We start from the raw sequence: 56,005 nt of genomic DNA, 5'->3' as shown, positions 1-56,005 counted from the left end.
CCATGGAGCTTGAAAACGCTCGATCCTACTTTCACAAAGCAATTGGTCGCCAGGCTGAAAAGGCAAGGCGCTCTGGGTTGGGATGAATAGAGGTTTCCTGGAGCATAACCGTGGGTTGGCTGGTAGCACAGGGATACTGCCAAGGACACCATGGTCTCTCTAGATGCTGTGCAGCATCTGACAGCTTATTTTGCAAACTTCCTATAGCAGCCAAGCATGGCTTAATGCGTGATAAAGCTGTTTGGCTTCCTGCGGTATTCGCTGTGGCAGGCATGGCAAGCGCTTATCAGATCGGGTAAGCTGCTCCTGAGACCGGTGATGGAACGGGTATCAAGCCGTTTTGCCATTTGATTGGCAATCTGAGCGCGCGCCTTAAACTTTGGCCACTGCTGCCAGAGTATCTCGCGCGCGTTTGAATTGGGTTCCATCCTCTGACGGCGAAAGTGCTTTGGGATTGAACGGGTCGCGCGCATCAATATCTTTCGTTGAAGCGTTGCTAATTCAGCATCAAAGACTATTCGGCCGCTGCTCATGCTCGACAAAGTGTCTAGGGAAGTTTTCTGAATATTCATCAATGCGGCACGCTTAAAAACGTGCTTGTCGGAAAAACGTGGCCCTGCGTCCAGCTGGGCGCCGACGAGGCCGAGCAGGCTGCTGAAGCTGACTAAACCTATTAGAATAAATTTGCGTGGCGTTGCCATTTAGGGCTCCAGAAAGTTCGAAAACAACATGCAGGTTCTGTCATTGGTTTTAGATCAGAATACTCGCCTGGCCTAGGTTTTTGCCGTTGGACAGGTTCTCTGAAGGTTCAGTTTTGCCGGGCAGTGTTGAACAGATAGAGTTAGTTCTGGGTTAAGCAGCGGTGGGGAAATTCGGAGGCCTCAGCATTACAGTTCGTTCTGCATCGAAGGGATTTGTTTGGGAAGTAGAGGCAACCAAAGCTACACTCTCCACATGATGACAGCAGCAAAAACACCTCGATTTGATATTGTTGGGCAGGCGTTGAGTGATGCCAGCCGCACCCGGATGCTCTGTGAGCTTATGGATGGGAGGGCCTATACAAACAAAGAGCTCGCCTCTGCCGCGGGCGTAACCGCGCAGACTGCCACCGCTCATCTGCGTCTGTTACAGAACGCCGACCTCATTGTCGCGGAGAAACGTGGACGCTGTGTGTTTAACCGTCTGGCCAATGAAGAAGTGGCGCGGATGTTGGAGCAACTGGCAGTCATTGCTCCCAGCAGCAGCCTCCATCACGTGCAGCGGCGAAAGGCCGGTGAAATCGCACAAGTAAGGAGCTGCTATGACCATCTTGCCGGACCTTTGGCGGTTGCGATGACGGAGCAATTTTTAGCGCGGGGGCTATTAAGGGAAGAAAATGGTGCTTTTGCTGTCCGTCCAGGAGAGGAATGGCAGAAGCTGGGCGTCACGCTTCCTCAAAAGTTGGGTCGCCAACCTTTTGCGCGTCCCTGCATGGATTGGACGGAGCGTAAGCTGCATGTCTCGGGGCCTCTTGGCAAACAGGTCCTTTCCCACGCCCTTGAGCGTGGCTGGATGCAACGCAACACCCACAAACGCGGTTTGACGCTTACGGGGCCGGGCAGGCGCGCCTTGCAGGAGATTCTGGACCTAAACTGTGGGGAGTTGATCAATGCTTGAAGTTACCTCGGCGCGTTTTTCCATTGAGACGGGAACAAGGGTGCTGGTGCAGGTACCCAAAGAAGCCATGCAACGGGTTATGTCAGCGATATTGGAGGCCGAGCCGCTCACTTGGGGAGACTACGATCAGGTGGCCTTCACGACCTCAGAAGGGGTGCAGCAGTTTCGCTCGACTGGGGGCGGCATCAATGCCGCGACCGATCATGTGGTCGAAGTACCTTGCGCAGAACTCCAGTTCTTTGTGCCCAAGTCTGGTCAGGCGCTAGAGCCCCTGTTGCGGGGGATTTATCATGCGCATCCCTATGAAGAACCGGTTATCCAGTTGGTTCCCAGTTTTCGAAGCCTGCATATTCGCGGCCAGGACGAAGGCAATCCAAATCGCTTTTGGAATCGCGAAACAGCGGATTGGGTTCCAGAGGCACATCGCAAATAGGGATGATTTCGGGATTTTTCTTGCTTTCCTCGCAATTAACAGTGACGCTGAGGCATGAGAGTTGATCAGTCGGAGACCCCATCAGGGGCGTCACAGGGAGGCTCCGGTGGAGTCTCCATCCCGCAACAGGTAGCATTCGATCGGCGCGAAATGTCGGTGATCATGTCCCTATATGGTCGTATGGTTGCCGCTGGTGAGTGGCGAGACTACGGAATTTCCTGCCTAAGAGAACTGGCCGTTTTCTCCGTGTTCCGTCGCACCGCCGAGCATCCGCTTTATCGGATAGAAAAGCAGCCGAAATTGCGCCTGAAACAGGGGCAGTATTCTGTTATCGGTATGGATGGCCGCATAATGAAACGGGGCTCGGACCTGCGCGCGGTATTGCGCGTTTTGGAACGAAAGCTGATCCGTGCAGTAGACTAAAGTCCACTCGTTTCGACAGATCTGAAGAACCTTTTTATCCCATTGCTGCCCCCCCCCTATCACATAGATAGGTTGAAGGGGGTGACAGGGGCTAAGGGAACCTTGGTTGGCAACCTATGGCAGCCGTTTATGCGCCGTGACAGATCCGTCGCCTTGATCTGCTATGCGCGTTATCGCAGTTTTCAAAGGCTCGATAGCGACAGCCATGGCATGGGCATTGGCGTGGATCAGTGTCTCGCGATCGCGCAAGATCGCGACATGCCCTTTCCAAAACAAAAGATCCCCACGTTGATAGGCTGAGCCATCGGGGAGGAGGGAGCCTGTTTCAGCCTCTTGCTGATCGCTGTCACCGGGGCAAAGGATACCGGAGGCCACGAGCGCGCTTTGCACCAATCCAGAGCAATCTATACCCCAGCGGCTGTTCCCGCCCCAGAGATAGGGCGTGCCAAGAAAAAGCTCGGCTACCGACACGGGATCTGATTGCACATGCGAGAGAGGGGCGAGATGAATTGCAGGCACGAACCCCTGATTGGTCGCAGCAAACCGCCCCTCATAACCATCTACTAGCAATCGGCTACCATGGCTCAACCCGCAGCGTTCCTGCGATTTGAAGTCTGCCCTGCTATAAGCATGGCTGGCTGGGGTGCAGACCCAATGGGTCATTTCCAGAGCTGGTTCCAGGTGCTCCGAAAGCAGGTAGCCGACGTAGGCATCTTTGCTGGCTTGTACAAAGCTCCAGCCTGAGCGCTCCTCAAAGACCGTAACGGTTTCTCCGCACAGCAGCTGCCTGTCGCGTGCTCCATCAGGGGCGCGCAACAAATCAGACACGGACGGGGCGACTTGCGCCGCTCTACCCGCAGCCGGTGTCAGCTCTGGAAAATCTGCCGCGAGATGGCTGGCGCATATTCGGTCATTCACGGGGGTACGACGGCGATCCTGCGGGCTGATTTTGGCGCGCACTGCAGTCATAGGTCAAGAAGCTGGGGCAGAGCTTCAAAGAGGGCGCGACACCCCTGGCCTGCACCTCCTTTGGGGCGCGCGGGTGCGGCGCTGGGCGTCCAGCCATAGATGTCAAAGTGGATATAGCGGCTCTCTCCGGCAAAGCGGCGCAGGAAAAGAGCAGCAGTAATGGAGCCTGCAAACCCACCAGAGGGCGCATTGTCCAGATCCGCTATGCCGGGTTCGATCATTGCCTCATAAGCATCATGAAAAGGCATGCGCCAAACCGGGTCAGCCTGCTTGGCTGCACTCTGGGTAAGGGTCAGAGCATCTGCGTCTTCACTTGCGTAAAAAGGCGCAAGATCGGGTCCCACAGCGACGCGCGCGGCCCCGGTCAGCGTTGCCATCGAGATCATGAGGTCTGGCTTATCTTCGCTGCCAAGCGTCAGCGCATCGGCGAGAACCAGGCGTCCTTCGGCATCGGTATTGTTGATTTCCACGGTGAGCCCCTTTCGGGACGGCAGCACATCTCCGGGCCGGAAGGCTTCACCTGCCACTGCGTTCTCTACTGCCGGGATCAGGACGCGCAGCTGAAGGGGAAGATTGGCCGACATGATCATCCTGGCGAGCCCCAGGACATTGGCAGCACCTCCCATGTCCTTCTTCATCAACCCCATGCTGCCACCGGGTTTAAGGTTCAGACCACCGGTGTCAAAGCAAACCCCTTTGCCTACCAGGGTCAATTTGGGTCCTGCACTGCCCCACCGCATATCAATAAGGCGTGGAGTACGTGTGGAAGCGCGCCCAACCGTGTGGATCAGAGGCAGGTTTTCATCCAACAGCTCCTCCCCAGTGGTGAGGCCAATAGAGGCTTCGAATTCTTCGGCCAGTGCTTCAGCGGCGAGCTGCAGTTCAGCCGGCCCCATGTCGTTCGCGGGCGTGTTTATTAGATCTCTGGTCAGTGCTTCAGCATTGGCAAGATGCTCGACTCTTTGACTCTGGATACCATCAGGCGCGGTAAGCTCGGGCACAGCTGGCTTTTTGCCCTTGTAGCGGGTGAATTTATACTGGCTCAGCAGCCATCCGAGACATTCCACCTGCAATTCCTCTGCGGAGAGCGCGTCTAACGCATTGCCAGGGCATGGTGCCAGCTGGAGTGCGTAGCAGGCTGCAGGTAATTTCTGGGCAGCAGCGGCAAGGGGAAAACGTTGGCGGCGACGTGCAGCCGCAGTTCCAAAACCCGCAAGAGCCTGGACCTCAGCCCCAAGCGCTTGGGGCAGTAAAAGAACCTCACCAATTGAGGCCTTGAACCCATTGGTGGCGACCCAGTCTTTGCATTCCTGGCTTTGCGTTTCCAACCACTCGGCCAAGAAATCTTGTTTGATCACTAGGAGTTTCTGAGTGGCCGATGAGGGTTCAGCAAAGCGAAGGGTCATGCGGAAAACTCCGTTTGGGTAAATTCAGTGACAGATTACCTGGCCGATGGAGACGGGCAAGCCAAGAACGCAATTTCGCAATGCTGCAAAGCAAAAAGACCGAAGACAGCCGCAATCGCTGGGCTATCTTCGGTCTTTTTCAGAGCTAGGCTCCGGAATTTGAACACTATCAGACAGACAGGTCGTGCTGGTCCCAGACGGCCGTGAGCGAACGCTCACCAACGCGCAGAAGACGGAACAGAATTGCCGCTACGGCTGGCGGGTCTTCATTGTCGATTGCGATAGTGACATCGCGGGCAATTGAAGACATCGCGCTCATGCCGATCTGGTCCGCAATAGCGATCAGCGAACGCGCGTTCTTGCGCAAGTCCGGGACATTATTCTGACGCCACAACCGTTCGCAATGAGTTAGCCGGACGGCCAGCTCTTCTATTGCACGGCAGATCACATCTTCTGTCCCAGCTTCGCCAAGCTGCGCGTAGAGTTCTCCTAGTTTTTCCGGATTAAGCCGGACGTTTTCTGTTCGTATGACATTCAGCAGATTGGCCACCACATTCACCTTAGTTCTTCAGTGCCCCCACGGCACGTGAGACAACTTGCGCCTTAGATCTTTCCAAATGCTTTCTGCCCACAGGGGCAAATCGCTCGAATTTGCTGACAATGCTGGCTAATCAAAACTGTGAATTTCGCTCAAATTTTCTAAGGCAATGTCAGCCTCAGGAGAGGAGGGCCAGTGCAAAGGCCATTTCTTGGTTTTGATGATCCAATCGCAATGGCCTCTTATGCCAAGACAGGAGCGAAATCTGATGAACGCTGAAAATCCCACATGGTGACGGTAGCACGGCGGTTTTCTGAATTGCTGGTCCTGCCCCCTCGTCTCAGCGCGAACCGCGCGATGATTTAAACCTCTGTCGCATTTCTGTTTTGGGCGCAGCCATTCCGAGAGCACGAAATGCTCAAGGCTTAGGCTGGGGGCGGAAATCCATCTGCGCCATATCTGAAATCTAACTCGAAGATTGGTTTGCGAAAGATGGGAGGTTGGGGGCAGAGGATTGGAGAAATGAAGCGGACCAAGTTTGGCTTTAAATGAGTGATGCCCCAGGAGGAAAAGGGACCTCCTGCAGGAAGTGGATTCCCCCGTGACTGCAGATTTGATGGATTTAGTATATTGTATTTAAACGGAAAGTATTCTGTGTTGATTTTTGGGAAACGAAGCATTCAAGAGATGCCTGATCTTTGAAGTGGTTCCGAAAAGGGGGCAGCAGCGGGGGGCATTTGACCCAAAATTTCCAAAAATTGAGGTGCGTGTTGACCATCGATCCAAGTGATATGTCAATCCTGCATGTTGCGCATGTTGGTGGCTGCGCGGGTATAACCCCCGGCGGCACCATCGACAAAATGGACATGATCGTCACGACTGGCTGAAGGTACAATGCAAGTCAGTAGAGCCTCTTCTTGCGCGTGTAGCCCATAGCGGATCACGCCCTGGGCACGTGCTTCCCCCAGGACTTCGACAATCTTGTCGCGTGTTGTCAGGTCGCAGTCGATGGTCATTTTCAAACCATCTTCGAACTTACGGTAGTCTGCATTGCCGCTCATGGTTTCGAGATAGTGCAGCGGATCCCAACCACCGGTTTTGCGTCGGCGTTCGAATAGAAGACGGGCTAAGGTGAAGTGGATAAATAGGCCTAGTTTGCGGAAAATGAGAGGTAACTTCCCGCGAGAAAGCCGTGCTTCAAAATCCAGCCCGGGCGGAAGTGCTGCCAATCCCGGACCGGATTTGGGGACAGGGTGGCCACCATTCACTAAATCCTCTGTCACTGATAGCAATTTATGGACGACATGGGCAAAGTCCTGGTCCGATGCTGTGGTTCGTGGGACCATGACCAATGACAATATCAGCCCGTTGCGTGCAGGGATGTTGTTCCATCGGCAAGAAAGCCCAGTCAGGTCAGGTGCGGCGGTCTCGCCGCAATCTGGAATGGCCAGCTCGCCTTGCTTCATTTGAGCCTCTGCCCAGGTGACCCCTCCGCCAGAGAACATTGCGTAATCAGCATTGGAGGAGGCGGCAAACCGTGCCACGCTAACCTCAAGACCCTGTGCGCGGATAGCAAGTGCTGGAACCGCAGCAACGCGCAGCGTGATACCAAACTCCTGAGCAACCCAATGCCTCAGTCGTGCCAAGGTTTGCCGTGCGGGTGCTGCCTGCGCTGCGGGCACAGCAAAAGTGGTTCCGTCTCCGCCAAAGACATAGGGAAAGGCTTCACCATTCAGAGCGTTCTGAATTGCAGCGATGACGGAGGCACCGATCATGTTGACGAGTTTATAGCGTCCTTCCGCGATGAGGCCAGTTGAGTTTTCTATGTCACTGCAGCAAACGACCCAGTCCTCGGGAAGAGGAGTAAAGCTGCTTGGCAGCGCCAGAGCTGAAAAATCCCTGATCTGGGGCAGGCTTTGATAGAAAACATCCATTTGTGTCTGTCTCTGTTCGTGAAGGTCAGCCGGCGGAGAGAGCCCCGGCACATGTGTCGATGCCACCTGAGCACCCTGAGCGAGTCAGCGTGAGGATTCTATTTACAAGCCCAACTTGCAAGCACCAGTCGCAGTGTTTTGACAAGGGAGGAGGAGAAAAACAGCAAGGAGAGAGAGATGTGGGAGCCGACAGGGAATGGAATCAGTTTCGCAAGCATCTGAACCGGTTTTGCCGCTTTGAACTGCTGAAAGACGGGCATAACTTCTTGCGCTATCGATTTTTGTGGGCTGCGAGGGGTGAGAACTGTGTTTTATCTGCGCAAGAGGTGCAGGCCAAATCATCCGGGCCTTTAATTGCAGGGCGTTTCCCTATAAGAGACCCCAGCCGGCCAAGAGGCCGGGTGATACTGGAGAAACGATATGGGTTATCGCGTCGTCGTCGTTGGCGCCACAGGTAATGTGGGCCGCGAAATGTTGAACATCCTGGCTGAGCGCCAGTTTCCTGCGGATGAGGTTGCCGTTCTGGCCAGCCGCAAATCCCTGGGAACCGAGGTGACGTTCGGCGAGACTACGTTGAAGACCCAGGATCTGGATACCTTCGACTTTGCCGGTTGGGACATGGCCCTCTTTGCCATCGGCTCGGATGCGACCAAGAAATACGCGCCCAAGGCAGCCGCCGCTGGATGTGTGGTAATCGATAACTCTTCGCTCTACCGCTACGATCCAGAGGTTCCCCTGATCGTGCCTGAGGTGAACCCGCAGGCGGTTCACCGCTATTCAAAGAAGAACATCATCGCCAACCCCAACTGCTCAACCGCGCAGATGGTTGTGGCGCTGAAGCCGCTGCACGACCGTGCCAAGATCAAGCGCGTTGTGGTCTCGACTTATCAGTCTGTTTCCGGCTCTGGCAAGGATGCGATTGATGAGCTGTGGGACCAGACCAAGGCGGTCTACAACCCGACCTCAGACGTGCCGCCAAAGGTCTACACCAAGCAGATCGCCTTCAATGTGATTCCTCACATTGATGTCTTCCTGGACGATGGCTCCACCAAGGAAGAGTGGAAAATGGTCGCCGAAACCAAGAAGATTGTGGACCCCTCCATCAAGGTTACGGCCACCTGCGTGCGAGTCCCGGTCTTTGTTGGCCACTCTGAATCGATAAATATTGAAACAGAAGACTTCCTGGACGAAGACGAGGCCCGCGATATCCTGCGTGAGGCACCCGGCATCATGGTGATCGATAAACGTGAAGACGGTGGCTATGTGACCCCGATCGAATGCGTTGGCGATTTTGCCACATTTATCAGCCGGATACGCCAGGATTCCACTATCGAAAACGGCCTCAACATGTGGTGCGTCAGCGACAACCTGCGCAAGGGTGCCGCCCTGAATGCGGTACAAATCGCTGAACTTCTGGGCCGTGAAGTGCTCAAGAAAGGCTAAAGCTTTCTGTACTTTTGGTTAGGGGGGCCGCTTCGCAAGAGGCGGCCCTTATTCTTTTACAGGGCTGCCCAAATCTGGCCCAAATCCCCGATAATCCTGAAGGTGGGATATGTGAAAGGGGTATGTGAGATGTATTCAAAGGATTTCGAACGCGAGGTACAGGTCTCTGGTGACAAGGCCATGGGGCAAACAGCCTGGTCCAGCGCCTGCCATGAAGATCGTATGGATACTGAGATGGCAATACAGTTGCGCATCTTGCTGACGCCAGAATTTCAGAACGCATCAACCTGGGCAGAGCTGCGCAGTGGCCTGCAGGACAAGGGTTTTTATATGAAGCGGAGCAAAGGCCACATGCATATCTATGATGCGGAAAGCCATGTGAAAATCTGCAACTGCGCCTTCCTGGGTTTTCCCTCCAAAGATCTGGAGCAGCGCTTCAAACGCGTGCTGCCTGTCCGTAAACCCTCTTTGGGTGAGGCAGAAAGAAATCACTGAGCCTATTGCTGCGCTTATAACCCACTGAGCGCGGTTTTGCCCTTTGGTTTTGAGTGCTCCGACTGTGTTTTAATCGGTTGCCTTTGTTTTCGGCGATGACAGGCGGTGCCAGAATGGCGCCGCTTTGCTCTGCAGAGGGGGCGAGTGCCCAAATGGCGGGTTCTTGCCTTTTGCAGATGCTTAGAGAGGTAAAACTGTCTCCAGCGGGGAAGTTCTATAGAATCCTGAATAGGTTTCCTTAGAATTGAGACAGTTATGCACCTCAGAAAGCTATTGCTTCCTCTCTTGGCAGTTTCTGCCGCAGGCTTGGCCCAAGCCGATGAATTCCATGCAAAGAGTAGCGTTTCCGCTGTGACACTCTATGTTGATGCCGCGCGTATTACACGCCAAGCGCAGTTTGATCTGCCGGAGGGGCGGCATCGTTTGGTCTTGACGGACATTCCAAGAACCGCAGACCTATCGACGTTGCAAATCAATCTCACGGGTGCCCAGCAAACCGCACTCTTGTTTCGCGAAGACGGTGTACCACCGCGAGATGCAACAGACCCAGCTGTTCAAGCTGCGGAAGAGGTCCTGCGTGCAGCGCAGGCAGAAATGCAATTGGTCCACGATGAAGCGGCCGAGGCCCGTAGTGAGGCAGAGGCTGCGCGGGCGGCTCTGGGATTTCTCGCACAGCTCGGGAGCAATGAGGGCCTGGCTGAATCCGGGGCGGATGCACTGCGCGATATCTCACGCATGATTGCGCAAGAGGCGGGTTCTGCCGGTCAGCAAGCGCTTGCGGCAGAGGTTCGCGCGCGCAAGATCGAAGAGGGGCTGGAAACCCTGCGAAAACAGGTGAAGGCGGCGAAACAGGCGTTGGAGGCAATCCAGCGCGAAGATGAAGACCGGTTGTATTTGGCGGTAGAGGTGGATGTTCCGGAGGCAGGGTCCGCAGGCATAGAGTTGAGCTATTTCTCCCAAGGGGTCAGTGACGTGATGCCAACCTCTGAGTGGCATCTCTCAACCGGCGAGAAGGCGGAGGTGCTGCTGAAGCGTGGGTTTGGTTTGCAGCAACAGACAGGAGAAAACTGGCAAGACATCGATTTGACGATTTCAACACAGCAGCCGTTGGACCAGGGAGAACCCTCGCTACTGTTTGCGGAACGCCGTCAGATCCAGGATCCCTTGCCTGCTGCTCCGAAACAGCGAGTCTTGGCACTGGCGGATAGTGCCGGAGCGCTTGCAGAGCCTATTGTACAACCTGTTGTCATCGAAGAGGTGCAGAGCGCCTGGAGCATAGATACGCAGGGGCCTGGCGCCGTCTATCATTTCGACTATCCGGTTTCGATTGCCTCGGGGGCTGATGTTTTGAAGCTGGAGATGGATCAGTTGACAACAGAGGCAGAAGTCGTGGCCGTCGCGGTCCCTCGGCGCGATCAAACTGCCTATCGTGTTGCACATATTTCCAATAGTTTTGGAGAATTTCTCTTGCCGAGCTACCCAGTGCCTATGTTTGTGGATGGCAAACTGGTGACCCTTGGAAACTTTAACGGACTGGTTGCCGGGCAGGAGGCGGAACTGGGATTTGGGAGTATTCCTGGCCTGCGTTTGAGCCGCAATGTTCTGAGCAAAAGCGAAGGGGGGCGCGGAGTCATTTCGCGCAGCAACCAGCAGAATGAAGCGGTTGAGATTTCGGTCGAAAACCTGACTGAGCAGAGCTGGAACATAAGGTTGCTGGATCGGGTGCCCTATACACAGCAAGAAGATCTGGAGATTACATGGCAGGCGCAACCGCATCCTGTGGAGGAGAACGTGAAGAAGCAGCGCGGCATTCTTGCCTGGGAGTTTGACCTCGCGCCGGGAGGTGAAAAACTGATCCAGCTGGAAACAACGCTCAGCTGGCCTGAGGGAAAGGTCCTGCGCTGATCCGAATGGGCCAGCGGGGTACTCCCGCGCGGAACACGGAATGGATCAGAGATCCACCGGTTCCCCTTGGGCCAGGCGCGCCGCTTGCGCGGCGCGCAACAGGGGGCTTTCTTTTTGCTGAGAAGCCCATCAGGGGCAGTTTTGCCCTGATGAGCCACTTCAATTGTTGGAAAGCGCGCGCGTCAAGGGTGAACCGCCTGTTCCAGGCGGCCGCTCTCGCGGCCCTTGACCCGCCAAAGGAGGTTTTCAGCGGGTGTTTCTGAGGCGACCGACAATGCCGGTTGGGAAGAAATAGACGCTGAGGATAAATAGAACACCTAACCACAGGAGCCAACGGTCGGCATTCAGCAGTTGCGGCAGGACCGGCAGACCAGAGGTAAGCTCCGCTGCTGCGCCCATCAGGTTCTGCAGGTAATTCTGGGCCATGACAAAGAGCACGGCGCCAATGACCGCGCCATAGAGCGTGCCCATGCCACCGATGACAACCATCAAGAGAATATCGATCATCAACTCCATAGAGAGGACCGTATCCGGGCCGACATAGCGCAGCCAAATGGCGTAGAGGGACCCAGCAAGTGCTGCGATCGCGGCCGAAAGGCAGGTCGCTGCGACCCGGTAGTAGACCACACGGTAGCCAATGGATTCCGCCCGAAAATCATTCTCCCGAATGGCCTGCAACACACGCCCGAACGGGGAATTGACCACCCGAAGCATAAGGAGGAACAGGCAAAAAGAGCCGAAGAAGACAAAATAATAGGCCAAGAGCTTGCCGTTCAACTTGACGCCAAAGAGCCGGCCGTCAAAGGCCTCCTTGCCAAACTTGAAGGCAGGGCCCAAGGCGCGCGGGGTCTTGAAGGTGAGGCCGTCTTCACCGCCTGTAAGGCCAGAAAGCTGACTTACCAGGACGGCCACTGCCGAGGCCACCGCGAGGGTAATCATGGCAAAGAAGATGGCGCGCACCCGGAGTGAAAAAAGACCGATCACAAAGGCCAATGCAGCGGCGGCCAGTGCACCAGTGACCGCACCGACTGCGATTGCATCAAAGCCGCGTCCCATATGGCTAGAGGCCAGGGCAACGCCGTAGGCGCCAATGCCAAAGAACATGGTATGGGCAAAGCTGACGATGCCGCCATAGCCCAGCAACAGGTCATAGCTGGCGACAAGCACAATGAAGATGCAGATGCGGGCGGCCGTATCCACGGTGCGTACGCCCGGAAAGAGAAAGGGCGCCAGTGCAAGGCAAATCAGGATGCCGCCCAGGATCAACGCCAGGGGCAGGGAGCGGGGCGTATCGCCCGAAAGCAGGGTACGGATCATTTTGCTTTTACCACCGGGATCATGCCCATGGGACGCCACATCAGGATGGCCACCATCAGGGCGATATTGGAAATGAGAGCGGCTTTGGGTTCCAGAAAGGCGATGTAGTTCTGCATCAGCCCAACCAAGAGGGCGCCAATAAAGCAGCCTTCGACCGAGCCGAGGCCGCCAATGATGACCACAATGAAAATCAGGATCATGGCGTGATTGCCCATATGGGCGGTGATCACTTCTTGATAGAGCGCCCACATGACACCTCCAAGGCCGGCTAGCGCGGAGCCTGCAAGGAAAACACCGACAAAAACCAGGCGCAGATTATAGCCCATGGCCATGACCATCTCTCCGTTCTCTACCCCAGCACGGACAATCAGTCCCAGCTTGGTCCGGCGTAGAACCCATCGCATGGTGACAAAAACCAGGATGCCAACCGCAACGGCAACCAAGCGGTATTTCTCTATCGCAGCACCTGCGAAGGTGATGGCGCCTTTCAGGGTTTCCGGGCGGTTGAAGTAAATTTCTTCGGGCCCCCAAAAGACGATGATCAATTGCTCCACCACGATGAGCCCGCCCATGGTGACAAGGATTTGTTTTAGGTGATGCCCGTAGACCGGGGCGACAATGACCTTTTCAAAGGCCCAGCCCATCGCGCCTGTAGCCAGCATCGCAGCGGTCACGGCGGCAAGGATGGCGCCAAGGTTGAGAAAAAGAGATGGCGCAGAAGTCATATGGCCCAGAGCAAGCAGGACCGAGATGCCAACAAAAGCCCCAACCGAGACAAAAGCCCCGTGGCCAAAGTTGATGACATCCATCAGGCCAAAGACAAGGGTCAGGCCGGAGGCCATGACAAAGATCATCATTCCCATCGCAAGACCTGAAACTGTAAGGGTCAACCAGCTTGCCGGGTTCATGATGGCCAGGAAACCAGCGATAGCCAGGAGCGGGACCAGAAGGACCGGCATATGTGGTGCGATCCGATCCCGCAAAGACAGGCGCGCCATGGTCGGGGCATGTTCTGGGGCGGCACTCATCTCCTATCCTCCAATTGAACATTTGAAGCGATCTGTTCGCGCTGTGGCCCGGTGGCTGAGGCACCCCGCGTGGAACGGAGGGGAAGCATCGAAGAATAGAGCATTGTTAGTGCGCCTCCATGCTAAGGCCCATGAGCCGTTCTTGAAGGTCGCCATCACGGTTAAGCTCTGCCATCTCTCCGCTCCAGATCATGCGCCCGTCATCCATCACGTTAGCGCTGTCCCCCAAAGCCTTGGCCACAGCAAAATTCTGTTCCACCAGGAGTATAGAAGCGCCCTGATCTTTCAGGTCTTTCAAGGCCTTGGCCATGGTCGAAATGATCGCTGGCGCCAGCCCCTTTGTGGGTTCGTCAATCAGATAGAGCTTGCGTTCTTCCACCATGGCCCGCGCAATCGAGAGCATCTGCTTCTGACCACCTGACAGGGTGCCTGCTTCAGAATTCCAGAAGGTCTTGAGCGGCGGGAAGGCTGCAAAGATCCAGTCCAGGCGTGCGGAATGGATTGGTCCCGAAATTGCGGCGAGAGACATGTTTTCTGCAACCGTAAGATCGGCAAAAATTCCCATATCTTCAGGGACGAAGCCGATACCGGCGCGGGCTATGGCCGGGGTCGGCATCCGGGCGATGTCTTCTCCATCAAATAGAATGCGACCCTGATGCGCCCGCCAATGCCCTATGATGGTGCGCAGGGTGGTGGTCTTGCCCACGCCATTGCGTCCCAAAAGCATGGTGACGCCGCCGCGCGGCACCATCAGATCAACACTCTGCAAGATGTGATACTGGGCAATATTGGTGTAGACGCCTTCCAGCCTTAGCAGGGCATCTTGTACGATCTCAGTCATCGTTCAGAATTCCTTCCAGCCCGCGTCCCATATAGGCTTCTTGAACCACGTCCGAGGCCATCACCTCTGCCGGAGCACCATCGGCCGCCAAGGCGCCGTTGTGCAGTACGATGATGCGATCTGCGAGGCTGCGGATCACGTCCATCTTGTGCTCCACCAAGAGGATACAGCGGTCCTTTTGTTGTTTGAGCTCGGCTATCAGATCCAGCACAACAGGGGCCTCATCGACACTCATCCCGGCAGTGGGTTCGTCGAACATGTAAACCGCCGGATCCTGAGCGATCAGCAATGCAACCTCCAGCTTGCGTTGGTTGCCATGAGAAAGCTCTGACACTACTTGATCCCGCTGGTCCAGAAGCCGCACCCGAGAGAGGATCTCTTCGGCTTCTTCGGTCAGATCGCGATGCCCAATGGCCATGGACCACAGATTGAAGCCGCGTCCATGCCGCGCCTGCACCACCAGGCGCAGGTTTTCCAGAACCGATAGGCCCGGAAACAGATTGGTCAGCTGGAAGGCGCGGCCAATTCCAGCTTTGGTCCGGGCCGAGACCGTGGCGCGGCTAATATCGCTTCCGCGCAGCGTAACCTGCCCTTCAGAGCACGGGATTTGTCCAGAAATCAGGTTGAAATAGGTGGTCTTGCCCGCGCCGTTTGGGCCAACAATTGCGGTAAGCTCACCAGGGCGGAAGGCACATGTGACAGCATCGACCGCCACATGTCCGCCAAAGCGGACGCTCAGGCCATGGGTTTCTAAAATTGGGGAGGACATTGGGAAAGCCTATGGGGGAAAGCCTATGAGAAAGCCGCTTACGGGCATTCAAGCAGGTAGGCGGGGACAACGCCCCGCCATACCGGATTTGATCTTGGTCTTATTGATTGCGGATCGGCACTGGCATCTCGTCGATGCCGATCTCACGCACAAGCTCTGGTACCGCCCATTCAACCCCGTCCTGAACGGTCAGTTTGAAGTGATACATGCTCTGCATCGCCTGATGGTCTTCGGCGCGGAACTTCATGGTGCCCTTAGGGGTCTCCCACTCCATGCCCTCCATGGTGGCAATCAGCTCTTCGGTGTCGGTAGAGCCTGCTTTGCGGATCGCCTCAACCGCTGCAATACCTGCGGCCATACCACCAGCGGTAAAAAAATCCGGCGGGCCATCGAAGCGTTCGAAATGGGTTTTCACCAGCCAGTCGTTCACGGGGTTGTCGGGCAGCTCGTAGTAGTAATAGGTGCCGCCTTCCATGCCCTCATAGTCTTTGAAACCTTTGAGCGCGGCCAGGATATTGCCAACACCCGCAAACTCGATGCCATGACGGCCTGGATCCATGGCATTGATTTTACCCAGTGGGTTACCGCCACCGGCCCAGATCACAAACAGTTTCTTGGTGCCGCCGAGATCCTTCATCGCGTTGAAGATGCGTTCGCCCGCTGCCGTAAAGTCAGTGGTGTCGGTTGGGGCATATTCCTCATGCACCAGCTCGATCCCCTTGGCCTCCAAGGCTTCGCGGAAAGCGGCAATACCGTCGCGGCCAAAGGCATAGTCCTGCGCAAGGGTGGCGATTTTTACATCTTCGCCTGCCAGGGCAATGGCGCTGGAGATCGCATCCTGCGAGGAGTTGCGCGAGGTGCGGAAGACATAGCGGTTCCAGTTGGAACCGGTGATGCTGTCGGCAACCGCGGGCTCCACAATCAGGATCTTCTCGTATTCTTCCGCCACTGGCAGCATCGCCAGCGCGACGCCCGAGCTGACCGGACCGATCGCCAGATCAACCTCATCATCGCCATAGGCCTCTTCCAGCAGTGCCTTGCCGTTCTCGGGCTTTAGCTGGGTGTCTTTTTCGATCACGACGATCTTCTCGCCATTGATCTCCATAGTCCCGCCAGTGGCATATTCCAGCCCCAGCATCAGCCCGTCGTGGCTTTGCTTGGCATAGGCCTCAAACGGGCCGGTTTTGCCGTAAATATGAGCGATCTTGATATCGGCTGCGGCGGCCGAGGCCAGGGCCAGCGCCGAGACCATTCCTGCGAGTATTGCACGTTTCATGTTTTTCCTCCCCGAGGGCGCGCCGCATCATGGCTGGCGCAGTCTCATTCTGCGCCTTCAGGCTAACGGCGGTGTCTTTGCCGGGTCAATTGCAGGGAAATACGTAGTATGCACATCCCGCAAAAGAGGATTACTTTGACTTCCAGTTCTCCGCAAGGCTGCGCGCATTCTGGGCGAGCAAGACCATGTCGATGCCAACGGCCAGAAACTCGGCGCCCATATCGAAATAGGCCTGGGTGGCTTCTTCAGCGACACCAAGAATGCCCGGAGATTTACCCGCTGCCTTGATCCTAGCCAGGGCGTCAGCGGTGACCGCACGGACCTCCGGATGGGCGGAGTTGCCCTGGTGTCCCATATCCGTTGACAGATCTGCCGGGCCAATAAAGACGCCGTCGACACCTTCAACCGCGAGGATCTCATCCAGGTTTTCAATGCCTGCACGGTTCTCTACCTGCAAGAGTAGACAAATCTCCTGATCAGCGGTTTGAATGTATTCCGTGGTTTTGCCAAACATGGTTGCCCGGGCTGCGGTCGCGCCGACGCCACGGGTGCCATGGGGCGGATACTGACAGGCGCGTACCATCTCGCGGGCCTGTTCTGTAGTCTCAACCATTGGAATCAGAATGTTCTGGGCTCCCACGTCCAGCACCTGTTTCACCATCCAGGTCTCGCCAATCGGCAGGCGCACCACCGGGTGGCTAGGCGAGGCCTCCAGCGCCATTAGCTGATCACGGATTGAGCGGATGTCATTAGGCCCGTGTTCGCCATCAATCACCAGCCAGTCAAAACCGCAGGAGCCCATGATCTCGGCAATCACTGCCTCGCCGGAGCTGAGCCAGCAGCCGATCTGGCGGTCACCCTTGGCAAGGGCCTGTTTGAATGTGTTCTTGGGGGCAGGCATCAGAAAACTTCCTATTCAAATGAGATGGCAACGGATCCGAAGGCGCCGAAATCGGCCTGAATCTGACTGCCAGAGGGGCACTCGATGGGGCGGATGAACGACCCTGAGAGGACGATATCCCCGGCTTCGATCTCTTGTCCATATTCCGCCATGCGGCGCGCAAGCCAGAGCACTGAAGACAGCGGATCGTTGAGCACACCTGCCCCTAGTCCGGTCTCTTCGACCACGCCGTTCCGGCTGACAATAGCGCCGGTCCAGCGCAGGTCATGGGTGTCAACCGCATGGCGTTCATTGCCCAGTACCACACCGGCATTGGCGGCATTGTCGCTGATGGTATCGGTGATGATGCGGGCTTGCCCGGTGTCCGGGTCCGCGCGAAGGATACGGGTGTCGAGGATCTCCAGCGAGGGGGTGACGTAATCCGTTGCGGCCAGCACCTCCTCTCGGGTGCAATCGGCCCCTGCGAGAGGAGATTTCATCACAAAGGCGATCTCTGCCTCGATCCTCGGCTGGATGAAGCGTCCCGCTGGGATAGTACTGCCGTTTTCAAATGCCATGTCATCCAGCAGAACGCCGCTATCCGGGGTGGTGATGTTCAAAGCCTGCTGCATGGCGCGGCTGGTCAGACCAATCTTCCAACCGATCTTTTTGCGGCCTGAGGCTAGCTTTTGCCTCATTAGAGCCTTCTGCACTGCATAGGCATCGTCCAGCGTCATGCCTGGGTAGTTGAGCGACAGCAGCCCGCATTGCTCGCCTGTCTGTTCAGCCTGCAGCAGCATTTCGGCGGCGGTGTGGTGCTGGTCCGGGGTCATGTGTCGCCCTCCAGAACCTCATCAGCAATGGTATTGCGCAGGGTTCCGATACCTTCGACCTCGACCTCCACGATGTCACCGGGGATCAGATACTTGGGCGGATCAAAGCGTGCGCCCGCACCGGTGGGTGTGCCGGTGATGATCACATCGCCCGGCTGCAAGGTGGTGAAGGTGGAGATATAAGCGATCTCCTCGCGGACCCCGAACATCATCCGTGATAGCACATCATCCTGCCGCACCTCGCCATTGACGCGGGTGAGGATGCGGGCCTCATCCAGCTGCGTGGCATCGGTGAAAGGAACCAGCCAAGGGCCGATCGAGCCAGAATTGTCCCAGTTCTTGCCCTGTGTCACGTTGAACTTGGCATGACGGACCCAGTCGCGGATGGTGCCCTCATTCGCCAGTGTTAGAGCCGAAATATGGTCATAGGCTTCTTCCGGTTTGATCCGGCGGCCTGCTTTACCGATCACTACAGCGACTTCGCCTTCATAGTCCAAAGTGTGGTTTTCCGGCGGGCGGATCAGGGGCCGTCCTGCCCCGGTGAAGCTGCGCGGGAAGCGGGGGAACAGGGACATATGCTTGGGCTGGGCCGAACCGTCTTTGTATTCTGCATTGCGGTCGGGGAAGTTCACCCCGACGCAGATAATCTTTTCCGGATTGGGCACCGGGATTTCGTAAGTGAAGTCAGTATGGGTGACCGGCTTGTCCTTTGCGGTCTCTGCCAGCGCGGGCAGGCCGTCCGCGGCGATGACATCACGCATGGTTGGCCATTGAGGAAACTCGGGTGAAAGCGCGATCATGCCTGCATCAGCTACGGCGCCGTAGAAGGTCTCACCCTCGGCGGAATAGGTGGCAAAGCGTATCATGGCAGGCTCCTCGCGATTTCGGTGATGACGTCAAAAGCCATCATCACATCTGCCTCGGTGGTTTCGAACTGACCCGCCTGGAAGCGGATCACCAGGTCGCCGTCTACCCGTGTCTGGGTCAGATAGATGCGGCCATCGTCATTGATGGCATTGACCAGCCGCAGGTTAAGATCGTCCAGATCCGCCACACCCTCAGGTGCAAAACGGAAGGTCCAAAGCGAATACATCGGCGGGGTAACGATCTCGAAATCAGGCTCTAAATTGAGCTTTTTGTGCAGCTGGCATGACCAATTCACATGGTTGCGGAGCCGCTGACGCAATCCTTCAAGCCCGTAGGTGCGGATCAGGAACCAGATCTTCAGCGCCCGGAACCGGCGGCCCAGTGGCACTGACCATTCGGAATAATTGATGATCCCGTCCTTGCCATGGGTCTTCAGGTACTCCGGGCTGATCGCAAGGGTCTGTACCAGATCATCGGGGTTTTTCAGGAAATGGGCCGAGCAGTCGAATTGCACTCCCAGCCATTTGTGCGGATTGAAGACAATGCTGTCCGCCCGCTCCACCCCGGGCCAATAGTGGCGGTACTCGGGGCAGATCATCGCAGAGCCGGCCCAGGCCGCGTCCACATGGGTGTAAAGGCCGTATTCTTCGGCCACATCCAGCACTTGATCCACCGGGTCGGTGGCGCCGGTGCCGGTGCCGCCAACGCAAAGGATGATACCTGCTGGTTGGTGGCCAGCTGCGATGTCAGCTTCTATCGCAGACCTTAGGACCTCCGGGTCCATGCCGCGCCAATCCCCCTTGATCGGCACCCGCACAAGGTTCTGCTGGCCGATGCCAGCAACCCAGATGGCGCGGTCGATCGAGGTGTGGACCTCGGATGAGCAATAAATCCGCAGCGTCTTCTGCCCGAACAGCCCCTGTTGGTTGCCTTGCCAGCTCAATGCTTTCTCCCGCATGGTCAGCACGGCGGCGAGGGTGGCGGAGGAGGCGCTATCCTGGATGACGCCCTGGAACTGATCCGGGAGGTCCAGCGCCTGGCGCAGCCAGTCCATCATCCGGGTTTCCATTTCGGTCGCCGCCGGTGAGGTTTGCCACAGCATGCATTGCGGGGCGATTGCCGAGGCAAGGAACTCTGCCAGCACCGAGGGGGCGGAGGCATTGGAGTTGAAATAGGCAAAGAAGCGCGGGTGTTGCCAATGGGTGATCCCCGGCATCACGATCTCTTCGAAATCCTTGAAAATTGCCTCCATCCCATCGCCGACTTCCGGCGGGGCCGCAGGCAGGGCATTCAGAACCTCTCCGGGTTCAGTTCTGGCCCGCACCGGGCGTTCACCAACGGTTTGGTGATACTCTCGGGTCCAATCAGCAACGCGGCGGCCCCAGTCCGAGAATTCATCCCATTTCATCTTAAAAACTCCAGTGTTCGGGCATTGGCCCGGACAGCCCCCGACCCTCCCCACGGGAGGGGGCTTTACCCCCACCCAGGGTCGAGGGCTGTCCTATTGCTGTATTACGGTGCAATGATCGGCTGCGCCTTGAGCGCGCTTTCCTGCGGCTCGGTGTCTTCAAAGACAGACCCATGCTCAAACCAGCTGCGCGGCGCGGGTTCACCCCAGAGGGTCTGGCGTTGCGGATCTTTGAGGGACCATTTTATCGCTTCCAGGTCCGGATCCACGGTCTGATAGTCGGAGCAGTATATCTCGATCCGGTGGCCATCGGGGTCCAGCACATAGAGGAAGAAGGCATTGGAGATGCCATGACGCCCGGGGCCGCGCTCGATATTGGCGACATAGCCTGTGGTCGACATCAGATCCAATAGGTCAATGATATTGAGCGGGGTTGGCACCCAGAACGCGGTGTGATGCAGGCGCGGTCCCAAACCATTGGTAAAGGCCACATCATGCACGCCACCTTTGCGGTGCATCCAGGCGGCCCAGACCCTGCCGCTTTCGTCATCCTCTGTGTATTCGGTGACCCGGAAACCGATCTCATTGTAAAAGGCGATCGAGGCATCCACATCCGCTGAAAACATGTTGAAATGGTCGATGCGCAGCGGTTTTACCCCATTATAGAGCCTATATTGCTGGTGAATTGGCTCCAATCGCTCCATCTTGACGTAGAACTCCAGCGGGATGCCCCAGGGATCGCGGGTACGCAGGGTCTTGCCCATATGGGGGCGCTCCACCCACTCGATAGGCAGGCCCTTGGCGGCAAAGAACTCCGCCGCGTTGTCCAGATCCGGCTCATCATAGAGTTTAAAACCCAGAACCCCGACGTCCGCCTTTTCTGCCTGCACCAGCACGATGCAGTGGTGGCCGCGTTCTTCCATGGCGCGCAGATAGACGCGGTTCTCGTCCTCTTCGGTCACCTGCAGGCCCAGGATTTCGACGTAGAACTTGCGCGAAGCCGCCAGATCCTTGACGCGGTACTCCACATGCGAGAGCCGCACGATGTTGAAAGGCGGATAGAGGTTCGGAGCGGGGACGGGCATCTAAGGTCTCCTTTTGGACGGAACCGGGGTGGGCATTTGGGGCTATTGAACCGGAAAGATCACGTTGGTCTGGCCGGTGCCGGACGAGGGGAAATATTCAGTGACCACCTCGCAGGGCGCATCATAGCTATCCCAGCCTAGGGCACCATAGAGCATCGCCGTGTCATGCATAGAGCCCTCGCCGCAGCAGAAATTGGCGTAGTCCCCTAGCATCTTGAGGAAAGTGGCATGGTCGCCGCGTTTCCACATCTCCAGCACATGCAGATCAACCTGGCGGTTGAATTCTGAGCTGATGGTGAAAGTGCCATTGTTGGCGGCGTAGTCTTTGTTGGGCCAGATCTTGTGGCTGAGAGATCCTGAGGCAACCAGGAGCACCTTGCTGTCGGAGGCCTCGACTGCTTCGCGAATGGCTTCGCCCACTAGGCGGCTTTCGTCGTGACCATGAACCGTGGCCCAGGCCGCGATAGAGACCACCTTCATGTCGTGTTCGCGGCTCATGAAACGCATCGGCACTAGGGTGCCATACTCTAGTTCGAGACTGTCGAGGTGATGCGCCAGCGTATAGGCGCCCTTGTCGCTGGCAATCCTTGCAATGGCATCACCCAGTTCCGGGTTGCCCTGGTATTCATAGGGCATGTCCTGGATGAACTGTGGGAACTCATTTGAGGTGAAAAGCCCCTTGAAACGCTTGTTGGCATTGATGTGAAAACCGGCATTGATCACCCAATGGGTATCGCAGATCACCACGGTGTCGGCCCCGAGTGCCTTGGCGCGGCGGGCGATTTCGTAATGCCCGTCAATGGCAGGCTGACGCTTGCCTTTGACCGGGCCGTCCTGTTCGGACATCAGCATGGTAGGCACGTGGGTGCATTTGGCGGCGAGAACGATTTCTCCCATTGCGGGTCTCCTCCCTCAAGGATTGGCGCGCGTTTCCTGAATAGGGGTATCCGTCAGGCGCCCAGCCGGGGGATCCTGTGCTGACCTCTGGCAAAGCCGATGTGCTTCTGCTCCATGTAGAACTCAAAACTCCAGTCGCCGCCATCGCGGCCGATGCCAGAGGATTTGACCCCGCCAAAGGGGGTGGGCAGGTGACGGACGTTTTCCGAATTCACCCAGATCATCCCGGCCTCGAGATGATTGGTGAAGCGCAGGGCGCGGGTCAGGTCATTGGTCCAGACATAGCCTGAGAGCCCGTATTGGGTATCATTGGCCATTTCCAGCGCCTCTTCTTCGGTTGAGAACGGGATCGAGGTCAGGACAGGGCCAAAGATCTCTTCCTGGGCGATGCGCATCTTGTTGCTCGCATTGGTAAAGAGCGTGGGTTTTACAAAGAACCCTTTGTCCCCCTCGCGCGCGCCGCCAGCAGCGATGGTCGCGCCGTCTTCTTCGGCGATGCCGAAGTAGGAAGTCACCTTGTCGAAATGCTCCTTGGCGATCATCGGGCCGACTTCGGTCTGGGGGTCCAGGGGGTGGCCAACTTGGATCCTGTTGACCCGCTCGATGAGCCTGGCCTCGAATTCTTCCTTGATGCTGTCCTGGATCAACAGGCGCGAGGATGAGGTGCAGCGCTCGCCGTTGATCGAGTAGATCATGAAGATCACCGCATCCAAGGCGCGCTCCAGATCCGCATCCTCAAAGACAACCACCGGGTTCTTGCCGCCCAGTTCCAGATGCATGCGCTTCAGGGTATCGGCCCCCTGTTTGGTGATCAGAGATCCGGTGCGGCTTTCGCCGACAAAAGCGATGGCTTTGATCGCCGGGTGTTCGGTCAAGCGCTTGCCGGCGTCTTCGCCAAATCCATTGACCAGGTTCCAGACGCCTGGGGGGAGACCAGCCTCATGGGCGATCTCAGCCAAAATGCGCGCGGTCACAGGTGAAAACTCCGCCGGTTTATGGACAACGGTGCAGCCCGCGGCTAGTGCCGGTGCGATCTTCCAAGTTGACAGCATGAAGGGCGTGTTCCAGGGGGTGATCACCCCCACCGGGCCAATCGGTACCCGGGTGGTGACATTCATCAATGTGGGGGACTGAAGGTTTTTGCCATCGCGGGCTGATGTCACCTGATCGGCAAAATAGCGGAAATTCTCCGCCCCGCGCAGCGCTGCCTTGGACATGAAGCGGAAGGCCTGGCCCGTATCATGGCATTCGCACAGGGCGATTTCCTCCGCCCGGGCCTCGATGCCTTCGGCAATTCCGATCAGGATCTTCTTGCGCTCAAGCGCGGGCAGGTCGCGCCAGGCCGGGAAGGCAGCTTTGGCCGCCTCGGCAGCAGCATCCACATCCGCGGCAGAGCTGCGGGCAACAGTGCAGACCACGCTTTCATCGATCGGGGAGATCGAAGTGAAGGTCTCGCCGGAAAGGGCCGGGCAGTCTTCACCATTGATCAGGTTAGATATGCCGTTTTCGCGGAACCGCGCGAGATAGCCGTCGAGCTTTTCAAGATGCGTGCTGAGTTCGGTCATTTAGTGATCCTCCAGGTGCGCGCGGATGGTTCCGCATTTGGGGGAGAGTTCGGGGTCGATGTTGCGCATCTCAAGCGAGAGCGCGAGGGAACGGCGCGCCATAAGCGGGGCGAGAAAGGACTGGGCTGCTTCGAATACTGCCTTTGTAGCGGCCTTGCGGGTTTCCAGGTCCCGGCCCGCGCGCAGCCGGACGGAGATGTCGATGTATCCGTGCTTGGGGTTGCCATCGGCGATGGAAACATGGGTCGCTGCAAAGGCCCGCACCCGGATACCTGCCATGGGAAAAGCGCCGGTCTGGATCGCGGCTTGCCGCAAGCAATCGCATAGGTCGGCGATATCTACTTCGCCTTCCAGGTTGGCTGAGTAATCCACGGTGAAATGGGGCATGTCCATCAGTCTCCAAATTACTTAACATGTTTACAAAAATGAGTGGAGCTTGTCAAACCGTCGCGTGCAGTTTTGGAAAAACGACGTTGCCAATTGCCTTTACGAGGAGATTCAGGTGATAGTTACACATGACAAGAGCTTTGCCTTCCACCAACCGTTCTCTTCCTATTGCCCTGCTACGTGCACGTGAGCGGGTCATGGGGCCGATTCGAAACCTCCTGAGCGCGTCGAATCTGACAGAGCAACAATGGCGCGTGCTCAGGGTAGTTCAGGAAAGCGGGGGTATCGATCCGACGCAAATCGCCGAGCAGGCCTGCCTCTTGCTGCCTAGCTTGACGCGGATCCTGCAAAAACTGGACGAGAAGGGATTGATCAACCGGGAGCGTGATACCGTAGACCGCCGCCGACAGATCATCAGGATCACTCCAGCGGGTGAGAATGTCATTAGCGACAATATCGAAGCCAGTTTGGCCCTGGCTGCCCGCACCCGCGAGAAGATGGGTGAAGAGCGCTATGAAGCGCTCTTGGATCTGCTCAATGATCTGGACCGCATAGAAGACAGCTGAGTCACGGTCGGGATGGCTAGCATCCTGCTGGGCAATCTAGTCAGCGGTTCCGTCAGGCACGCGTAGAAAGATCTGGACATCAGCTACATTTGTGCCGGTGCCTCCGGTCATCAGCAGCGCATCCGCAGCCTTCAGCGCCTCGTAGCTGTCATTGTTGTTTAACAGGGTCTCTGGATCTTTCTCCGCCTGTTTGATCGCGTTCCAGGTCCTTGCGGTGACAATGCCGCCGGCTGCATCAGTGGGGCCATCCCGTCCATCGGTGCCACCAGACAGGAAGAGCCAGTTGCCCTCCAGCTCTTCACTGCCGCGTTTTGCCACGCGCAGCGCGAGTTCCTGATTGCGTCCCCCCCGACCATCACCGCGAAGGCGTACCGTTGTTTCGCCGCCAAAGATGAGCGCCTGCTTGACGCTACCCGAAGGGGCGTTGAGTGTTTTGGCTGCAGTCAGTATTTCATCTGCCGCATCTTCCACATCGCCGGTGAGGTGGTCGCTAACAATTGTAGCTTGCCATCCCTGATCCTGAGCGGCCTCGAATATAGCTGACAGACTGTGGCGGTTGGACCCGATGAGATGGTTGTCCGGCTCGGGTGGCGCGCTGCTGGCCGTCTCTGGCTGCGAGAGGTGCAGCTTGATCGCTTCCGGGAGGTCCTCCCAGGAGGCGGAGGCCTGCAGAAGTGATTTGGCCTCCTCTCTGCTCCCCAAAGGGGCGACAGTGGGGCCAGAGGCGATAGCGCGGAGATCGTCGCCGATGACATCCGATAAGATATAGGCATGAACCGTGGCAGGTGCCGCGTGGCGCAGGAGACCGCCGCCTTTTAGCTCTGACAGCTGTTGGCGGATCAGGTTCATTTCGTTGATCTCCATGCCGGAGGCCAGAAGTGCCTGGTTGACCGCTGCCTTGTCTTCGAGCGAAAGCCCAGCTGAAGGGGCAACCATCAGGGCAGAACCCCCGCCAGAGATCAGTGCAATAACGCGATCTTCTGCTTTGGCTGGGGCGAGGAACTCAATAACCTTGCAGCCTGCCGCAGCGCTTGCCTGATCCGGGACGGGGTGCGAACCGGCCAAAACCTCAGCGCCTGCTATGGGACGATGGTTCTCAGGGTTGGTCACGACCAATGCTGCATGCGCGACTTCGACATGGCGCATTGCCTCTTCCATCAGGGGAACTGCCGCTTTACCCAGTGCCAGGATAAAGGTCTTACCCTCACCTTCTGCTTTCGGGAGTGGGGAGCGCACCAGATGTGCGCGCAGGGCCAGGGCTGGATCGGCCCGCTTTACTGCTGCCTCAAATAAGGTCCTGGCGTTTGCCTGCAGATCTGTCATGGTTTTCTCCCCCTCAGAAATTGCAATGTTACCGCTAAAATCTGAAGGGGTTCTGCCCGAAAGGCGGCCGAAAGGTCAACAGTTCCGACGACTGCCTGCTCAAGCTTTGTTGCTGGACCCTGATCTTTGGCGCTGCTGTCGTTTTGGGCCGCCCAGAGTGATACTGTCCAGGGATAGGGTCTGATCCATGTTTCGCATCCGGTGTCGGAGCATCTGTCGCGTCAGGCGGTTGAGCTCCGCCTGGAACTCCAGCTGTTGTGCGACATCTTCCATCTCGCCCTTGCCGTGATGATCAAAGAGGAGAGGTGGGAGGTCGGCTGCGAACTCGACCAGAGTGAAACGATCATCTCGCAGGATGGCCAGATTGGTTTGGGCCAGTCCTATTCCGAGGTGGCGTTGCCAGATGGAGGGGCTTTCGGGTTCGCCGAAATCCAGCTCCGAATAGGAGTATTGTCGCCAATCTTCGGGCTCTTCCCCGCGAAGAAGAGGAAGCAGAGAGGCTCCGTCCATCGAATTGGGAATTTCCTGCCCAACCCAGTCCAGAATTGTAGGTGTGAGATCGATGGATTCCGTGATGGCCTGAACCTTAGAGCCAGCATTGTCCTGATTGCCGGGCATGCGGATGATCAAGGGGGTCTTATAGGCCGCTTCATAAACCGACATTTTACCCCAACTGTGCCGGTCCCCTAGCATTTCGCCGTGATCTGCGCTGATCACCAGCAGGGTGTTCTCGTCCTGCCCTGTTTCCTTCAGGAAGGCTAGAATCCTGCCAATATGAGCGTCCACCTCGGTGGCGAGGCCCATGTAGACCGCGCGCAGGGTCTGAATGTTCTCATCATTGGGCTCCAGGTCGGGAAAACCCAGAATGGCTGAAGCAGCTGTGGAGGCCTGTGTCGCCGGTTCAAAAAACGGATGTAGTTGCCATTCCGCTTCTTCACTGTCTCGACGGGTTGGCAGTGGCAAATCGGCCGGGTCATACATGTCGTTATAGGGGGCAGGGGCCACCAGCGGAGGATGCGGCCTGATATAGGTCAGGTGTGCAAACCAGCTCTGATCCTGGTAGCCAGAGAGTGTCTCCAGAAAACGGTTGGTCAAGAATGCCGTGTCACTGTCTTCTGCACGATAGGGCGCGGGGTCGTTCAGCCGCGGGGTGCCACCCTTGGGTGCTGTGGGTTTGTGCAGATCCCAATAATCGTCAAACTGATAGCCCTTGCTGCGCAGATACCCTCTCCATGGATATGACATCTCCAGCCTCATTTCCAACATCTCCTGAAAGCCGGACATGTGGTGCTCATAGGTGCTAATTGCAGGGTCGTTAGGGTGGTGGATGCGCGGGTCCTGGCTGGTGTCGGTATAGCCAAAAAGCATGGGTTGATACCCGGCCTTGCGCATCTCTGAGGGGAGGGTCGGAATGTCGTGGCGCAGCGGAGCGCCATTGCGCACAGAGCGATGGTTCATGGCATATTGCCCGGTCAGAAGCGAGGCACGGGAAGGGCCGCAGGGGTTAACCACCGTGAAATTCCGCTCAAAACTTACCGCTTCGCCCATCAGAGCGCGCAAATGAGGTAGGTGTACATGCGCCGCAAGAGCGCCGTTTAGGCAATCAGCGCGCAGCTGATCAATGAGGATGAACAGCACATTGCGTTGCGACTGTCCCTGGTCGAGCGTTGAGCCTTTGTTCATTGCGCTTCTCCTAACGTCTTGGCGCCAGATAATCCGGCAAAGCGGATTTGGGAAGAGGGTTGATCGAGAGATTGGGTGTGTTTGACCGAAAATTTGGGTTCTTGTGGGTTACTTCTTGCGTTTCTCCTGAAAATCGTGTCAAAACGGGTTCTGTTCCTTTGGGTGAATGTGGAATTTTGACCGAATGACAGCAAATTCGATGTCTCACAGAGAGGTGGAGCTTCTGGAAGCGCTGCGTCGCCTGGGCGGTTCCGGGCGGAGCGCGGAGCTGGCAAAGGTGCTTGATGTTTCTGAGGAAACCGTTCGGCGCACGATAAAAGCACTGGCGAAGGCTGGTGTGGTCGAGCGTGTGCACGGTGGCGCCTATCTGATTGGAAATCAGGCGGGGCCAAGTTTTTTTCGCCGCATGGGTGAGAATAGGCGAGAGAAGGCCAGGATTGCACAGCAGGCTATGCATCACATTCCCGATGGCGCGACGGTGTTTCTGGATGTGGGTTCGACCACATCCTATGTCGCCGAAGCTCTGCGTCTAAGGCACAATCTAACGGTTGTGACCAATTCCATTGGGGTGGCTCAGGTTCTTGCCAATCACAACGGAAATAGTCTGCACCTCTTGGGCGGAGAAATGCAGAGCAATGAGCGAGGGACCTTTGGCCCGGTCGCAGAACAGCAGGCGGGTCGCTTTGCCTTTGATGTGGTCGTGATTTCAGCGGATGCGGTAAGTGCCAAGCAGGGAATCCTGTACCAAAGCGCCAGTGAGGCACAACTGGCGGCAAGGATTGGGGAGTTTGCGGAGAAGGTCATTGTTGTGACCACGCATCCCAAATTCGGAGAAATCGCGCCGCACAGGGGGCCTGATCCGCAACTCATCAGCTTGCTGATCAGTGATCAGCAGCCGGGTAAGAAACTCTCCAGATCGTTGCTCGATTGGGGGATTTCGGTTGAAGTTGCCGCCGATGAAAAGGATTTGGACTGATGGTCAAATCACTGTGTTGCGCCGCCGAAGCGCAGGGAAGGGAACTCTAGAATGGCTATTTTGACCTTTCTGATCAGTCTGGCTGGGGCCACTATGTTCCTGCTTTTTGCCGTTCGTATGGTGCGGACCGGCATCGAGCGTAGCTATGGCGCATCGTTTCAACGCCTGTTGACTGGAGCTGATAGTCAGATCCAGGCCAGCGGGGTAGGCTTGGGCCTTGCGCTTGTCCTGCAGAGTTCTGCTGCTGTTGCGCTTCTGGTGACCGGTTTTGCTGCGGGTGGTTTCCTGGGTTTCCCGGCAGGCTTGGCAATTGTTCTGGGGGGGGATCTTGGCTCAGCCCTGATTATTCAGATCCTGTCCTTCAATCTGGATTGGCTTGTGCCGGCCTTGCTAGCGATCGGTGGCTACCTGTTTGTAAAAACCGAAGGCAAAAAGACTCGCCAAGCAGGCCGAATCCTCATGGGTGTTGCCTTTATTCTGATTTCGTTGCGATTTCTGCGCGAGGCGATGGACCCAATCCGAGACAGCGCCTTCTTGCCTGCCGTTGCGGGCTATTTGGCGCGGGATTATTTGACTGCCTTTCTGGTCGGTGGGGCGCTGGCTTTTGTCATGCATTCCTCAGTTGCAGCGATCTTGATGTGTGTCACCCTGGTGCAAATCGGCGCAATCCCCTTTGAGGCGGGTCTATCGCTGGTGCTTGGCGCAAATTTTGGCTCTGGTTTCATTCCTGTCTGGTTGAGTCGTGGAATGACGCAAGAGGCGCGAAAAATCCCCTTTGCCAATCTTGGCCTGCGCGGCAGCTGGGCCGTCATTTGTTTGTTCGCGGTGAATTCTCCGCTGGCGGGCGGACTGCTGAGCGGGGCCGAAGCGGGGCAAGATCTGGTCTATGCTCATCTGTTCTTCAACGGATCACTCTTGCTCCTGGCTTTGCCATTGTGTCGCAAGATCGAGCCGCTGATGGGGCAATTGATGCCGGCAGCCGTGCAAGACAAGGACGAGATCGTACCCGGCCGACCCGTGAGCGCACTGGAGCCTGGTGTCTATGGGCCTCCCGCACAGGTGCTGGCAAATCTGAAACGTGAACTGTTGCGGATGTCTGATCTTGTGGAGACCATGTTTCGTCCACTCCCCGAACTCTACCGCAATGGCGAGTCTGATCAGATCAAGGCAGTTCAAAAGCTGGATGCTGAAGTGAATGCCTGCCTTTCGGGAATTCGCTCCTATGTGGCTGATATGCCGGACGAAGAGGCCTCCAAGGCAGATCTGAAAGCTGCACGTGACATGGTCGAATACGCTATCCGCCTGGAAACCGCTGGGGATGTGGCATCCCGGCGACTGGCAGTTCTGGCCGGTGATTTGAATAAAAAGAACCTGCAGTTCTCCAAGGAGGGATGGGCCGAGATCCAGCATATGCATGAATCGATCATGGCCAATCTGCGACTCGCATCGAATGTTCTGATCTCGGACGATCTGGAAAGTGCGAGGCTCCTGAACTCTGAAAAGACAGAGTTGAAAAGGATGGAGCGCGACAGTCGTAAGCGACACCTGAAGCGATTGCAGAATGGTGAACGGCTGAGTTTTGACACCTCGGATATCCATCTTGAAACGCTACGGGCTCTGCGAGAGTTCAACAGTCATATCGCAGCGGTCTCTTATCCCGTTCTCTATAAGAATGGCCAATTGCTAGAGACCCGCCTGATTGAAGATATGCAGGCGGGATCGTCAGAAAACTGACCGGTTCGATCAACCCGGCAGGGTGTTCCACTCCCCTCAGAAACTAAGTGATAGACGACGATGACACCATTTGTTGTTGCCATAATCCTCTCTGCGGCAATGCTGCATGCGGTTTGGAATGCGATTGTAAAAACTGCTGCTGACAGGACAACCACCCTTGGGCTAGTCGCCTTGGGGCATGTCATCCCCGGGGGCGTGATGGTTGCGGTTCTGCCCCTGCCGGAAATGGAGAGTCTCTTTTATGTTTTGCTCTCTACCGTGATCCACTTTGGGTACTTCTATATGCTGGGGCAGGCCTATAAGCATGGGGACCTCAGCGTGGTCTACCCGATTGCCCGTGGCATTGTGCCCGCTTTGGTGGCTCTTTGGGCGATGATTTTCGCGGGCGAAGTCCTTCCACTGCAGGCGTGGGGGGGAATCGGGTTGATCGCCTTGGGGATCCAGTTGAGCAGTTGGAAAGCGCTGAAGTCGGGCGTTGGCAGGACCGCTTTGTTTTATGCTTTGGGAACCGGATTTTGTATCTCGCTTTACTCTCTTGTTGATGGTCTTGGGGTGCGAATTTCGGGCAATACGCTAAGCTACTGGGCCTGGGGGGCCTTTCTGCACGCATTTGTCGCGGGTTTTATCGGGGTGAAAAAGCGCCAGCAGCTCATGGTGATACCGCTGCGCACATGGGTCATCGGAATCAGTGGTGGCCTGGTCTCAATGACAGCCTATGGATTGGTTCTTTTTGCCAAAAATTTCGCTCCCTTAGGTGCTGTTTCCGCCCTCAGGGAGACTTCGGTGATCTTTGCTGCTCTCATCGGGTTTGTTTTCCTGAAAGAAGGTAATTGGATGCGTCGCCTTGGCGCAGCGGTTCTGATGGCCTGCGGGGTGGCCCTCATCGGTTCGGCAGTATGAATTTCCGATTTCTTGGTCGCCCCAGCGTCATGGAAGGAGTGTTAGCGTTGACGGCGAGGGGTTTGGCGCGCAAACTGTTGTTACAAACCGGCTTTAGGTTGTTCGAATTGGTGTGCCCTGGAGCTGTTTGTCGAAAACTGGAGCTATAGTGCCGCTGGATGGAGATGTTCTGGACTTATCAATTTCTGAAACTGTCACTGTAGGTCGGGAGAAAGTCCCGCAATCTTCCAAACACCAAAAACAAAAATAAACTTACGTGAAATCCACTAGGGAGTAATCTTATATGACTGTCAAAACGAGCGTATCACGCCGGACCCTTTTGAAGAGCGCTGGCGCGGCGGCATTGGCGGCGCCGCTGTATTCAAGAAGCGCTTTGGCTTCGTCGGGTGAAATTAATATTTTGATGTGGTCGGACTATCTGCCACCAGAGTTTATCGCAGGTTTTGAAGCCAAGACCGGTATCAAGGTGAACTACACCGGGATCGGCTCAAACGAAGAAATCATCAACAAGATGAAGGCCACCAAGGGCCAGGGCTTTGACATTGTCTCGCCAACCAACAACCGTTCCCTGCAGTGGGGACCGCTGGAGCTGCTGAAGCCTTTTGACATGAATAAGGTCAATATCAGCGCGGTGAACCCGGCAATGGCGAAAATCGGTACCGATGCATGGAACTTTGACAATGGTGGCGTCCATTGGCTGCCACATATCTGGGGCACCGAAGGCATTGCCTATCGCACCGATAAATGGCTGCCAGAGGGCGATGCACCTTCTTACGGTGATGTCTGGTCGGAGGAAAATGCTGGCAAGACCATGGGCCGGGCGCACTCGATGATGCTGGGGGCCGGCCTCTATATGGAAGCCTCGGGTGAAATGGACGAAGGCTCTGTCTGGGCCGCCTATGATGACGAAGACACCATGCGTGAGGTCTGGGGCCAGATCACCGATTGGTGTATCTCGCGCAAGAACCGCATCAAACTGATCTGGAACGATGCGGATACCCAGAAAAACGGCCTGCTGAACGAAGGTGTTGTAGTTGGTCAGACCTGGGATGGCCCACCGCTGGCGCTGAAATCCGCTGGTGAGCCGGTGCATTACCAGGCGCCGGTCGAAGGGGCGATGGCCTGGGTTGACGGTATGTCCATGCCTGTTGGCGCACAGAACGAAGAGCAGGTCTATGCCTTCATCGACTACGCCTACGAGCAGGAGCCCGCAGGCAAAGCGATCGACAGCCATGGCTACAACTCGCCGGTTCTGGGCGCAGACACCCATTCCGGCGATGTCTACAAGAAGAACTTTGCGGAAGCCTATCCAGGCAGCTCGCTGGCCAATCTGAACCCATGGCCTGCGGAAGCCCCCTGGTATGCGGAAATCCGCACCGAGTTCGTGAACAAGTTCAAGAGCGCCTAAAGCAGCGCCTGACTTTCTGCTGGCTCCCGTACCTGTGTAGCGGGGGCCAGTTCCGCGCCAGCTTGCGCAAATTTCAACCTGAATGACCGAGCAGCTCTGATCTGCCGCTGGCCTGCCCAGCGGACAGGAAAGCTGCATACTGAGGAGAGACCACATGAGTGCAGGGGTCGGCGTAGATCTTGAGAACCTGTGGATCCGCTTTGGCGACTTTGTTGCCGTGCGCGACGCGAATGTGAACATAAACGGAGGGGATTTCTTTTCCTTCCTGGGGCCCTCGGGCTGCGGCAAGACCACGATCCTTCGGGCGGTCTCCGGCTTTCTGGAGCCCAGCGACGGCCGCGTGCTGATCGGGGGCAACAACATGAAGGGGATCGGGCCCAATAAACGCCCGACCGCGCTGATCTTCCAGAACCTAGCGCTGTTTCCGCTGATGAAGATCTGGGAAAACATCACCTTCTCGATGGAGATCAGGGGCGCCTCGGCCAAGGAGCGCCGCAAGCGGGCGGATGAGCTCTTGGATATGATCGCGTTGCCGGGGCAGGGCGACAAGCTGCCAAGCGAACTCTCCGGCGGTCAGCGCCAGCGGGTGGCCATTGCGCGTGCGCTCTGCGCCGAACCCGATGTGCTGCTGCTGGATGAGCCATTGTCGGCGCTGGACCTGAAGCTGCGCCAGCATATGCGTACCGAGCTGCGCGAGATCCAGCAGCGGGTGGGCATCACCTTTATCTACATCACCCACGACCAGGGCGAAGCCCTGACCATGTCGGACAATATTGCAGTGATGAAGGCCGGGGTGATCGACCAGATCGCCGACGGCAAGACCATCTACAACGATCCCTCGACTGCCTTTGCCGCTTCCTTTGTGGGCGAAAACAACGTGTTCCGCGGCAAGGTCAAGCGCGTCATGGGCAATGAGGCCCTGATCGAAACCAATCGCTCAGGCGATCTGGTGGCGCGGATCTCATCGGCCAATCAGGGCCGGATGAAAGAGGGTGAGGATGCGATGATGTTCATTCGGCCCGAAGCCTTTACCCTGGCGCCTGAAGGCGCCTCCGGTGATCATTTTGTCACCGCCAAGGTCAACCATGAGGAATTCGAGGGCAATGCTTTCAACATCTTCATGGAAGGTGAAGGTGGCAAGGAGCTGAAGGTCTCGATCCCCAACCTGGGGCAGTCCTTTGAGGATCACACCGGCCAGAACATCACCCTGGAATATGAGACGAACAATGCCGTCTGTGTTCCTGCGGGTGAGCTGGCAGCGGAATAGGGAGACCGTTACATGCCCCGTTTCCTGAAGGAATTCTTCACGCGCAACGGTGTCGGGATTGGCTCTTTGATGCTGGGCCTGGTTCTGTTCTGGACCATTGGCCTCATCATCCTGCCACAGCTCTCGATGCTCGACTTTTCGTTCCGGCCGAACCTGCCACCGCCAGAGGTTGGCGGCCCAAAGGATGTCTATACGCTGGAGAACTACAAATACCTGATCTTTGGCCCCGAGGGCGGTGGTCAGGCCTTTAACGCGGTGGACCTCAAGGTCTTCTTCCGCACCCTGGTGGCCGCGGTCTGCGTCACCGTCTTCAACCTGATCCTGTGCTATCCGATCGCCTATTACCTGGCCCAGAGTAAGGGTAATCACATTCGCATCTTTGCGCTGATGCTGATCATCCCCTATTGGATCAACGAGATCCTACGTGCCTTTGCCCTGCGCATCATCTTTGGTGAGACCGGGGTGCTGAACACGCTCCTGGTGGGCAGCGGTGTCTTTGACACGCCCTTTGACTTCATCCGCAACGATATCGCGCTCTATGCAGGCCTGGGTTACGCCTATATCCTGTTGATGATCTTCCCGATCTACAATGTGATCGAGAGTCTGGACCGCAATCAGATCGAAGCGGCGCGGGATATGGGAGCCAGCTGGCCGATGATCCACCGCCGGGTGGTGATCCCCTATGCCAAGCCGGGGATCAGCTCTGGCTGCACCATGGTCTTCATGCTCTCGGCTGGCGCGCTGGCGGCACCACAGATCCTGGGCGGGCCCTCGTCGCTCTGGTTCACCCAGCTGATCTACCAGCAATTCAACGACAACTCTGACTGGCCACAGGGGGCAGCCTATGCGGTGGTGCTGCTGGTGACCTGTATCCTCCTGGTGCTTGCCATCATGCGCCTGTTCAAAGTCAATATGGGAGATATCGGCAAATGAAGAACTTCTCCTTCATGCGGCTGAGCCTCTGGTTCTACCTGGCGATCTTCTTCGCCTATCTCCTGGGGCCACTGGTGATCATGTCGGTCACTGCCTTCAACTCCCCGGGCTTCCCGCGGATGACGCCCTGGGAATGCCTGACCTTTGAATGGTTCGGAGCCCTGTTCAGCGATGAGCGGATCCTCAACGGGATCTGGAACTCGATCCTGGTGGGCTTTGGCACCGTAATCCTCTCCGTTTCCATGGGGCTGGCAGGTGCGCTGATGCTGACCCAGATCTGGCCCAAACTGCGCGCCACCTATTACACGGTGATCATCGCGCCGATCCTCATCCCTGGGGTGGTTCTCGGCATCTCGACCCTGGTGTTCTGGGACCGGATCAACCGGATGCTGGGCCTGGGGGCGGATAGTTTCCTGTCCAACGGGCTGTTCCTGACCATCATTGGTCAGTCCACCTTTATCGCCAGCTACTGCATGCTGGTGCTGGTGGCGCGTCTGCAGCGCTATGATATCGCGCTGACAGAGGCGGCTCTGGACCTGGGCGCAACCCATGCGCAGGCCTTCCGCAAGGTGCTCTTGCCCTTCATGAAGCCTGCCATTGCCTCTGCGGCGGTGCTGGCCTTCCTGGCGAGTTTTGAGAACTACAACACCACCACCTTCACCTTTGGCGAATATCCAACCCTGACCATCGAGCTGGCGCAGAAGGTGCGCTACGGTATCACGCCCGCGATCTCGGCCCTGGCCTTTATCATCGTGGTGCTGACGGTCTTTGCAGCGCTCGCCAATGAGGCCAATCTGCGCCGCAAGGAACTGGTCGCAAAGGCGCGCAAAGAAGCAACCGTGGAAGAGCTTTCCTCCGGTCGCATCCGCATGCCAGGCTTCCTCAGCTCCAACTGGGCTGCTGTTGCGCTGGTGGTTGTGGCCTGTGCCACGGTTGTGGTGGTCGGAACCGCAACGGTCTACAGCCCGCAGCAATGTATCGCCGATGTGCAGGAGCAAAAGCGCCTGGAAACCGAGGAGCGGATCAACGAGCTGCGCCGCCAACGCGACCTGCGCCGTCAGCAGCAGCAGGAAGCCGAACAGGGCAATGCCGCTGAACCAAACCAGTCGCAGCCAACTGGCAATAACTCAGGCTTCGGAAATGTTTTTGCCCCAAGCGCTTTGTCCGGCGAGGAGGAAGAGGCATCCGAAGCGGAGGAGGCGCCATCTGGTAACAACTCCGGATTTGGCAATGTCTTTGACCCCGGTAGCCTAAACTCCGGTCAAGACAACTAGGGTCGGCATCTTAAGAAAAGAAAACTGCCCGGACCATCTGTCCGGGCAGTTTTTTTGACGGGGGGCAGCGCGTGAGAAAGCGCAGGACCTCTAGTGCATTTTCGGCCGGGTCTTTGACCGGGAAGAATACCTGCTCTATCCGGCCAGCAACCAGCAACCAGCAACAACGTGATCCTCTTCAGCAGGGTCATTCCACCAGCCTCAAATCTTGGCAGCCCGATCGCATCCGCGAGCGCATGATCCTGGTCGGACAACAGGGCAAAGGCAGTTCTAACCTGCGCACCGCCTCTTGTTGGTAGGTGCTGCCCTGTGTTGAGAGACCAAAGACAGTTGTCGCCCCCGCAGCGAGAAGAGCCTCATGCTGTTCTGCAAACCCTTTGGACTGTGGTGTGCAGCCTCGCGCGCCGGTTGGCATAGATCACCGTGGTGCCCTTTTTTCTGGCAGGGATGATCTCATCGCCATTTGTGGAAAACTGCGGTAGGTCGGGCAGGGACTTTCCGGTGAGATGGGTAAACTTTTTTTGTTTCAGTCATCTGTGTCTCTCTGCACGATCCTGAAGCTAGATCGTGCAGAGAGACACATGATGCAATTTTTTCAAGCAATTTTTCAATTATCGAAAAAACTCCTACCGCTTGAAACTAAGGCAGAGTTCTAATTTCACACGGTGCCCTAAGGTCAGGACTAATGGGTCCTGGCCCTATGGTTGTTTCTTGCTGTTGCTGACAATGGTGTCTGAATGCCGCAGGTTAGCCAACCAGAATACCAATTGGAAAATGTCATCTCTGGCACCCAGAGACTGAACAGGTATCGGAGCAATCAACTAATGCCGGTGTCAGCTGCGCATGCGGCTGCCTTCGGCGTCATATAGGGGCGCGCCCTGAACCTCCGCCGGGTAGAAATCACCCAGAATTTCCACTTCCAGTTCAGTTCCTGGCGCGCTGTGTTCCGCCGAGACATAGCCCATCGCCATGCTTTTCTGGATATGATGGGCATAGCCTCCAGAAGAGATGTAACCGACCGCCTGGCCCTCTTTCAGGATGGCTTCGTCGTTAGAGACGTCGATACCAGCAACATCGATGGTGAGGGCCACCAACTTTCGGGTAGCACCGGCATCGCGCGCTTTGAGCGTAGCCTCCCTGCCGATGAAGTCCTTGTTCCAGTTGATAAAGGCATCCATGCCGCTTTCCACTGCGTCGAAATCGGGGCGAAAATCGAGCGTCCAAACGCCCCAGCCCTTTTCCAGACGCATCGACATCAGCGCGCGGGCTCCATACCAGCGGTAGCCCAGGTCAGCTCCTGCCTCTTCAATGGCTTCTGCAAGACGCAAGAGATATTGCGGTTTGCAATAGATCTCATAGCCCAGCTCACCCGAGAAGCTGATCCGGTTCAGGAGCACTGGCACGCCGCCAACGAAAGTTTGGCGCAGATCGCGGAACTTAAAGGCCCCAGCTGAGACGTCATCGCGGGAGATCCGCTGCAGCAGGTCGCGCGACTTGGGACCAGACAGGGCAATACCGTGCCAATCATCAGAGACATTTTGATAGGCCACGTCGGCTGGCAGATCTTTTTCGAACCAGCGTCGGTGAGCTTCCTGCATCGCACCAGATCCAAAGAGCATGAAATGCTCTTCGCCCAAGCAGGCAACCGTCAGATCCCCGTATAGTTTCCCTTTGGGGGTGAGCATTGGCGTCAGTGTGAGGCGGCCAGGCTTGGGCACATAGCCAGCCAGTACCCGGTCCAGATAGGCCCGTGCGCCTGCGCCTTTGAACTCATGTTTGGCAAAATTCGCGATCTCAATGCCGCCCACGGCTTCGCGCACGGCTTTGACCTCCCGCGCGACATAGTCATGGGAGCGGTTGCGTTCGAATGTGGGATCTTCCCATGCGTCTTCCGGACTATCCGCAAACCAGAGCGCATTTTCCAGGCCAAAGCCCTGTCCCATACGCGCACCCTTGGCCACCAACCGATCATAAAGTGCAGTGGTCTTTTGGACGCGACCCTTTGGCAAGGTCTCATTGGGGAAGGTCATGACAAAGCGGCGTTCGTAGTTCTCGGTCGATTTGACGGTGCCCCAATCAGGGGTGGCCCAATCGCCAAAGCGCGCTACATCCATGGCCCAGACGTCGATTGAGGGTTCGCCGTCGATCATCCATTCTGCCATGGTGAGGCCGACGCCGCCCCCCTGACAGAAGCCGGCCATGACGCCCACGGCGCACCAGTAGTTCTTCATGCCCGGAACCGGGCCTATCATCGGGTTGCCATCGGGGCCAAAGGTGAAGGGACCGTTGATGGCCTGACGAATACCTGTCTCTGCCAGGGCTGGAATGCGTTCAAAGGCAAATTCCAACCGATCCGCGATCTGATCGAGATTGGGCTGCAGCAACTCGTGACCAAAATCCCAAGGCGTGCCTTCAACCTTCCAGGGGGTTCCGCGCTGCTCATAGGTGCCCAGGAGGAGACCTTTGCGTTCCTGGCGGAAATAGATGTTGGCCTCATAGTCGATACCGCAGGGCAGTTGGGTCGAGCTGGCGGCGATTTCGGGAATGTCCTCGGTCAGCAGATAGTGATGCTCCATCGGTTGCACGGGGATGTTCAGCCCCTGCATATGGCCAACCTCCCGCGCCCAGAGCCCACCGCAGTTGACGATGTGTTCGGCGTTGATCACGCCCCTGGGGGTGGTCACGTCCCAGCTGCCATCAGCACGCTGGCGAGTTGCCGTGACCGGTGTATGGGTGAAGTACTGTGCCCCATGAGCGCGCGCGGATTTGGCAAAGGCATAGGTGGCGCCCGATGGGTCCAAATCACCATCCTGATCATCCCAGAGGGCCGCATAGTAGTGCTTTGGATCGATCAGTGGATGCCGTTCGGCCACTTCCTGCGGAGAGATGAACTCCTGATGCAGGCCCATGTAGCGGGCCTTGGAGCGTTCCCGTTTCAGGTAATCATACCAGGTCTTGTTCGAGGCTAGGTAGAAGCCGCCGGTCATATGTAGCCCGACTGAATGGCCAGAGGTTTCTTCGATCTCTTTGTAAAGATCGATAGTATAGCCCTGCAGGCGCGAGATATTTGGATCAGAGCTGATCGTGTGGATCTGTCCTGCCGCGTGCCAAGAAGACCCTGATGTCAGCTCGTCCCGCTCCAGTAGCACCGCATCCTTCCAGCCGAATTTGGCCAGGTGGAACAGGATAGAACAACCAACAACGCCGCCGCCAATCACGACGACCTTGGCATGGCTGGGCAATTTCTTGGTGCTGGGGGCTTCCGCTTGTTGAACTTCGGGCATGAACAGGCCTCTTGATGTCTGGGGTTTGCATAAGTCTACACCCAGGTTTCACCCCCTGTGACGCTTGAAAAATGCGATCATTTGGATAATTTGAATTTATGCAAGAGCTGTGGAAACTCGTCACCTCACCCCGCCATCTGATCGTATTCGAAGCGGCGGCCCGTCTGGGATCATTCACCAGAGCGGCGGAAGAGCTGAACGTGCAGCAACCTGCGGTCAGTGCATCGGTCAAACAGCTGGAGCTCTCGCTGGGGGTGCAGCTCTTCCTGCGCAGCCACAAGAAGGTGGTGCTTACCGCTGCGGGGCAGCGGCTCTTTGCGGATGTGGCTCGGGCGTTGGAACAACTGCTGGTCTCTGCCCGCTCGGTGCAGCAACTGGCGCGACGGGATTATGTGACGCTGAATGCCTCTTCGGCTTTCAACAATTACTGGATGATGCCCCGTTTGGCGGACCTACATGCAGCACATCCCGGAATCGACCTGCGCTTGCAATCCAGTGACCGAGAGCCGGATATCGATGCTGAGAACATCAGCCTTGCGGTGCGCCGCGGGGATGGAAATTGGCCAGGTTGTGAGGCAGAGCTGATTGCACAAGAGGCGATTTACCCGGTTGCGGCGCCCCGCCTGGTGTCCGGGTTGTCGGCGGATTTCACGCTCTCGGATCTGCCTTTGCAACGTCTGATCCACCTAGAAGAGCCGATCCGAGACCGGCCGACCTGGCAGCAATGGTTCGGGCACTTTGGCCTGACCGGGCTGCCACTGGAGGGTGGGTTGCGGCTGAATGACTATGCCTTGGTTTTGCAGGCCGCCATGGCGGGCGAAGGCTTTGCCTTTGGTTGGAAACATGTGACCGACCCGCTGGTGACCCAGGGCCTCTTAGCTGCGAAGCGGGATTGGGTCTGGGAGAGCGGTCGAGGCTTCTATCTGGTTTGGTCGCGCAAAAGCCCATTGGGACCAGAGGCAGAAAAGGTGCGCGACTGGATCTTGGATAGGGTCCAGGCCGATATGGCGGCAAAAAGCGAGAGGTGAGTCAGCTTGCTGGTAGTGGCCGGGAAAACAACTGCCCAGGCGCATCTTCCGCTAGCGGCGCATCCCCAAGCTGCGCCATATGCCAGGCCAAGGCCTGATTGCTGCTGATGACTGGCTTGCCCAGGCGCGCTTCCAAATCCTCGATGATGTCCAGCGTGCGCAGGTTGGTACAGCTGAGGAAAACAGCGTCAGTTTCCGGATCGGAGCCAACCTCCATCGCTGCGGCATGGATTGAGGCAGGGTCAATGCGGGCCACATTGGCCTCGACCTCTTCGCCAAAAGAAACCATGGCGAGAACCCGGTAGCCGGCGGCCTCAAAGGTCTCCCGCATAGGGCCTGAAACAGTGTCTATATAGGGGGAAACCAGCCCGATCGATTTGAGATCAAGTGCGGCAAAGGCGGTCAACGTCGCTGTCAGCGGCTGCGCCACATGGCGGGTGTTCACAGCACTCTGGACCAGTTCGCGGACCCGGTCGATGCCGATCAGCGTGGTGCCCGAGGTGCAGCCATAGGCAACCGCGTCATAGTCCGCAGCCTGCGGCAGCAGGGCTGCCGCTGCGGGCAGGTCGCGGCCCATCTGGGCGATGGTCTCCGGGGTCAGCGCGGCGCCCGAGGGGATCCGGTTCACATAGATTGCCACATCGCGAGCCGGGAAAAGACGGCGGAAATCCTGCTCAATCGTCTCATCCACTTGCAGCGCGATGAGGCCAATGGTGGCAGCGCTGCCGATGGGGCCAGTTAGGCGGTAGGGATAGTGGCTCATGTCTTCGGCTCCCGCGAGTGAACATCTCGATTGCCCCAAGAAGGGACGGGCGGGACCATCGCCGGCAAAGCGCCATCCTGCAAGAGGGAAGATGCTCCGATCTTTATTCGCTCCAGGCGTCGGCCAGCGGCGGGGCGATGCGCAACAGGTCGATCGCTCGGGCTGCGATCTGATCCACAATGGCCTCAGCGCTTTCGGGCTTAAGGTAGAAGGCCGGGACGGGTGGCAGTAAAATGCCTCCCAGCTCCGTCGCAGAGGTCATGTTCCGAAGATGCGCCAGAGTCAGGGGGGCTTCCCGCGGCAAGAGTACCAGGGGGCGGCGCTCCTTCAGCTGCACCCCGGCCGCGCGGGTCAGGAGGTTGTCGTCCAGCCCGTGGGCAATGGCCGCCAGGGAGCGCATAGAGCAGGGCGCGACGATCATGCCTGCCAACGGGACTGAGCCAGAGGCGATGCTGGCGCCTACATTGGCGATGTCATGATGGCGGCTGCACAGTGACTCCAGCTGGTCAAAGGCTTCGGGACCGCATTCCTCAGCCAGGGTGCGGCGGGCGGCATTGCTGGCGACCAGATCGGTTTCGGCGCCCAGGTCGCGCAATTGACGGGCCACGGAGAGCGCAAGGGCCGCACCGGAGGCACCGGCCACGCCCAGCACCACGCGGGGGGTAGCGCCGCTCATGCTTGCAAGCCGGGCAGGACCCGCGACAGCAGATCTGAAGCAAAAGCCTCGTCCTTGGGATCCATGTGCATGACCGCGCCCCAATCACGATGGGTCTCGGACCCGATCTTGATGGTGGCATCAATGCCCATCTTACCGGCCAGGCCGGGCTCGGGGGAGGCGAAATCCAGATAGTCCATCGGCGTATTCTCCAGCATCATCACATCACGACCGGGGTCCATCCGGGTGGCCAGCGCCCAGGCGATATCGTCCCAATTTCCGGGGTTGATGTCATCGTCCACAACGATCACCATCTTGGTATAGCTGAACTGCGGCAGCATACCCCAGAGCCCCATCATCACCCGGCGCGCCTGACCGGGGTAGCGTTTGTCGATACTGACCACGGCGATGCGGTAGGAACAGGCGGCAGGCGGCAGCCAAAGGTCGCGGATCTCGGGGATCTGCGCGCGGATCGTGGGCAGGGCCAGCCTGTTGAAGACTTCGCCAATGATGGCCGGCTCATCCGGCGGGCGGCCGGTATAGGTCGAAAGATAAAGCGGATCCCGCCGCTGGGTGAGGGCGGTGACCTCGATGACCGGGAAGGGCTCTGCCTTATTGTAATAGCCGGTGTGGTCGCCAAAGGGGCCTTCCGGTGCAGTCTCATCCGGGGAGACCCAGCCCTCGATCACCATCTCTGCTTCGGCAGGCACCAGGAGGGGCACGGTTTTGGCAGGCACCAGCCGCGCCCGCATGCCGTTGAGCGCGCCGGCGAATGTCAGTTCCGAATGGGTTTCTGGCAGCGGCAGGGCCGAGGATAGAAGCGTGGCGGGATCGGCCCCTAGCACAATGGCAACCGGGGTCTTCTCACCCGCCTGGGTCCAGCTGCGGTGATGGGCTGCGCCGCCACGATGGGGCAGCCAGCGCATGATGGCGCGGTCACAGCTCAGAACTTGGATGCGGTAGATGCCGGCGTTGTAGCGGTTCACATCTTCCTGCGCTGTCCCATGGGGGCGGGTGACCACTACGGGCCAAGTGAGCAGCGGCCCGGCGTCGCCTGGCCAATGGGTCTGTACCGGCAGCCGGGTCAGATCCAGATCGGGACCCTCCAGAACCTCTTCCTGTACCGGGGCGCTCTTCACCAGTTTGGGCCGCGCCGCCAGGGCGGTTTTCAGCATCGGCCAGCGCGACAGCGCATCGCGCATTCCCTCTGGCGGGCTGGGCGATTTCAGCGCGGCCAGAAAGGCACCCAGTTCCTCTAGCCCGTCCAGCGGCACCCCCAGTCCCGCAGCTACCCGTTCGGGGGTGCCAAAGAGATTGGTGATGACCGCTGCCTTTGCCCGGCTTCCATCTGGCAGGATCGGGTGGTCAAAGCGCAGCACCGGCCCGCCTGCTTCCAGCACCTGCCGGTGCACGGCGGTCATCTGATGGCGGGTAGAGACCGGATCGGCAATGCACAAAAACTGCTCCCGCGCGGCGCACCAGTCAAGAAAGCTGCGAAGGGTCGGGAAACTGGGAAACTGGCGCATGGGGTGGATCTTTCGCGTATGGTCCTGCGCTGGTAGCGGAAAAAAACTTTGCTGGAATTGACGCGGGTCAATTTTCTGAACTTGGCCTCATTTTAGGAAGGCGGTTAGCCGAGCAGTTTTTTTGGAAACGCGTGAAAGGACCAGCCGCCTTGACCGAGCCACAGCCTGAGTTCCGCCCGGATGCGGAAATTCCCAGGTTCCCGCGCCTTGCTGCGCGCCTCCTGGGACGGATGCCGCTATTGCCGCTCTCCCTGACCTTGACCGCTTATGCCCGCCGCATAGCCAAGAGTCATCCGGGTCTGTTTCGCCGCCTGGGCGAACATGACCATGCAGAATTCGTTCTGGATCCGACGGACCTGCCCTTTGTGATCTGTCTCGCACCCAATGGCGGAGAGCCCAAAGTGCGGCTGCAGCGGGGCCGCGGCAATGGTACTGCCCGCATTGCCGGGCCTCTGGCGGCGCTTCTGGGGCTGGTGCATGGCGCCTTTGATGGCGATGCGCTGTTCTTCTCTCGAGATCTGGTGATCGAAGGCGATACTGCTGCCGCCCTTGCCTTGCGCAATGCTGTTGATGATGCGGAGTTGGACCTGGCCGAAGAGCTCTCGCAGATGTCCGGGCCCTGGAAGGCCCATATTGCCCGCGCTCTTGCCTTTGCGCAGCGCCGCACAGGCGTCCATTTGACCCGTCCAGAAGAGATTCACCTATGGTAATGGAAATTGTTTGCCCTGCTGGTACGCCGGCGGCTCTGCGGGCTGCGGTCAAAGCCGGAGCGCATACGGTTTATTGCGGTTTCAACGATGAAACCAATGCCCGCAACTTCCCTGGCCTGAACTTTGACCGGGCAGAGATGGCCGAAGGCGTGGCCTTTGCCCATTCCCATGGCTCCAAGGTCTTGGTCGCGATCAACACCTTTCCCCGCGCCGGAGCCGAAGATATCTGGCACCGGGCGGTTGATGACGCCTCGGCAGCGGGCGCTGATGCGGTGATCCTGGCGGACCTTGGCCTTCTGGCATATGCGGCGGAAAATCACACGGGCATCCGCCGCCACCTTTCGGTCCAGGCAGCAGCTGCTAATGCCGATGTGATCAACTTTTATGCCGAGACGTTTGGTGTGAAACGCGTGGTGCTGCCGCGGGTGCTTTCGGTGCCGGAAATCGCGGCGATAAACGCCGAGACGGAAGTGGAGACCGAAGTCTTCGTCTTTGGTGGGCTTTGCGTGATGGCCGAGGGGCGCTGCTCGCTTTCGTCTTACGCAACGGGCCTGTCGCCGAATATGAATGGGGTCTGTTCTCCGGCTAGCCACGTGGAATACCAGGAAGAAGGCGGCGAACTCGATGCACGCCTGGGCGGCTATACCATTCACCGTGTTGGCAAGGACGAACCCGCCCCCTACCCAACCCTCTGCAAGGGCTGCTTTTCGGTGGACAGCAAAAAGGGGCACCTCTTTGAGGATCCGGTGAGCCTCAATGCTGAGCAATTGATCCCGCAGCTGCAAAAGGCCGGCGTTACCGCGCTCAAGATCGAAGGCCGCCAGCGCTCACGATCTTATGTGGCGCAGGTGGTGCGTAATTTCCGCGCGGCCGTGGACGCGTTGGAGGCCGGTCAGCCCCTGCCTGTTGGCATGCTGGCGCGGCTCTCGGAAGGTCAACAGATGACCACTGGCGCCTACAAAAAGACCTGGAGGTAACCCATGGAACTGACCGTTGCGCCCTCGCAATTCTTCTGGGCCGCCGAGGAGTGGGAGAGGTTCTATCAGGATCTGGCTACGGCCCCGGTGGAACGTGTGGTTCTAGGAGAGCTGGTGTGCTCCAAGCGCTTGCCCTTCTATCAGGACTGGATTCCTGCTGCGGTTGAAACTCTGCAGTCGGCGGGAAAAGAAGTCCTGCTGACCAGCTTGGCGCTGATCACCCTGAAGCGCGAGCGCAAGCAGAATGCGCAGCTGGCGGATATGGGCGTCGAGATCGAGATCAATGATCTGACCGCGCTCTCCTATCTGCCCGAAGGCGCACGTTTCTCAGTTGGACCGCTGATCAATACCTATAATGAAAGCACCTTGCGCTGGCTGGCCTCGCGCGGGGCTGCGCGGATCTGCCTGCCACCGGAGTTGCCGCTGGACTCTGTCACCGCGCTGGCCAAGGCCGGATCGGAATGCGGCGTTGCGGTAGAGGTTTGGGGTCATGGCCGGATACCGCTGGCGATCTCTGGCCGGTGTTATCATGCGCGTCTGCACGGGCGCACTAAGGACAATTGCCAATTCGCTTGTGAAGACGATCCGGACGGGCTCGAAGTGCGCACCCTGGAGGGTAAACCCTTTCTTTCCATGAACGGGGTGCAGACACTTTCCGATAGCTACGCCTGCGCGGACTACCAGATCGAGGATCTGAAAGCCGCTGGCGTTTCCGCCCTGCGTCTTTCCCCCCAATCCAAAGGGTTTGGCGAAATCTGTACACTCTATCGGCAACGCCTGCAGGGGACACTTCCGGTTGGGACACTGTCCGCCAAGGCTATTGCACAGGGCGAGGGCATTCGACTGAGTGACGGTTTCCTGAAAGGGGAAACCGGAGTGTCCTGGTCGGGCAGTCAACCAGCGGCCTAGGATTGCAGGCATCAATGGCGGACAATGTGAGCCTAAATCAGGGGGATTTCCAGATCTGGGCCGCACCGCATCGCGTGCTTTTTCCGGCCTCTTACCTCTGTGCGGTCTATGCTATCGCTTGCTGGCCCCTTGCCGCCTTTTTTGATTTCACCCTACCCAGTAGACTTGATCCGGGCCTATGGCATGTACATGAAATGCTCTTTGGCTTTGGCGGTGCGGCGCTGGGCGGCTATCTGTTGACGGCTCTGCCGAGCTGGACAGGTGGCGGGCCGCTGATCTACGGTGCGCCACTGAAGATATTGATGAGCCTTTGGGGGCTTGGACGCCTATCTGCGATCTTTGCAGACCATTTGTGGCCCTGGTTGATGATTGGCACCTCAATCGGTTTTTTCCTGTTTCTGGCTGTTTTGCTTCTCCAGCCGCTGCTCGCAGCACGAGCCTATGCAAAATTGGGGTTCGCCGCCTTTCCCTTGGTGCTGGGCTTCCTGCAACTCTGGCTGCTTCGCTCTATCTTGTCAGGGGATCCATGGCTCGCGATGGAGTATGGTCACCTCGCGCTCTTGTGCTTTCTGGGATTAATAATCCTGATTGGTGGCCGTGCAGTGCCAGCTTTCACCCGCAACGCTCTCGCGCTTGATGGGGATGACGCGCCGGTCCGAAATGACATTGCTCCACGTGCCACCGCCATTTTTATCTGGGCTTTGTTAACTCTAGTCACTTTCTTGCAATGGCAAGAGCCCCAAGCTGCACTGCAACTCCTCTTGGGCCTAGCTCTGCTCTGGAGCATGCGGCACTGGCAAACCTGTCGGGCGTTGCGCTCAATGTTATTAATCGGTCTGCATTTTGCCTATCTTTGGCTACCAACCGGATTGCTCTTGCTTGGTGGCACTGGCCTGGCGGCTCAGTTTTCTGATCTGGAGATGCCGCCACTTCGGGACCTGCTGCATGGGCTGAGTATCGGCGCGATGAGCCTGATGATCATGGCGATTTCTGGCCGTGCAGCTGCCCGTCACCCAGATGGCAGGATGCAGGCCACGGGTGGCTTCTGCATCGGGTTTGCTATGGTTTGGCTCTCTGCCGCTTTGCGTCTCCTGGCGGGGTTTGTCCCAGATCATGGCGAGGGCTTGATCTATCTGTCAGCAGGGGCTTGGTGTTTGGGCTGGCTGATCTTCCTTTGGGGATTTCTGCCTGCGCTGCGCGGCCCGGTTCAACGGCCAATCCTCAGTGGAAAACGGTACGAAAGCCCGTAAACACCCCGGAATAGACCCTAGTTTTGCAAAGGAAGGCGTTATGAAAATCGCATCTCTCAGTTCTGAAAAGCGCGGTGAGACCGACCGCCTTCTGTCCCAATTAGCCGGGAATTTGCAGGCCGAGGGGCACCAGCTGGCGGGCATCGTCAAAGATGAGAGCTATGAAGGGACTGCGGCCAATGGATGCGATATGCGGGTGCGGGTTCTGTCCAGTGGCAATATCATCCAGATTACCCAGAACCTTGGTGCGGGCTCCGACGCCTGCCGGCTGGACCCCAGCGCCATCACCGAGGCGGTGCGTCAGGTGGAGGCCGAGCCGCTTGATGGGGTTGAGCTGTTTGTCCTGAATAAATTCGGACCCGAAGAATGTGCGGGCCGTGGCTTCTGCGCGGTGATTGGTCAGGCCATTGAGACGGGTATCCCGGTTCTGGTTGGCGTTGGGCTTGCCTCACGGGAGAAGTTTGAGGCGTTTGCTGGCGGGCTTGCTGAGGCGCTTCCGGATGAGGAAACAGCACTCAAGGCCTGGTGCCAAGAGGCGATGTATTGAAAATGCAGCGGCAGCCTAGGCTGCTGCCGCATTTTCGGCTCTAACAAGGGAATTTGATCCTAACCTGCGCCTTTTGGTGGCGGCAGAGAGCCTGCCTTATAGGCGCTCCAGTCTTCAATCTCGGGGTAGAATTGATTGCGCCAGGCCCGGACCTTCGGGTTGAACAGGCGTCGCCAGAGTGGCGGCACCATGGCCAGTGCTGTCATCGGCGGATATCCCGTTGGCAGCATTGGCACTTCACTTTCGTCATAGACCTGCAGCAGTGGGAAGCGGCGCATCGGGTGCACATGGTGGTCCGCGTGGCGCTGTAGGTTGATCAGCAAAAGCCCGGAGACTCGATGCGCTGAATCCCAGGAGTGGTGCGGTTTCACCGGTTCATAGCGCCCCTCGCCCAGATGTTTGCGGGTCAGCCCGTAGTGCTCGACATAGTTGGTGAGTTCGAGCTGCCAGACCGCAACCAGTGCCTGGAAGGCAAAAAGACCCACCGCAACCCAGCCGCCTATCGCATAGGCCAGGGCCAGAAAGAGCGCCTGTAGGGTGAGATATTTCCAGATCGGATTGGAAAGATGCCAGGCTGAACGCCCGCGCCGGGCCAGCATTGCGCCCTCAGCCCGGCAGGCAGAGCCAAAACCGGTCAGCAGAATTCGCAAGAAAGCCCGGTGAAAGCCCTCGTTATAGCGCGCGGTCACGGTGTCGCGCGGCGTGCCGACATGAGGGTGATGCACCAATAGGTGCTCGGTCCGGAAATGCCCGTAGAGCACCAAGGCCATAAGGAGGTCGCCAAGATTGCGTTCCAACCGGTTGGGTTTATGCATCAGTTCATGGGCATAGACGATCCCCACTGTGCCGGTGGTGACGCCAATCCCAAAGAGGATGCCAAGGGTCTCCAGCGTTGAATAGCTGCTCACATGCGTGAGGTAGTAGAGGGTTCCAAAGACCAGGGAAAACTGGATTGGGAACCAGATCCAGGTCAGCAGCCGGAACCAGAAAAGTGCGGAATCCGGAGTGTTAGGGTCTGGATTTCGTAGATCCTTGCCTAAAACCAGATCCAGCAGCGGCATCAGCACCCAACCGTAAACGGGGATCAGCAGGATGTACCAGCCACCCTGGGTTACAGCCAGGATGACCAGCGGCACAAAGGCCATGGTCATCCAATAGGGCCAGGCCTTTGGCGGCGGGCTGCTGGCAGCAGCGGTGTCAGCGGGCATCTTCGGGACCTTTCTGCAATGGAGTTTCGCTGCGCGGGGTCAGGGCCAGGTGAATGCCCTCCTTGGCGCGCAGGGTCAGATGGGCGACGGGCACCGGCTCTTTGCCGGGCACCAGATCAAAGCGGAAGGCGCGCACCAGCATCGACAGAAGAAGCGGCCCTTCGGCCATGGCAAAGGCAGAGCCGGGGCAGACCCGCGGGCCGATGGAGAAGGGCACATAGGCATTGCGCAGGCAGGCCTTGCCGTTCTCGGTTTCAAAGCGCGAAGGGTCAAACTCGTCGGGCCGCTCCCAAAGGCGTTCGTGACGGTGCAGGTGCCAGGGGCTGATCACCACCTGGGATCCCTTGGCGACTTTGCGCTCGCGGAAATTCTCGGGGCAGCGGGCCTCGCGGACATACATGGGAACCGGCGGGTAGAGCCGCATGGTTTCACGGAAGACGGCCCGCGACTGGCGCAGTTTCGACAGTGTCGAGAAATAGATCTTTTCCGGATCTATCGCCGCCTGCGCCTCAGCGGCCAGCCGTTCTTGCCATTCGGGATAAAGCGCCAGGAGATATAGCGCCCAGGCCAGCGCTGCGGCAGAGGTCTCATGACCGGCGAGAAAGAAGATCGCCACTTGGTCGACCATTTCCTCCGGCTCGAAGCAGCGCCCGGTTTCCGGGTCCGGGGTGGTCATGATCTTGGTTGCCAGATCATCCGGTGCGGTGCCTTCGGCGATGCGTTTGGCGCGTTCATCCACCAGCTGGCGCACCAGCCCGCGAATGGTGCGGGCGGTTTCCTTGGTCTGGCGCGAATGCACACCGGGCAGCCAGCGCGGCAGGGGCAGCAACGCGGCAAGATTGGCCACTGGCTGGCCTGCCTGGTGATTGCGGAAGGTCTGGAAAGCAGCCTGGGCGATTTCATGCTCGATGGGGATCGAAAACAGGGTTCGGAAGATCACATCCATGGCCACATGGCTGGTGACTTCCTCGATCTCAACCGGCTGACCAGAGGCGCGGGGCAGCAGCCGGGCGGTGGCCGCATTGCCGCTGTCCCACATAGAAGGGAAGACCACCCGCAATCGCCCGCCCTCAAATGCAGGATCGATGATCCGCCGCTGGCGTGCCCAAAGCTCGCCGTTGGAAATAAAGATCGACTCGCCCAGAAGCGGTTTCAGGCCTACGCGAATGCGCTCTGACTTGGGGAAATCCATTGCTCTTTGTTTTAGAACAAGGTCGACCAACTCCGGATCGTTGCAAAGGTAGGAGCGAAAGAAGGGCGTGCGCATCTCCGCCATCCAGGCGCGGTAGAGATGCCCGGGCAGCGCGGAAAGGATATCTCGCTTGAACAGCTTGTAATAACCACGCAAGGAAACCTTTCGGGCACGGCTGGTCGGTTTGGGTGGCTGCGGTACCGGGGTGTCAAACAACAGAGATCTCCGGGATGTCGGAATTCAGGGTTTGAACTTTTTAGAGCGTGCAGGGTCCTTGAGATTGACCGTCGTCAACTTGGTTCTGGAAATAAACTGTTTCTTCTGCGTCGGGGCGCCAAACCAAACGGGCCGAAGTAGCGCATCGACCTGGTGATTTGTGATGTGGTAGTTTGGGGAATGAGAAGAGAGGACTAGAAAGAAGCGTTTATGCAAAGCAGCCAACCCCCACGCGCCAGGCAAAATGCACATCCCTGCAGCAAATGTGGTTTCTATGACAACAGTGTCTGGCAGCCTGTCGAAGAGGCGGCAGTCCCTTCATTGCAGCGTGGGTTTTCACGCCGCATTCTGGAAGGAGGACAGCTCCTGTTCAAACAGGGGGAGGCCAGTCACGGGGTGTATTGTGTGTCCAGCGGTCTGATCGCCTTGCGTTGTCATCATGAGGATGGGAGCTCCACCCTGATGCGGCTGGCCTATCCGGGTGAGATTGTAGGGTATCGTTCGTTTCTGAGCAACTTGCCCCACCAAACGGAAGCACGGGCATTGCTGCCTTCGCGGATTTGCACGGTGTCCAAACAAACCGCCGAAAGGGTTGCCGGAGAAACACCAGGAACCTTGGGGCGTTTGGCGAACCGTTGCCTCAAAGAAATTGATCGGAGCCACGAACGCATCATTGCGGCTGCAAAACTCACCAACAAGGAACGGCTGGCAGATCTGCTTTGTCGCCTGATGGCGATACATGGGGGGCAGCAAGGAGCAGAGATCTCTATGCGTCTGCCACTGTCCCGAATGGATCTGGCGGACCTGATTGGTGTGCAGCCTGAAACCATGTCGCGCTTGGTGAAACGCCTGGAAGAGGATGGGTTGTTCTCCTTTGCCGGTCGTGAGGTGCGCATGCCCGTTGCATCCCTGCAAGAAGCGCCAGAGTTGAATAGCCTGGGTTGAACAGCCGATGTGGTTATGCAGTTGGGAGCAGGATCGCTGAAGCGGCGAAAGTGCTCCTAGGCAGCGCCCATTCTGTTCTGCAATGCGCATGAAACGGGTCGCGAGGATTGGCCTGTCAGGACTAGGGTTGAGGGGCGAATTCAAAGGATAGTTCAGTGCCCACTTCCCCAAGTTTAAATCTGACATCAGGTCTCTTGCTGGTCTTGCTCGCCCTTGTGTGGGGTGGGTCCTTTTTCTTTGCCGAAGTGGCCTTGTCTGAACTGCCCCCGCTGAGCGTTACCCTGTTTAGGGTTGCCTTGGCAGTGCCCGTCTTGTTCTTGGTGACCCGCGTAAAAGCTATTCCTATCCCGCGAGAGCCAGGGATTTGGGGGGCTTACCTGGGTATGGGGGCTCTGAACAATGCCTTACCCTTTTCGTTGATTTTCTGGGGGCAAACAGAAATTGAGGGCGGGCTGGCATCGATCCTCAATGGAACAACAGCGATGTTTGGCGCCGTGGTTGCGGGGCTCCTGCTAAAGGATGAACCATTGACGCCGCAAAAGCTGATTGGGGCAGTGCTGGGGTTTCTGGGTGTTGCCGTGATTATGGGGTCGGCGGCGCTCACCTCACTTGATCCGCGCAGTCTGGCACAGATAGCCATATTGGCAGCCGCACTTTCATATGCTTTTGCCAGCGTATGGGGAAAACTGTTTCTGGCAGGGCAGCCACCACTGATGAATGCCTTGGGCATGATTGTGGGCAGTACAGTTTTGATGCTGCCGCTGAGCCTCTATGTTGATGGGGTGCCGCGCCATGATCTTTCCATTTCGGTCTGGGGCGCCCTTATCGGTATCGCGGTCTTGTCTACCGCTTTGGCCTATCTGCTATATTTCGAGATCCTTCGCCTGGCGGGAGCGGCTAATCTGATGCTGGTGACCCTGTTGATCCCACCAGTCGCGATCACTCTTGGTGCGCTCTTTCTCGGAGAGCTGCTGACACAGGAGGCCTTTTGGGGCTTTGCGATTATAGCACTGGGGCTGGTTGTCACTGATGGTCGCCTCCTCAGGCGGATCTTGCGGAGGCGAGCAGTCTAGGAGGGTTCAGGTTCCGGGAGTTCCAGTGTTCGGATTCACTACGTCCGGGTGGGCTTTGGCAAAGGCTGGATGCTTGGAACAGGCTTCTTCAACCGAAACTATGCGCGGCATGTCAGAGAAATCCACCTCCCAGCGCCGCGCATTGTAGAGCTGTGGCATAAGGCAGATATCCGCAATACCTGGCTGGGGTCCAGCGCAATAGGGAGCCTGTTCAAAACCTGCAAGCAGGACCTCAAAGGCTTCGAGGCCGGGGCGAATGAAATGGCGCATCCAACCCCCTGGCATGCCGTCTGCCCCACCCGAGAGTTTGGTGGCATGCTTGGCGACCTGCAGGTTGCACACAGGATGGACATCAACCGCAACAGAATGCGCCAATGCCTGCACCTGGGCGCGGGTCACCGGGTCCTTTGGCAAGAGACCCAGGTCGCGCGTCAGATCCAGATACTCCAGGATGGCCAGGGACTGCGTCAGGCGCAGCCCATCAATTTCTAGAACTGGCACCAGCCCCTGCGGGTTGCGGGCCAGATGCTCTGGGGATTTCTGCTCCCCCTTGACCAGATCGACTGAGATAGCCTGATAGGGGATCCCCGCCAGGTTGAGGGCAATCCGCAAACGGTAGCTGGCCGAAGAGCGCCAGTAGTCAAAAAGAACGGTGTCGTGCATCACAGGTCTTTCCTTGAATAGGAGAGAGGGCAACCGGCGTCACCGATTGCCCAAAACGCTCAAACAGAAGCGGTTGTCAAACCTCGCTCAGTTCTTTGGCATGGAGCCATTCAGCGTGTTTTGGGGCTTTTTTTGTCTTGGACCATTCTTCCAGCATTTCCCATTTCACTGCATCCAGTTTGGCCAGCAGTGCTTCTTCCTTTGGATCGGGGCAGGCCAGCTCAACCCGGTGCCCGTTGGGATCAAAGAAATAGATCGAGTGGAAAATGGAGTGATCGGTCACACCCAATACTTCGACGCCATTGGCTTCAAGGTGATCCTTGAATTCGATCAGCGACTCGCGGTCTTTCACCTTGAAGGCAATGTGCTGCACCCAGATGGGCGTGTTGCGGTCGCGGTCCATCTCGGGTTTGGTCGGCAGCTCAAAGAAGGCCAGCACATTGCCGTTCCCCGCATCCATAAAGATATGCATATAGGGATCCGGCTCATGGGTAGATGGTACGTGATCCTCAGCGATGGCCAGGACAAAGTCCATTTTTAGCATCTTGTTGTACCATTCAACCGTCTCTTTCGCATCCTTGCAGCGATAGGCGACATGGTGGATTTGTTCGATCTTCACGATTGTTCCTCCTCGGAATTGAGCGCAGCTGCCGCCAACGCCTGTTTCAGGATCGCGCGTTCTCCAATGTGGTTGGCCAGCACCAGAAGCAGTCGCGCGTTATAGGCGTCGCTCTCGGCTTTGGTCAGGCCTTCGTGGGCGGCGAGGAGATCTGCGTAGAAATCATCGGCGCCATTGATGTTCGGGGTCAGGATCAGGGTGTCGGACATCTGCTCACTCCTTGCCAACAGCGCGGCGGATCGCGGCGCGGAACTGGGTCTCGTCATAGGACGCACGGCGCGCGGCAACATGCTGGTCCGGGCGAATTAGATAGACACCGCTTTCATGATCGCCGAGGTAGCGCTCTTTCAGCGCTAGGGTCCGGTCATCTTTGACCGACAGAGCCAGCCGCCGAGCGGTAATGCCCGCTTCCTTGATCTCTTCAGGTCCATCCGCATCGATGGTGAGCAGGATGAATTCATTGCCCAGCTTGGGCAGCAGATAGCCATCGCCAAGGGGGGCATCCGGGCAGGAGGAACCGGGCCGGGTGCGGGGGGGACCGTCCAGCAGGGCATCCGCCGAATTGAGCGCCGAACCATCATAGGTGCAAGGCACAGATAGTCGCCCTGAGTTCACCAGGGGGCGTGCGAATTCATGATGTTCGGATAGGTCCAGAACCGCATCGCGCAGCACCCGGCTCATCTCTGACTTGGGCGTGATGAAATCGGTTGATCGGCTGGAATTCAGAATGTTTTCGTCCGCGCCATGGATCCGTTCCTGATCATAGCTATCCAAGAGGCTTTCGGGCGCCTTGCCCTCCATCACCAGCTTCAGTTTCCAGATCAGGTTGTCCGTGTCCTGCAGGCCAGAGTTGGCGCCACGCGCGCCAAAGGGTGAGACCTGATGCGCCGCATCACCGGCAAACAACACGCGACCATGGCGGAATTTCTCCATCCGGCGGCATTGGAAGGTATAGATCGAGACCCACTCGAGCTCGAACTCAACATCATCACCCAACATGGCCTTCAGACGGGGAATGACATTTTCCGGACGCTTCTCGCGCTCTTTGTCGATATCCCAGCCAAGTTGCAGATCGATGCGCCAGACCCCGTCGGGCTGTTTGTGCAACAGGGCGGACTGGCCTTTGTTAAAGGGCGGGTCAAACCAGAACCAGCGCTCGGTGGGGAAGTCCGCTTCCATGATCACATCTGCAATCAGGAAGTTATCCTCAAAAACACGGCCGACAAAATCCAGGCCCAGCATCCGTCGGGTTGGTGAACCTGCGCCATCACAGGCGATTAGCCAATCAGCTTCAAGATTGTAGGACCCTTCGGGCGTGTCGATATCCAGCACAACGTGGTCAGGATGGGTGCCAATAGCTGCCACCTTGTTGCGGCCTCGGATCTCGATCGGGGCCCCTTGCGCCTGCAATTCCTGGACCCGGTTCACCAGATATTCTTCAAAGTAATACTGCTGCAGATTGATGAAGGCAGGCCGCTGATGGCCTTCTTCCGGCAAGAGGTTGAAATCATAGACCTGGCGATCATCAAAGAAGACCTTGCCCACATTCCACTGCACGCCCTTGTCGACCATGGGCTGGCCACAGCCAAGGCGGTCGAGGATTTCCAGCGGGCGTTTGGCAAAACAGATGGCACGGGAGCCAAAGCTCACCTTGTCGTTTTCATCGAGGATCACCACCTCGACACCGCTCTGCGCCAGTTCAATCCCGGCGGCCAACCCGATAGGGCCTGCACCAATCACCACTACCTTGCGGCGCACCGGTGCTCCGGCATCCTGATCCTCATGACGGGCATAAGGATACATCGGGACTTCAAAGATCTTGTTCATCTGGTCTCCTCCCAAATCGGGGTGCCAATCCAAGATTGTAGATGGCACAGCTTCTCTGTTTCCCGGCGCCTCTGCACCGGGAGGATATAGCTATCGTTTCACATGTTTTCGCGAGGTGGCACGATCTGGATCAAAGCGCCTCGCGTTAGGGTCTTTGTGACTTACCCCTGTAGTGCCGCCCACATTTCCAGATC

54 protein-coding genes (2 of these 54 running past the window's edge) are annotated in these 56,005 nt (G+C 57.6%); 23 read left to right on the top strand and 31 right to left on the bottom strand.

The window, feature by feature from the left end; genetic code table 11:
- Positions 1 to 86, top strand: the final stretch of a protein-coding gene (locus RSK20926_RS22015; RefSeq protein ID WP_008205163.1) for a putative bifunctional diguanylate cyclase/phosphodiesterase. It extends 1,972 nt beyond the left edge of the window; the window shows 86 of its 2,058 coding nt (coding positions 1,973-2,058); its start codon lies beyond the left edge, outside the window; it ends in the stop codon at positions 84 to 86.
- Positions 87 to 221: 135 nt separating this feature from the next.
- Here RSK20926_RS22015 and RSK20926_RS06230 read toward each other — a convergent pair whose 3' ends face one another.
- Positions 222 to 701 (bottom strand): c-type cytochrome, encoded by a 480-nt coding sequence (locus RSK20926_RS06230; protein ID WP_008205162.1) that lies wholly within the window; start codon positions 699 to 701, stop codon positions 222 to 224.
- Between the two features lie 253 nt (positions 702 to 954).
- Between RSK20926_RS06230 and RSK20926_RS06225 the strand changes: the two genes are divergently transcribed.
- The 3 genes from RSK20926_RS06225 to RSK20926_RS06215 are packed head-to-tail and all read left to right on the top strand — an operon-like array spanning position 955 to position 2,512.
- The gene (locus tag RSK20926_RS06225) at positions 955 to 1,656 is read left to right on the top strand and encodes an ArsR/SmtB family transcription factor (protein WP_008205161.1); all 702 of its coding nucleotides are present in this window, start codon (positions 955 to 957) and stop codon (positions 1,654 to 1,656) included.
- Complete coding sequence (locus RSK20926_RS06220) at positions 1,649 to 2,089, top strand: hypothetical protein (RefSeq protein ID WP_008205160.1); 441 nt, start codon at positions 1,649 to 1,651, stop codon at positions 2,087 to 2,089. Before RSK20926_RS06225 ends, RSK20926_RS06220 begins: the two co-directional genes overlap by 8 nt.
- Before the next feature lie 54 nt (positions 2,090 to 2,143).
- Positions 2,144 to 2,512 carry a DUF2794 domain-containing protein gene (locus tag RSK20926_RS06215; RefSeq protein WP_008205159.1) on the top strand — a complete coding sequence of 123 codons (369 nt, stop codon included), beginning with the start codon at positions 2,144 to 2,146 and terminating at the stop codon, positions 2,510 to 2,512.
- Between the two features lie 114 nt (positions 2,513 to 2,626).
- Here the strand turns inward: RSK20926_RS06215 and RSK20926_RS06210 are convergent, their stop codons facing one another.
- The 4 genes from RSK20926_RS06210 to RSK20926_RS06195 form a co-directional block, all read right to left on the bottom strand.
- Entirely contained in the window at positions 2,627 to 3,481 is an 855-nt protein-coding gene (locus RSK20926_RS06210; RefSeq protein ID WP_008205158.1) for a C40 family peptidase, read from the bottom strand.
- Entirely contained in the window at positions 3,478 to 4,887 is a 1,410-nt protein-coding gene (locus RSK20926_RS06205) for a leucyl aminopeptidase family protein (protein WP_008205157.1), read from the bottom strand. The genes RSK20926_RS06210 and RSK20926_RS06205 overlap by 4 nt, the downstream gene beginning before the upstream one ends.
- A 169-nt stretch (positions 4,888 to 5,056) precedes the next feature.
- Positions 5,057 to 5,437, bottom strand: a complete 381-nt coding sequence (locus RSK20926_RS06200) for a hypothetical protein (protein ID WP_232281857.1) — start codon at positions 5,435 to 5,437, stop codon at positions 5,057 to 5,059.
- A 782-nt stretch (positions 5,438 to 6,219) separates the two neighbouring features.
- Positions 6,220 to 7,359, bottom strand: coding sequence for a DUF3095 domain-containing protein (locus tag RSK20926_RS06195; protein WP_008205153.1), 1,140 nt, complete (start codon positions 7,357 to 7,359; stop codon positions 6,220 to 6,222).
- Positions 7,360 to 7,779: 420 nt separating this feature from the next.
- On the opposite strand from RSK20926_RS06195, the gene RSK20926_RS06190 reads away from it, so the two are divergent.
- The 3 genes from RSK20926_RS06190 (at position 7,780) to RSK20926_RS06180 (ending at position 11,202) form a co-directional block, all read left to right on the top strand.
- Positions 7,780 to 8,802 (top strand): aspartate-semialdehyde dehydrogenase, encoded by a 1,023-nt coding sequence (locus RSK20926_RS06190; RefSeq protein WP_008205151.1) that lies wholly within the window; start codon positions 7,780 to 7,782, stop codon positions 8,800 to 8,802.
- 129 nt (positions 8,803 to 8,931) lie between these two features.
- Positions 8,932 to 9,297 (top strand): hypothetical protein, encoded by a 366-nt coding sequence (locus RSK20926_RS06185; protein WP_008205150.1) that lies wholly within the window; start codon positions 8,932 to 8,934, stop codon positions 9,295 to 9,297.
- Between the two features lie 255 nt (positions 9,298 to 9,552).
- The gene (locus RSK20926_RS06180) at positions 9,553 to 11,202 is read left to right on the top strand and encodes a DUF4139 domain-containing protein (protein ID WP_008205149.1); all 1,650 of its coding nucleotides are present in this window, start codon (positions 9,553 to 9,555) and stop codon (positions 11,200 to 11,202) included.
- Positions 11,203 to 11,448: 246 nt separating this feature from the next.
- Here the strand turns inward: RSK20926_RS06180 and RSK20926_RS06170 are convergent, their stop codons facing one another.
- The 13 genes from RSK20926_RS06170 to RSK20926_RS06110 form a co-directional block, all read right to left on the bottom strand.
- Positions 11,449 to 12,519, bottom strand: coding sequence for a branched-chain amino acid ABC transporter permease (locus RSK20926_RS06170; RefSeq protein WP_008205148.1), 1,071 nt, complete (start codon positions 12,517 to 12,519; stop codon positions 11,449 to 11,451).
- Positions 12,516 to 13,547 (bottom strand): branched-chain amino acid ABC transporter permease, encoded by a 1,032-nt coding sequence (locus RSK20926_RS06165; protein WP_008205147.1) that lies wholly within the window; start codon positions 13,545 to 13,547, stop codon positions 12,516 to 12,518. Before RSK20926_RS06165 ends, RSK20926_RS06170 begins: the two co-directional genes overlap by 4 nt.
- Before the next feature lie 106 nt (positions 13,548 to 13,653).
- Entirely contained in the window at positions 13,654 to 14,388 is a 735-nt protein-coding gene (locus RSK20926_RS06160) for an ABC transporter ATP-binding protein (RefSeq protein WP_008205146.1), read from the bottom strand.
- A complete protein-coding gene (locus tag RSK20926_RS06155) occupies positions 14,381 to 15,157 on the bottom strand; it encodes an ABC transporter ATP-binding protein (protein WP_008205145.1) in 777 nt (258 codons plus the stop codon). Before RSK20926_RS06155 ends, RSK20926_RS06160 begins: the two co-directional genes overlap by 8 nt.
- 100 nt (positions 15,158 to 15,257) lie before the next feature.
- A complete protein-coding gene (locus RSK20926_RS06150; protein WP_037254058.1) occupies positions 15,258 to 16,433 on the bottom strand; it encodes a substrate-binding domain-containing protein in 1,176 nt (391 codons plus the stop codon).
- Positions 16,434 to 16,563: 130 nt separating this feature from the next.
- Positions 16,564 to 17,334, bottom strand: a complete 771-nt coding sequence (locus RSK20926_RS06145) for an HpcH/HpaI aldolase family protein (RefSeq protein ID WP_008205142.1) — start codon at positions 17,332 to 17,334, stop codon at positions 16,564 to 16,566.
- An 11-nt stretch (positions 17,335 to 17,345) separates the two neighbouring features.
- Positions 17,346 to 18,146 (bottom strand): 2-oxo-hept-4-ene-1,7-dioate hydratase, encoded by an 801-nt coding sequence (gene hpaH / locus RSK20926_RS06140; RefSeq protein WP_008205140.1) that lies wholly within the window; start codon positions 18,144 to 18,146, stop codon positions 17,346 to 17,348.
- Entirely contained in the window at positions 18,143 to 19,009 is an 867-nt protein-coding gene (locus tag RSK20926_RS06135; protein ID WP_037254175.1) for a fumarylacetoacetate hydrolase family protein, read from the bottom strand. The genes hpaH and RSK20926_RS06135 overlap by 4 nt, the downstream gene beginning before the upstream one ends.
- The gene (locus tag RSK20926_RS06130) at positions 19,009 to 20,421 is read right to left on the bottom strand and encodes a pyridoxal phosphate-dependent decarboxylase family protein (protein WP_008205138.1); all 1,413 of its coding nucleotides are present in this window, start codon (positions 20,419 to 20,421) and stop codon (positions 19,009 to 19,011) included. Before RSK20926_RS06130 ends, RSK20926_RS06135 begins: the two co-directional genes overlap by 1 nt.
- 104 nt (positions 20,422 to 20,525) lie before the next feature.
- Positions 20,526 to 21,506 carry a 3,4-dihydroxyphenylacetate 2,3-dioxygenase gene (hpaD, locus tag RSK20926_RS06125; protein WP_008205137.1) on the bottom strand — a complete coding sequence of 327 codons (981 nt, stop codon included), beginning with the start codon at positions 21,504 to 21,506 and terminating at the stop codon, positions 20,526 to 20,528.
- 42 nt (positions 21,507 to 21,548) lie between these two features.
- On the bottom strand, positions 21,549 to 22,403 hold the full coding sequence (gene hpaD, locus RSK20926_RS06120) for a 3,4-dihydroxyphenylacetate 2,3-dioxygenase (protein ID WP_008205136.1): 855 nt from the start codon (positions 22,401 to 22,403) through the stop codon (positions 21,549 to 21,551).
- 53 nt (positions 22,404 to 22,456) lie between these two features.
- Positions 22,457 to 23,968 (bottom strand): 5-carboxymethyl-2-hydroxymuconate semialdehyde dehydrogenase, encoded by a 1,512-nt coding sequence (gene hpaE, locus RSK20926_RS06115; protein ID WP_008205135.1) that lies wholly within the window; start codon positions 23,966 to 23,968, stop codon positions 22,457 to 22,459.
- A complete protein-coding gene (locus tag RSK20926_RS06110) occupies positions 23,969 to 24,355 on the bottom strand; it encodes a 5-carboxymethyl-2-hydroxymuconate Delta-isomerase (RefSeq protein ID WP_037254173.1) in 387 nt (128 codons plus the stop codon). It abuts the gene before it with no gap.
- A 128-nt stretch (positions 24,356 to 24,483) separates the two neighbouring features.
- Between RSK20926_RS06110 and hpaR the strand changes: the two genes are divergently transcribed.
- Positions 24,484 to 24,921 (top strand): homoprotocatechuate degradation operon regulator HpaR, encoded by a 438-nt coding sequence (gene hpaR, locus RSK20926_RS06105; RefSeq protein ID WP_037254056.1) that lies wholly within the window; start codon positions 24,484 to 24,486, stop codon positions 24,919 to 24,921.
- Positions 24,922 to 24,957: 36 nt separating this feature from the next.
- Here hpaR and RSK20926_RS06100 read toward each other — a convergent pair whose 3' ends face one another.
- A complete protein-coding gene (locus RSK20926_RS06100; protein ID WP_008205132.1) occupies positions 24,958 to 26,244 on the bottom strand; it encodes a glycerate kinase type-2 family protein in 1,287 nt (428 codons plus the stop codon).
- A gap of 99 nt (positions 26,245 to 26,343) precedes the next feature.
- Positions 26,344 to 27,927, bottom strand: coding sequence for a sulfatase-like hydrolase/transferase (locus RSK20926_RS06095; RefSeq protein ID WP_008205131.1), 1,584 nt, complete (start codon positions 27,925 to 27,927; stop codon positions 26,344 to 26,346).
- Between the two features lie 184 nt (positions 27,928 to 28,111).
- Between RSK20926_RS06095 and RSK20926_RS06090 the strand changes: the two genes are divergently transcribed.
- The 7 genes from RSK20926_RS06090 to RSK20926_RS06060 all read left to right on the top strand — a co-directional run bounded on the left by RSK20926_RS06090 (position 28,112) and on the right by RSK20926_RS06060 (position 36,419).
- Positions 28,112 to 28,903, top strand: a complete 792-nt coding sequence (locus RSK20926_RS06090; RefSeq protein WP_037254169.1) for a DeoR/GlpR family DNA-binding transcription regulator — start codon at positions 28,112 to 28,114, stop codon at positions 28,901 to 28,903.
- Between the two features lie 51 nt (positions 28,904 to 28,954).
- On the top strand, positions 28,955 to 30,637 hold the full coding sequence (locus tag RSK20926_RS06085; RefSeq protein ID WP_008205127.1) for a Na/Pi cotransporter family protein: 1,683 nt from the start codon (positions 28,955 to 28,957) through the stop codon (positions 30,635 to 30,637).
- Between the two features lie 60 nt (positions 30,638 to 30,697).
- Positions 30,698 to 31,537, top strand: coding sequence for an EamA family transporter (locus RSK20926_RS06080; protein WP_008205126.1), 840 nt, complete (start codon positions 30,698 to 30,700; stop codon positions 31,535 to 31,537).
- Positions 31,538 to 31,820: 283 nt separating this feature from the next.
- Complete coding sequence (locus RSK20926_RS06075) at positions 31,821 to 32,945, top strand: ABC transporter substrate-binding protein (RefSeq protein WP_037254053.1); 1,125 nt, start codon at positions 31,821 to 31,823, stop codon at positions 32,943 to 32,945.
- 154 nt (positions 32,946 to 33,099) lie between these two features.
- Complete coding sequence (locus tag RSK20926_RS06070) at positions 33,100 to 34,212, top strand: ABC transporter ATP-binding protein (protein WP_008205124.1); 1,113 nt, start codon at positions 33,100 to 33,102, stop codon at positions 34,210 to 34,212.
- Between the two features lie 12 nt (positions 34,213 to 34,224).
- Positions 34,225 to 35,145 (top strand): ABC transporter permease, encoded by a 921-nt coding sequence (locus RSK20926_RS06065; protein ID WP_008205123.1) that lies wholly within the window; start codon positions 34,225 to 34,227, stop codon positions 35,143 to 35,145.
- A complete protein-coding gene (locus RSK20926_RS06060) occupies positions 35,142 to 36,419 on the top strand; it encodes an ABC transporter permease (protein ID WP_008205122.1) in 1,278 nt (425 codons plus the stop codon). Before RSK20926_RS06065 ends, RSK20926_RS06060 begins: the two co-directional genes overlap by 4 nt.
- 833 nt (positions 36,420 to 37,252) lie before the next feature.
- Here RSK20926_RS06060 and RSK20926_RS06050 read toward each other — a convergent pair.
- Complete coding sequence (locus RSK20926_RS06050) at positions 37,253 to 39,703, bottom strand: GcvT family protein (RefSeq protein ID WP_008205119.1); 2,451 nt, start codon at positions 39,701 to 39,703, stop codon at positions 37,253 to 37,255.
- A 98-nt stretch (positions 39,704 to 39,801) separates the two neighbouring features.
- On the opposite strand from RSK20926_RS06050, the gene RSK20926_RS06045 reads away from it, so the two are divergent.
- A complete protein-coding gene (locus RSK20926_RS06045) occupies positions 39,802 to 40,731 on the top strand; it encodes a LysR substrate-binding domain-containing protein (protein ID WP_008205116.1) in 930 nt (309 codons plus the stop codon).
- A 1-nt stretch (position 40,732) separates the two neighbouring features.
- Here RSK20926_RS06045 and RSK20926_RS06040 read toward each other — a convergent pair whose 3' ends face one another.
- The 3 genes from RSK20926_RS06040 to RSK20926_RS06030 all read right to left on the bottom strand — a co-directional run bounded on the left by RSK20926_RS06040 (position 40,733) and on the right by RSK20926_RS06030 (position 43,675).
- Positions 40,733 to 41,494 (bottom strand): maleate cis-trans isomerase family protein, encoded by a 762-nt coding sequence (locus tag RSK20926_RS06040; protein ID WP_008205115.1) that lies wholly within the window; start codon positions 41,492 to 41,494, stop codon positions 40,733 to 40,735.
- Between the two features lie 103 nt (positions 41,495 to 41,597).
- Positions 41,598 to 42,170 carry a UbiX family flavin prenyltransferase gene (locus RSK20926_RS06035; protein WP_008205114.1) on the bottom strand — a complete coding sequence of 191 codons (573 nt, stop codon included), beginning with the start codon at positions 42,168 to 42,170 and terminating at the stop codon, positions 41,598 to 41,600.
- Positions 42,167 to 43,675 (bottom strand): UbiD family decarboxylase, encoded by a 1,509-nt coding sequence (locus RSK20926_RS06030; protein ID WP_008205113.1) that lies wholly within the window; start codon positions 43,673 to 43,675, stop codon positions 42,167 to 42,169. Before RSK20926_RS06030 ends, RSK20926_RS06035 begins: the two co-directional genes overlap by 4 nt.
- 149 nt (positions 43,676 to 43,824) lie before the next feature.
- Between RSK20926_RS06030 and ubiT the strand changes: the two genes are divergently transcribed.
- From ubiT to RSK20926_RS06005, 5 genes are read left to right on the top strand one after another with little or no spacing between them, the layout of a single operon-like run.
- Entirely contained in the window at positions 43,825 to 44,385 is a 561-nt protein-coding gene (gene ubiT, locus RSK20926_RS06025) for a ubiquinone anaerobic biosynthesis accessory factor UbiT (protein ID WP_232281856.1), read from the top strand.
- Entirely contained in the window at positions 44,385 to 45,362 is a 978-nt protein-coding gene (ubiU, locus tag RSK20926_RS06020) for a ubiquinone anaerobic biosynthesis protein UbiU (RefSeq protein WP_008205111.1), read from the top strand. Before ubiT ends, ubiU begins: the two co-directional genes overlap by 1 nt.
- Before the next feature lie 3 nt (positions 45,363 to 45,365).
- Positions 45,366 to 46,271, top strand: a complete 906-nt coding sequence (gene ubiV / locus RSK20926_RS06015; RefSeq protein WP_008205110.1) for a ubiquinone anaerobic biosynthesis protein UbiV — start codon at positions 45,366 to 45,368, stop codon at positions 46,269 to 46,271.
- A gap of 14 nt (positions 46,272 to 46,285) precedes the next feature.
- Positions 46,286 to 47,521, top strand: a complete 1,236-nt coding sequence (locus tag RSK20926_RS06010) for an NnrS family protein (protein ID WP_008205109.1) — start codon at positions 46,286 to 46,288, stop codon at positions 47,519 to 47,521.
- Positions 47,522 to 47,561: 40 nt separating this feature from the next.
- Entirely contained in the window at positions 47,562 to 48,068 is a 507-nt protein-coding gene (locus tag RSK20926_RS06005) for a DUF2478 domain-containing protein (RefSeq protein ID WP_008205108.1), read from the top strand.
- Between the two features lie 59 nt (positions 48,069 to 48,127).
- On the opposite strand, the gene RSK20926_RS06000 is transcribed toward RSK20926_RS06005, so the two are convergent.
- Both RSK20926_RS06000 and RSK20926_RS05995 read right to left on the bottom strand, forming a co-directional pair.
- A complete protein-coding gene (locus RSK20926_RS06000) occupies positions 48,128 to 49,276 on the bottom strand; it encodes an alkane 1-monooxygenase (protein WP_008205107.1) in 1,149 nt (382 codons plus the stop codon).
- On the bottom strand, positions 49,266 to 50,684 hold the full coding sequence (locus tag RSK20926_RS05995; RefSeq protein WP_008205106.1) for a cytochrome P450: 1,419 nt from the start codon (positions 50,682 to 50,684) through the stop codon (positions 49,266 to 49,268). Before RSK20926_RS05995 ends, RSK20926_RS06000 begins: the two co-directional genes overlap by 11 nt.
- 210 nt (positions 50,685 to 50,894) lie before the next feature.
- On the opposite strand from RSK20926_RS05995, the gene RSK20926_RS05990 reads away from it, so the two are divergent.
- Together RSK20926_RS05990 and RSK20926_RS05985 are read left to right on the top strand one after the other, a co-directional pair.
- Positions 50,895 to 51,629 (top strand): Crp/Fnr family transcriptional regulator, encoded by a 735-nt coding sequence (locus tag RSK20926_RS05990; RefSeq protein ID WP_008205105.1) that lies wholly within the window; start codon positions 50,895 to 50,897, stop codon positions 51,627 to 51,629.
- Between the two features lie 194 nt (positions 51,630 to 51,823).
- Positions 51,824 to 52,702, top strand: a complete 879-nt coding sequence (locus tag RSK20926_RS05985) for a DMT family transporter (RefSeq protein ID WP_008205104.1) — start codon at positions 51,824 to 51,826, stop codon at positions 52,700 to 52,702.
- Between the two features lie 6 nt (positions 52,703 to 52,708).
- Here RSK20926_RS05985 and maiA read toward each other — a convergent pair whose 3' ends face one another.
- The 5 genes from maiA to RSK20926_RS05960 all read right to left on the bottom strand — a co-directional run.
- Positions 52,709 to 53,365, bottom strand: coding sequence for a maleylacetoacetate isomerase (gene maiA, locus RSK20926_RS05980; RefSeq protein ID WP_008205103.1), 657 nt, complete (start codon positions 53,363 to 53,365; stop codon positions 52,709 to 52,711).
- 76 nt (positions 53,366 to 53,441) lie between these two features.
- The gene (locus RSK20926_RS05975; protein WP_008205101.1) at positions 53,442 to 53,984 is read right to left on the bottom strand and encodes a VOC family protein; all 543 of its coding nucleotides are present in this window, start codon (positions 53,982 to 53,984) and stop codon (positions 53,442 to 53,444) included.
- Complete coding sequence (locus RSK20926_RS05970) at positions 53,981 to 54,193, bottom strand: DUF2783 domain-containing protein (protein ID WP_008205099.1); 213 nt, start codon at positions 54,191 to 54,193, stop codon at positions 53,981 to 53,983. The genes RSK20926_RS05975 and RSK20926_RS05970 overlap by 4 nt, the downstream gene beginning before the upstream one ends.
- Before the next feature lie 4 nt (positions 54,194 to 54,197).
- A complete protein-coding gene (locus RSK20926_RS05965; protein WP_008205097.1) occupies positions 54,198 to 55,811 on the bottom strand; it encodes an FAD-dependent oxidoreductase in 1,614 nt (537 codons plus the stop codon).
- A 161-nt stretch (positions 55,812 to 55,972) separates the two neighbouring features.
- On the bottom strand, positions 55,973 to 56,005 hold the final stretch of the coding sequence (locus tag RSK20926_RS05960) for an MBL fold metallo-hydrolase (RefSeq protein ID WP_008205095.1). 918 nt of this gene lie beyond the right edge of the window; 33 of the gene's 951 nt are visible here — the last part of the coding sequence; the start codon falls outside the window, past its right edge; it ends in the stop codon at positions 55,973 to 55,975.

Origin of the sequence: Roseobacter sp. SK209-2-6, from assembly GCF_000169455.1 — a bacterium.
GTDB lineage: Bacteria > Pseudomonadota > Alphaproteobacteria > Rhodobacterales > Rhodobacteraceae > Pseudophaeobacter.
This window is presented reverse-complemented; position numbering and strand designations above follow the sequence as displayed.

Bases quoted from the DNA above. Each gene is read 5' to 3' on its own strand.
- RSK20926_RS06160 (WP_008205146.1), bottom strand. From the start codon at position 14,388: ATGACTGAGATCGTACAAGATGCCCTGCTAAGGCTGGAAGGCGTCTAC.
- RSK20926_RS06130 (WP_008205138.1), bottom strand. From the start codon at position 20,421: ATGAAATGGGATGAATTCTCGGACTGGGGCCGCCGCGTTGCTGATTGG.
- RSK20926_RS06165 (WP_008205147.1), bottom strand. From the start codon at position 13,547: ATGAGTGCCGCCCCAGAACATGCCCCGACCATGGCGCGCCTGTCTTTG.
- RSK20926_RS06170 (WP_008205148.1), bottom strand. From the start codon at position 12,519: ATGATCCGTACCCTGCTTTCGGGCGATACGCCCCGCTCCCTGCCCCTG.
- RSK20926_RS06075 (WP_037254053.1), top strand. From the start codon at position 31,821: ATGACTGTCAAAACGAGCGTATCACGCCGGACCCTTTTGAAGAGCGCT.
- RSK20926_RS06145 (WP_008205142.1), bottom strand. From the start codon at position 17,334: ATGCCTGCCCCCAAGAACACATTCAAACAGGCCCTTGCCAAGGGTGAC.
- RSK20926_RS06035 (WP_008205114.1), bottom strand. From the start codon at position 42,170: ATGAGCGGCGCTACCCCCCGCGTGGTGCTGGGCGTGGCCGGTGCCTCC.
- ubiV (WP_008205110.1), top strand. From the start codon at position 45,366: ATGGAACTGACCGTTGCGCCCTCGCAATTCTTCTGGGCCGCCGAGGAG.
- RSK20926_RS05990 (WP_008205105.1), top strand. From the start codon at position 50,895: ATGCAAAGCAGCCAACCCCCACGCGCCAGGCAAAATGCACATCCCTGC.
- RSK20926_RS06070 (WP_008205124.1), top strand. From the start codon at position 33,100: ATGAGTGCAGGGGTCGGCGTAGATCTTGAGAACCTGTGGATCCGCTTT.
- RSK20926_RS06030 (WP_008205113.1), bottom strand. From the start codon at position 43,675: ATGCGCCAGTTTCCCAGTTTCCCGACCCTTCGCAGCTTTCTTGACTGG.
- RSK20926_RS06050 (WP_008205119.1), bottom strand. From the start codon at position 39,703: ATGCCCGAAGTTCAACAAGCGGAAGCCCCCAGCACCAAGAAATTGCCC.
- RSK20926_RS06090 (WP_037254169.1), top strand. From the start codon at position 28,112: ATGACAGCAAATTCGATGTCTCACAGAGAGGTGGAGCTTCTGGAAGCG.
- RSK20926_RS05965 (WP_008205097.1), bottom strand. From the start codon at position 55,811: ATGAACAAGATCTTTGAAGTCCCGATGTATCCTTATGCCCGTCATGAG.
- RSK20926_RS06085 (WP_008205127.1), top strand. From the start codon at position 28,955: ATGGCTATTTTGACCTTTCTGATCAGTCTGGCTGGGGCCACTATGTTC.
- RSK20926_RS06195 (WP_008205153.1), bottom strand. From the start codon at position 7,359: ATGGATGTTTTCTATCAAAGCCTGCCCCAGATCAGGGATTTTTCAGCT.
- hpaD (WP_008205136.1), bottom strand. From the start codon at position 22,403: ATGGGAGAAATCGTTCTCGCCGCCAAATGCACCCACGTGCCTACCATG.
- RSK20926_RS06190 (WP_008205151.1), top strand. From the start codon at position 7,780: ATGGGTTATCGCGTCGTCGTCGTTGGCGCCACAGGTAATGTGGGCCGC.
- RSK20926_RS06220 (WP_008205160.1), top strand. From the start codon at position 1,649: ATGCTTGAAGTTACCTCGGCGCGTTTTTCCATTGAGACGGGAACAAGG.
- maiA (WP_008205103.1), bottom strand. From the start codon at position 53,365: ATGCACGACACCGTTCTTTTTGACTACTGGCGCTCTTCGGCCAGCTAC.
- RSK20926_RS06155 (WP_008205145.1), bottom strand. From the start codon at position 15,157: ATGTCCTCCCCAATTTTAGAAACCCATGGCCTGAGCGTCCGCTTTGGC.
- RSK20926_RS06205 (WP_008205157.1), bottom strand. From the start codon at position 4,887: ATGACCCTTCGCTTTGCTGAACCCTCATCGGCCACTCAGAAACTCCTA.
- RSK20926_RS06040 (WP_008205115.1), bottom strand. From the start codon at position 41,494: ATGAGCCACTATCCCTACCGCCTAACTGGCCCCATCGGCAGCGCTGCC.
- RSK20926_RS06180 (WP_008205149.1), top strand. From the start codon at position 9,553: ATGCACCTCAGAAAGCTATTGCTTCCTCTCTTGGCAGTTTCTGCCGCA.
- hpaE (WP_008205135.1), bottom strand. From the start codon at position 23,968: ATGACCGAACTCAGCACGCATCTTGAAAAGCTCGACGGCTATCTCGCG.
- RSK20926_RS06110 (WP_037254173.1), bottom strand. From the start codon at position 24,355: ATGCCCCATTTCACCGTGGATTACTCAGCCAACCTGGAAGGCGAAGTA.
- RSK20926_RS06185 (WP_008205150.1), top strand. From the start codon at position 8,932: ATGTATTCAAAGGATTTCGAACGCGAGGTACAGGTCTCTGGTGACAAG.
- RSK20926_RS06060 (WP_008205122.1), top strand. From the start codon at position 35,142: ATGAAGAACTTCTCCTTCATGCGGCTGAGCCTCTGGTTCTACCTGGCG.
- RSK20926_RS06230 (WP_008205162.1), bottom strand. From the start codon at position 701: ATGGCAACGCCACGCAAATTTATTCTAATAGGTTTAGTCAGCTTCAGC.
- RSK20926_RS06100 (WP_008205132.1), bottom strand. From the start codon at position 26,244: ATGACAGATCTGCAGGCAAACGCCAGGACCTTATTTGAGGCAGCAGTA.
- RSK20926_RS06210 (WP_008205158.1), bottom strand. From the start codon at position 3,481: ATGACTGCAGTGCGCGCCAAAATCAGCCCGCAGGATCGCCGTCGTACC.
- hpaH (WP_008205140.1), bottom strand. From the start codon at position 18,146: ATGACCCCGGACCAGCACCACACCGCCGCCGAAATGCTGCTGCAGGCT.
- RSK20926_RS06095 (WP_008205131.1), bottom strand. From the start codon at position 27,927: ATGAACAAAGGCTCAACGCTCGACCAGGGACAGTCGCAACGCAATGTG.
- RSK20926_RS05970 (WP_008205099.1), bottom strand. From the start codon at position 54,193: ATGTCCGACACCCTGATCCTGACCCCGAACATCAATGGCGCCGATGAT.
- hpaD (WP_008205137.1), bottom strand. From the start codon at position 21,506: ATGCCCGTCCCCGCTCCGAACCTCTATCCGCCTTTCAACATCGTGCGG.
- hpaR (WP_037254056.1), top strand. From the start codon at position 24,484: ATGACAAGAGCTTTGCCTTCCACCAACCGTTCTCTTCCTATTGCCCTG.
- RSK20926_RS06225 (WP_008205161.1), top strand. From the start codon at position 955: ATGATGACAGCAGCAAAAACACCTCGATTTGATATTGTTGGGCAGGCG.
- RSK20926_RS06045 (WP_008205116.1), top strand. From the start codon at position 39,802: ATGCAAGAGCTGTGGAAACTCGTCACCTCACCCCGCCATCTGATCGTA.
- RSK20926_RS06000 (WP_008205107.1), bottom strand. From the start codon at position 49,276: ATGCCCGCTGACACCGCTGCTGCCAGCAGCCCGCCGCCAAAGGCCTGG.
- RSK20926_RS06215 (WP_008205159.1), top strand. From the start codon at position 2,144: ATGAGAGTTGATCAGTCGGAGACCCCATCAGGGGCGTCACAGGGAGGC.
- RSK20926_RS06010 (WP_008205109.1), top strand. From the start codon at position 46,286: ATGGCGGACAATGTGAGCCTAAATCAGGGGGATTTCCAGATCTGGGCC.
- RSK20926_RS06005 (WP_008205108.1), top strand. From the start codon at position 47,562: ATGAAAATCGCATCTCTCAGTTCTGAAAAGCGCGGTGAGACCGACCGC.
- RSK20926_RS06065 (WP_008205123.1), top strand. From the start codon at position 34,225: ATGCCCCGTTTCCTGAAGGAATTCTTCACGCGCAACGGTGTCGGGATT.
- RSK20926_RS06080 (WP_008205126.1), top strand. From the start codon at position 30,698: ATGACACCATTTGTTGTTGCCATAATCCTCTCTGCGGCAATGCTGCAT.
- ubiU (WP_008205111.1), top strand. From the start codon at position 44,385: ATGGAAATTGTTTGCCCTGCTGGTACGCCGGCGGCTCTGCGGGCTGCG.
- RSK20926_RS06150 (WP_037254058.1), bottom strand. From the start codon at position 16,433: ATGAAACGTGCAATACTCGCAGGAATGGTCTCGGCGCTGGCCCTGGCC.